Source organism: Variovorax sp. R-27 (genome assembly GCF_049913215.1).
GTDB lineage: Bacteria > Pseudomonadota > Gammaproteobacteria > Burkholderiales > Burkholderiaceae_C > Variovorax.
This window is the reverse complement of record NZ_CP183984.1, coordinates 3,268,673-3,326,343: the sequence shown is the minus strand read 5'-3', so window position 1 is coordinate 3,326,343 and position 57,671 is coordinate 3,268,673. Positions and strand designations below refer to the sequence as shown.

Annotated in this window: 49 protein-coding genes and 1 tRNA gene (2 of these 50 running past the window's edge); 29 read left to right on the top strand and 21 right to left on the bottom strand. The window is 65.7% G+C overall.

All coding sequences use genetic code 11. The features are described from left to right. On the top strand, window positions 1-1,013 hold the 3' portion of the coding sequence (locus tag ACN9MV_RS15490) for a hypothetical protein (RefSeq protein WP_426392998.1). It extends 409 nt beyond the left edge of the window; the window shows 1,013 of its 1,422 coding nt (coding positions 410-1,422); the start codon falls outside the window, past its left edge; it ends in the stop codon at window positions 1,011-1,013. Window positions 1,014-1,030: 17 nt separating this feature from the next. On the opposite strand, the gene ACN9MV_RS15485 is transcribed toward ACN9MV_RS15490, so the two are convergent. From ACN9MV_RS15485 to ACN9MV_RS15430, 12 genes are all read right to left on the bottom strand, one after another. Continuing rightward, window positions 1,031-1,948: a DMT family transporter gene (locus ACN9MV_RS15485; protein ID WP_426392996.1), complete on the bottom strand. Its 918-nt coding sequence runs from the start codon at window positions 1,946-1,948 to the stop codon at window positions 1,031-1,033. Between the two features lie 19 nt (window positions 1,949-1,967). Beyond that, on the bottom strand, window positions 1,968-3,806 hold the full coding sequence (typA, locus tag ACN9MV_RS15480; protein WP_093054766.1) for a translational GTPase TypA: 1,839 nt from the start codon (window positions 3,804-3,806) through the stop codon (window positions 1,968-1,970). Beyond that, complete coding sequence (truB, locus tag ACN9MV_RS15475) at window positions 3,803-4,759, bottom strand: tRNA pseudouridine(55) synthase TruB (RefSeq protein ID WP_426392993.1); 957 nt, start codon at window positions 4,757-4,759, stop codon at window positions 3,803-3,805. Before truB ends, typA begins: the two co-directional genes overlap by 4 nt. Window positions 4,760-4,761: 2 nt before the next feature. Then, window positions 4,762-5,133, bottom strand: coding sequence for a 30S ribosome-binding factor RbfA (gene rbfA, locus ACN9MV_RS15470; RefSeq protein WP_062479819.1), 372 nt, complete (start codon window positions 5,131-5,133; stop codon window positions 4,762-4,764). 21 nt (window positions 5,134-5,154) lie between these two features. Further along, window positions 5,155-8,142, bottom strand: a complete 2,988-nt coding sequence (gene infB, locus ACN9MV_RS15465) for a translation initiation factor IF-2 (RefSeq protein ID WP_093054762.1) — start codon at window positions 8,140-8,142, stop codon at window positions 5,155-5,157. Between the two features lie 24 nt (window positions 8,143-8,166). Then, window positions 8,167-9,660 (bottom strand): transcription termination factor NusA, encoded by a 1,494-nt coding sequence (gene nusA / locus ACN9MV_RS15460; protein ID WP_093054760.1) that lies wholly within the window; start codon window positions 9,658-9,660, stop codon window positions 8,167-8,169. A gap of 16 nt (window positions 9,661-9,676) precedes the next feature. After that, the gene (gene rimP, locus ACN9MV_RS15455) at window positions 9,677-10,324 is read right to left on the bottom strand and encodes a ribosome maturation factor RimP (protein ID WP_093074583.1); all 648 of its coding nucleotides are present in this window, start codon (window positions 10,322-10,324) and stop codon (window positions 9,677-9,679) included. A gap of 177 nt (window positions 10,325-10,501) precedes the next feature. Beyond that, entirely contained in the window at window positions 10,502-11,701 is a 1,200-nt protein-coding gene (locus tag ACN9MV_RS15450; protein ID WP_426392990.1) for a YbfB/YjiJ family MFS transporter, read from the bottom strand. A gap of 16 nt (window positions 11,702-11,717) precedes the next feature. Beyond that, complete coding sequence (locus tag ACN9MV_RS15445; protein WP_426392989.1) at window positions 11,718-13,355, bottom strand: ABC transporter ATP-binding protein; 1,638 nt, start codon at window positions 13,353-13,355, stop codon at window positions 11,718-11,720. After that, entirely contained in the window at window positions 13,355-14,398 is a 1,044-nt protein-coding gene (locus ACN9MV_RS15440) for an ABC transporter permease (protein ID WP_093054752.1), read from the bottom strand. The genes ACN9MV_RS15445 and ACN9MV_RS15440 overlap by 1 nt, the downstream gene beginning before the upstream one ends. Further along, a complete protein-coding gene (locus ACN9MV_RS15435) occupies window positions 14,391-15,404 on the bottom strand; it encodes a microcin C ABC transporter permease YejB (protein ID WP_426392987.1) in 1,014 nt (337 codons plus the stop codon). Before ACN9MV_RS15435 ends, ACN9MV_RS15440 begins: the two co-directional genes overlap by 8 nt. A gap of 22 nt (window positions 15,405-15,426) precedes the next feature. After that, window positions 15,427-17,190, bottom strand: a complete 1,764-nt coding sequence (locus ACN9MV_RS15430) for an extracellular solute-binding protein (protein ID WP_426392986.1) — start codon at window positions 17,188-17,190, stop codon at window positions 15,427-15,429. Window positions 17,191-17,296: 106 nt separating this feature from the next. On the opposite strand from ACN9MV_RS15430, the gene fabI reads away from it, so the two are divergent. Continuing rightward, entirely contained in the window at window positions 17,297-18,079 is a 783-nt protein-coding gene (gene fabI / locus ACN9MV_RS15425) for an enoyl-ACP reductase FabI (protein WP_093054746.1), read from the top strand. Window positions 18,080-18,110: 31 nt separating this feature from the next. Then, the gene (locus tag ACN9MV_RS15420; protein ID WP_426392984.1) at window positions 18,111-18,986 is read left to right on the top strand and encodes a DNA ligase; all 876 of its coding nucleotides are present in this window, start codon (window positions 18,111-18,113) and stop codon (window positions 18,984-18,986) included. A 27-nt stretch (window positions 18,987-19,013) separates the two neighbouring features. On the opposite strand, the gene ACN9MV_RS15415 is transcribed toward ACN9MV_RS15420, so the two are convergent. Beyond that, on the bottom strand, window positions 19,014-21,311 hold the full coding sequence (locus tag ACN9MV_RS15415) for an arginine/lysine/ornithine decarboxylase (protein ID WP_093054744.1): 2,298 nt from the start codon (window positions 21,309-21,311) through the stop codon (window positions 19,014-19,016). Window positions 21,312-21,527: 216 nt separating this feature from the next. Between ACN9MV_RS15415 and ACN9MV_RS15410 the strand changes: the two genes are divergently transcribed. The 5 genes from ACN9MV_RS15410 (at window position 21,528) to ACN9MV_RS15390 (ending at window position 24,077) form a co-directional block, all read left to right on the top strand. Next, complete coding sequence (locus ACN9MV_RS15410) at window positions 21,528-21,953, top strand: NfeD family protein (RefSeq protein WP_093054742.1); 426 nt, start codon at window positions 21,528-21,530, stop codon at window positions 21,951-21,953. Window positions 21,954-21,986: 33 nt separating this feature from the next. After that, window positions 21,987-22,916, top strand: coding sequence for an SPFH domain-containing protein (locus tag ACN9MV_RS15405; RefSeq protein WP_093054740.1), 930 nt, complete (start codon window positions 21,987-21,989; stop codon window positions 22,914-22,916). A 25-nt stretch (window positions 22,917-22,941) separates the two neighbouring features. Beyond that, window positions 22,942-23,032, top strand: a tRNA-Ser gene (locus ACN9MV_RS15400). Between the two features lie 207 nt (window positions 23,033-23,239). Beyond that, window positions 23,240-23,596, top strand: a complete 357-nt coding sequence (locus ACN9MV_RS15395) for a hypothetical protein (protein WP_093054735.1) — start codon at window positions 23,240-23,242, stop codon at window positions 23,594-23,596. 91 nt (window positions 23,597-23,687) lie between these two features. Beyond that, the gene (locus ACN9MV_RS15390; RefSeq protein WP_093054733.1) at window positions 23,688-24,077 is read left to right on the top strand and encodes a response regulator; all 390 of its coding nucleotides are present in this window, start codon (window positions 23,688-23,690) and stop codon (window positions 24,075-24,077) included. Window positions 24,078-24,169: 92 nt separating this feature from the next. Here the strand turns inward: ACN9MV_RS15390 and ACN9MV_RS15385 are convergent, their stop codons facing one another. From ACN9MV_RS15385 to ACN9MV_RS15370, 4 genes are all read right to left on the bottom strand, one after another. Further along, window positions 24,170-25,384 (bottom strand): branched-chain amino acid ABC transporter substrate-binding protein, encoded by a 1,215-nt coding sequence (locus ACN9MV_RS15385; protein WP_093054731.1) that lies wholly within the window; start codon window positions 25,382-25,384, stop codon window positions 24,170-24,172. Window positions 25,385-25,520: 136 nt separating this feature from the next. After that, a complete protein-coding gene (locus ACN9MV_RS15380; protein WP_093054729.1) occupies window positions 25,521-25,916 on the bottom strand; it encodes a hypothetical protein in 396 nt (131 codons plus the stop codon). 1 nt (window position 25,917) lies between these two features. Continuing rightward, window positions 25,918-26,358, bottom strand: coding sequence for a DNA polymerase III subunit chi (locus ACN9MV_RS15375; protein WP_307614105.1), 441 nt, complete (start codon window positions 26,356-26,358; stop codon window positions 25,918-25,920). Next, window positions 26,355-27,872, bottom strand: coding sequence for a leucyl aminopeptidase (locus ACN9MV_RS15370; protein WP_426392980.1), 1,518 nt, complete (start codon window positions 27,870-27,872; stop codon window positions 26,355-26,357). The genes ACN9MV_RS15375 and ACN9MV_RS15370 overlap by 4 nt, the downstream gene beginning before the upstream one ends. 21 nt (window positions 27,873-27,893) lie before the next feature. Between ACN9MV_RS15370 and lptF the strand changes: the two genes are divergently transcribed. From lptF to ACN9MV_RS15335, 7 genes are all read left to right on the top strand, one after another. Further along, window positions 27,894-29,015, top strand: a complete 1,122-nt coding sequence (lptF, locus tag ACN9MV_RS15365; protein ID WP_093054723.1) for an LPS export ABC transporter permease LptF — start codon at window positions 27,894-27,896, stop codon at window positions 29,013-29,015. Continuing rightward, entirely contained in the window at window positions 29,012-30,121 is a 1,110-nt protein-coding gene (gene lptG, locus ACN9MV_RS15360) for an LPS export ABC transporter permease LptG (protein ID WP_307614103.1), read from the top strand. The genes lptF and lptG overlap by 4 nt, the downstream gene beginning before the upstream one ends. Continuing rightward, window positions 30,118-30,477, top strand: a complete 360-nt coding sequence (locus tag ACN9MV_RS15355) for a sirohydrochlorin chelatase (protein WP_426392978.1) — start codon at window positions 30,118-30,120, stop codon at window positions 30,475-30,477. Before lptG ends, ACN9MV_RS15355 begins: the two co-directional genes overlap by 4 nt. Window positions 30,478-30,543: 66 nt before the next feature. After that, entirely contained in the window at window positions 30,544-31,485 is a 942-nt protein-coding gene (locus ACN9MV_RS15350) for a CysB family HTH-type transcriptional regulator (protein ID WP_007832298.1), read from the top strand. Then, window positions 31,482-32,654: a pyridoxal phosphate-dependent aminotransferase gene (locus tag ACN9MV_RS15345; protein WP_426392976.1), complete on the top strand. Its 1,173-nt coding sequence runs from the start codon at window positions 31,482-31,484 to the stop codon at window positions 32,652-32,654. Before ACN9MV_RS15350 ends, ACN9MV_RS15345 begins: the two co-directional genes overlap by 4 nt. A 22-nt stretch (window positions 32,655-32,676) precedes the next feature. Next, window positions 32,677-33,132: a DUF3592 domain-containing protein gene (locus ACN9MV_RS15340; RefSeq protein WP_426392974.1), complete on the top strand. Its 456-nt coding sequence runs from the start codon at window positions 32,677-32,679 to the stop codon at window positions 33,130-33,132. A 98-nt stretch (window positions 33,133-33,230) separates the two neighbouring features. After that, entirely contained in the window at window positions 33,231-33,389 is a 159-nt protein-coding gene (locus ACN9MV_RS15335) for a DUF3309 family protein (RefSeq protein ID WP_093054714.1), read from the top strand. A 67-nt stretch (window positions 33,390-33,456) separates the two neighbouring features. On the opposite strand, the gene hrpA is transcribed toward ACN9MV_RS15335, so the two are convergent. Continuing rightward, entirely contained in the window at window positions 33,457-37,242 is a 3,786-nt protein-coding gene (gene hrpA, locus ACN9MV_RS15330; protein ID WP_426392972.1) for an ATP-dependent RNA helicase HrpA, read from the bottom strand. 476 nt (window positions 37,243-37,718) lie between these two features. On the opposite strand from hrpA, the gene ACN9MV_RS15325 reads away from it, so the two are divergent. From ACN9MV_RS15325 to ACN9MV_RS15280, 10 genes are all read left to right on the top strand, one after another. Then, on the top strand, window positions 37,719-39,701 hold the full coding sequence (locus ACN9MV_RS15325; RefSeq protein WP_426392970.1) for an AAA family ATPase: 1,983 nt from the start codon (window positions 37,719-37,721) through the stop codon (window positions 39,699-39,701). A 40-nt stretch (window positions 39,702-39,741) separates the two neighbouring features. Next, complete coding sequence (argA, locus tag ACN9MV_RS15320) at window positions 39,742-41,088, top strand: amino-acid N-acetyltransferase (RefSeq protein ID WP_307614096.1); 1,347 nt, start codon at window positions 39,742-39,744, stop codon at window positions 41,086-41,088. A gap of 35 nt (window positions 41,089-41,123) precedes the next feature. Then, window positions 41,124-41,762, top strand: a complete 639-nt coding sequence (locus tag ACN9MV_RS15315) for a LysE family translocator (RefSeq protein WP_093074616.1) — start codon at window positions 41,124-41,126, stop codon at window positions 41,760-41,762. A 74-nt stretch (window positions 41,763-41,836) separates the two neighbouring features. Further along, complete coding sequence (dapC, locus tag ACN9MV_RS15310) at window positions 41,837-43,048, top strand: succinyldiaminopimelate transaminase (RefSeq protein WP_307614095.1); 1,212 nt, start codon at window positions 41,837-41,839, stop codon at window positions 43,046-43,048. 40 nt (window positions 43,049-43,088) lie between these two features. Continuing rightward, window positions 43,089-43,913, top strand: coding sequence for a 2,3,4,5-tetrahydropyridine-2,6-dicarboxylate N-succinyltransferase (gene dapD, locus ACN9MV_RS15305; protein ID WP_093054703.1), 825 nt, complete (start codon window positions 43,089-43,091; stop codon window positions 43,911-43,913). Window positions 43,914-43,979: 66 nt separating this feature from the next. Continuing rightward, on the top strand, window positions 43,980-45,128 hold the full coding sequence (locus tag ACN9MV_RS15300) for a PilT/PilU family type 4a pilus ATPase (RefSeq protein ID WP_093054701.1): 1,149 nt from the start codon (window positions 43,980-43,982) through the stop codon (window positions 45,126-45,128). A 16-nt stretch (window positions 45,129-45,144) separates the two neighbouring features. Beyond that, window positions 45,145-46,323, top strand: coding sequence for a succinyl-diaminopimelate desuccinylase (gene dapE / locus ACN9MV_RS15295; protein ID WP_426392968.1), 1,179 nt, complete (start codon window positions 45,145-45,147; stop codon window positions 46,321-46,323). Then, on the top strand, window positions 46,320-47,201 hold the full coding sequence (gene prmB, locus ACN9MV_RS15290) for a 50S ribosomal protein L3 N(5)-glutamine methyltransferase (RefSeq protein ID WP_426392967.1): 882 nt from the start codon (window positions 46,320-46,322) through the stop codon (window positions 47,199-47,201). Before dapE ends, prmB begins: the two co-directional genes overlap by 4 nt. Before the next feature lie 168 nt (window positions 47,202-47,369). Beyond that, on the top strand, window positions 47,370-49,364 hold the full coding sequence (locus ACN9MV_RS15285; protein WP_093054695.1) for an ABC-F family ATP-binding cassette domain-containing protein: 1,995 nt from the start codon (window positions 47,370-47,372) through the stop codon (window positions 49,362-49,364). Between the two features lie 31 nt (window positions 49,365-49,395). After that, window positions 49,396-49,899 carry a hypothetical protein gene (locus ACN9MV_RS15280; RefSeq protein WP_093054693.1) on the top strand — a complete coding sequence of 168 codons (504 nt, stop codon included), beginning with the start codon at window positions 49,396-49,398 and terminating at the stop codon, window positions 49,897-49,899. On the opposite strand, the gene ACN9MV_RS15275 is transcribed toward ACN9MV_RS15280, so the two are convergent. Beyond that, window positions 49,850-50,086: a hypothetical protein gene (locus ACN9MV_RS15275; RefSeq protein WP_143047733.1), complete on the bottom strand. Its 237-nt coding sequence runs from the start codon at window positions 50,084-50,086 to the stop codon at window positions 49,850-49,852. The genes ACN9MV_RS15280 and ACN9MV_RS15275 overlap by 50 nt on opposite strands. Before the next feature lie 7 nt (window positions 50,087-50,093). Then, on the bottom strand, window positions 50,094-50,327 hold the full coding sequence (locus tag ACN9MV_RS15270; RefSeq protein ID WP_093054689.1) for a transcriptional regulator: 234 nt from the start codon (window positions 50,325-50,327) through the stop codon (window positions 50,094-50,096). Window positions 50,328-50,397: 70 nt separating this feature from the next. Here ACN9MV_RS15270 and ACN9MV_RS15265 point away from each other — a divergent pair, with 70 nt between their 5' ends. Beyond that, the gene (locus ACN9MV_RS15265) at window positions 50,398-51,114 is read left to right on the top strand and encodes a helix-turn-helix domain-containing protein (RefSeq protein WP_093054687.1); all 717 of its coding nucleotides are present in this window, start codon (window positions 50,398-50,400) and stop codon (window positions 51,112-51,114) included. Window positions 51,115-51,405: 291 nt separating this feature from the next. Here ACN9MV_RS15265 and ACN9MV_RS15260 read toward each other — a convergent pair whose 3' ends face one another. Continuing rightward, entirely contained in the window at window positions 51,406-51,966 is a 561-nt protein-coding gene (locus tag ACN9MV_RS15260; RefSeq protein WP_093054685.1) for a fasciclin domain-containing protein, read from the bottom strand. A 369-nt stretch (window positions 51,967-52,335) separates the two neighbouring features. Between ACN9MV_RS15260 and ACN9MV_RS15255 the strand changes: the two genes are divergently transcribed. The 3 genes in view from ACN9MV_RS15255 to ACN9MV_RS15245 are tightly spaced (at most 52 nt apart) and all read left to right on the top strand, a layout consistent with a single transcriptional unit that may run on beyond the window. After that, window positions 52,336-53,838, top strand: coding sequence for an efflux transporter outer membrane subunit (locus ACN9MV_RS15255; protein WP_426392964.1), 1,503 nt, complete (start codon window positions 52,336-52,338; stop codon window positions 53,836-53,838). A 52-nt stretch (window positions 53,839-53,890) separates the two neighbouring features. After that, window positions 53,891-55,060 carry an efflux RND transporter periplasmic adaptor subunit gene (locus tag ACN9MV_RS15250; protein ID WP_176928780.1) on the top strand — a complete coding sequence of 390 codons (1,170 nt, stop codon included), beginning with the start codon at window positions 53,891-53,893 and terminating at the stop codon, window positions 55,058-55,060. Between the two features lie 10 nt (window positions 55,061-55,070). After that, a protein-coding gene (locus ACN9MV_RS15245; RefSeq protein ID WP_093173904.1) for an efflux RND transporter permease subunit crosses the window boundary here: on the top strand, window positions 55,071-57,671 show its 5' portion. 480 nt of this gene lie beyond the right edge of the window; only the first 2,601 of its 3,081 coding nucleotides appear in the window; the start codon lies at window positions 55,071-55,073; its stop codon lies off the right edge, out of view.

Here is a 57,671-nt window from a genome sequence, read left to right as displayed (position 1 = left end):
GGCTGGCAACTGAAGGCCCGCTCGAAAAGGAACGCTTCGACGCCCTGCGCACCCAGGTCGCCGCCGAGCCGGCCTTTGCCATGGCCGCCGAGCGCACGCGCATCGTGAACGAGGCACAGGCCCTGATCGAGGCCGACGAGCAGGCCGTCAAGGCATGGCAGGCCCGCGCGCAACGCAGCCGCCGCATCGGCGCGTGGAAGTTCATCCTGGCCGTGGCGGTGATCGGCGGCGGCCTCGGCTGGTATCTGTTCGCCCCGGCGAGCGTGCCCGCCTGCGACGCCGCCTCCACGCGCAAGACACTCGACAGCCTCATGCGCCGCGTGACCATGGACGTACGCATGCGCCACCTCGACCCGAACGCCGGCACTGTGATCGAAACGCCCTCCGTCGGCAGCATGCGCGAAGTCGGCTACCGCAAGCCGGAGCGCGTGCGAGGCTGCGTGGCGGTCATGACGCGGGGCGACAGCAAGGAACCCATGGCATACACCATCGGTCCCACGGAGCCGAAGAGCGACGAGATGGTGGTGCGCGGCGCGGACGTCGCCATCGTCGAGGCCCGCTTCGGGCATCTCGACTCCGATGGCAGACCGCTCTACAACGCCGAGCCCATCGGCCGCGAGGCGATGGAAAAAGCCTTCCGCGAAGGCGCGGCACCGTTGAGCGCGGCACGGTCGGCGTCGGCCATGCGCATGCGCCCGCGCACCGACTCGGGCCTGGTGCGCAAGGACCCGAACCGCTCACGAGAAATCGCCGAGATCGAGCCCACGGGCCCCTGCCGCAAGCTGGACGATGGCATGGGCCACACCTGCCCGCTGGTCATCGAATACAACGACAGCCTGCTGGGCGCCCTCTCGGGCAGCGACACCTCATTGCCCGTGACCGGAGAATTCACCTTCGTGGAAGACAACGGCAGCTGGCGTGTCAGCGACGATTTTCCGAAGACCTTCGTGCGCAAGGTGCTCGAAGCGCGGCTGAGCAGCATGGGCGTCACCGACGCGGCCATGCCGCAGTAGGCAGAAGCGCCAGTCGGTCAGTGCGCGCCCGGCACCGCCGTGTCGGCGACCGTGGTGCGCCGGCCGCGCAGCGCCAGCAGTTCGTTGAACACCAGCGCGCCGATGACCAGCACCCCGCCGGTCAGCACGCTCGCTGCAGGCTGCTCGCCCGCACCAATCCAGGCCAGCGCGATGCCGAAAATGACTTCCAGCAAGGCCAGCAACGCGACTTCAGGCGCCTTCAGCACCTGGGCGCACAACACCGACAGAACGCAGGGAATGGCGAGCTGGAACAGGCCCAGGAAGGCCAGCAGCCCGAGGTCGTGTGCGCTCGCCTGGAACGGCCATGCAAAGGGCAGCGTGAAGAGCGCCGTGAGCACCGCGCCGATGAGCACCGCGGGCACCAGATCCACCTTGTGGCCCTTCGCCTGCGCGTGCTGAACCACGGTCCAGTTGGCCGCGCCCGCCAGCGGCACGCACAGCGCGAGCAGCGTGCCGGCCAGCGATCCGCCCCCGCCCTGCATCAGTTGCGTGCCGTACATCCAGCCGATGCCCGCACCCGCGACCAGGATGGCCAGCCAGGTGCGCGCGGGCAGCTTATGGCCAATGAAGAAGCGCGCCGCCAGCGCCGTGAGCAGCGGCCCGAGCGACATGGTGACGAGCACGCTGGCCGTCGAAGCCAGCGTGAGCGCGACCATGAAGGCCGTGAACATCACGGCCCAGCACGCGCCCGAGATCCAGAGTTCGCGCCCGCCGTGGCGCAGTTGCGAGAACACGGCGCGGCCCCGCCAAAGCGGCAAGATCACCAGCAGCGCCAGCGTCGTGAAGAGGCTGCGCCAGAAGGTGATCTCGAAACTGTGCGCCTGCGCCAGGTGGCGGGTGACGACGCCCGCCGTGCCCCACATCAGGGTCACGACGACCATCAGCCAGACGGCGCCGCCGTGCGTCAGGCGCATGGCAAATCGACGGAGTCGATCAGCCTTGCGACGTATCGCGGCCCGCGCGCTTGCGCTCGTGTTCCTTCAGGTAGCGCTTGCGCAGGCGCACGCTCTTGGGCGTGATTTCGACCAGTTCGTCGTCCTCGATGAATTCCACGCCGTATTCGAGCGTGAGTTCGATCGGGGGCGTGATCTTGATCGCGTCTTCCTTGCCCGAGACGCGGAAGTTCGTCAGCTGCTTGGTGCGCGTGGCGTTCACCACCAGGTCGTTGTCGCGGCTGTGGATGCCGACGATCATGCCTTCGTACACCGGGTCGTTCGCCTTCACGAACATGCGGCCGCGGTCGTCCAGCTTGCCCAGGGCGTAGGTGAAGATTTCACCGTCGTCCATGGAGATCAGCACGCCGTTCTTGCGGCTGCCGATGTCGCCCTTGTGCGGCTCGTAGCTGTCGAAGATGTTGCTGATGAGGCCCGAGCCACGCGTCAGGTTCAGGAATTCGTTCGTGAAGCCGATCAGGCCACGCGCCGGAATGCGGTATTCGAGGCGCACGCGGCCACGGCCGTCCGGTTCCATGTTGACCAGTTCGCCCTTGCGCTCGCCCAGTGCCTGCATCACGCCGCCCTGGTGCTGGTCTTCGATGTCGGCCGTCACCAGTTCGATCGGCTCGTGCTTCTCGCCGTTGACGGTGCGGAACACCACGCGCGGCTTCGACACGGCCATTTCATAGCCTTCGCGACGCATGTTTTCCAGCAGGATGGTCAGGTGCAGTTCGCCGCGACCCATCACTTCGAAGATGCCTTCTTCGTCGGTTTCGTTCACGCGCAGCGCAACGTTGTGCTGCAGTTCTTTCTGCAGGCGGTCCCAGATCTGGCGGCTGGTGACGAACTTGCCTTCGCGGCCGGCCAGCGGGCTGGTGTTGACGCAGAAGTTCATCGTCAGGGTCGGTTCGTCGACCTTGAGCATCGGCAGCGGCGCGGGGTTCGCGGGGTCGGTCACGGTGACGCCGATACCGATGTCGGTGATGCCGTTGATCAGCACGATCTCGCCCGGGCCGGCTTCAGTGGCCTGCACGCGGTCCAGACCCTGGAAAGTCAGCACCTGGTTGACGCGGCCCTTGATGGCCTTGCCGTCCGGGCCTTCCATCACCACCACGTCCATCATCGGCTTCAGGGTGCCCTGGCTGATGCGGCCCACGCCGATGCGACCGACGAAGGTCGAGAAGTCGAGCGCGGAAATCTGCAGCTGCAGCGGCGCGGCGGGATCGCCCTTTTGCGCCGGCACGTGCTTCAGGATGGTGTTGAACAGGGCCGACATGTCGGGGCCCCACTGCTCGCCCTGCGCGCCTTCTTCCAGCGACGACCAGCCGTTGATGCCCGAGGCGTACACCACGGGGAAGTCCAGCTGTTCGTCGGTCGCGCCGAGCTTGTCGAACAGGTCGAAGGCGGCGTTGACCACCTTGTCGGGGTTGGCGCCCGGCTTGTCGACCTTGTTCACCACGAGGATGGGCTTCAGGCCGAGGGCCAGCGCCTTCTTGGTCACGAAGCGCGTCTGCGGCATCGGGCCTTCCTGCGCGTCGATCAGCAGCACCACGCCGTCGACCATCGACAGCGCGCGTTCCACTTCACCGCCGAAGTCCGCGTGGCCCGGGGTGTCGACGATGTTGATGTGCGTGCCTTCCCAGGTCACGGCGCAGTTCTTGGCCAGGATCGTGATGCCACGTTCCTTTTCGATGGCGTTGTTGTCCATCACCGTGTCGACCACTTTCTCGTGCTCGGCGAAGGTGCCGGACTGGCGCAGCAATTGGTCGACCATCGTGGTCTTGCCATGGTCCACGTGGGCAATGATGGCGATATTGCGAATTTGCTTGGTACTCATGGTGTCGCTTCGGTCTGTTGTGCGTTCAAAAGAATTTGCTGGATTTCGATGGGGTTCAGCAAGCGCCCCGGGATCAATTCGCCGGCCGTTACATGGGCTGTGCCCAGGAACGCCTGCGGGTCGGAGCCGAACACGGCCACCTCATCGGCATCGGCCCAGCCGCCACGGCGGCGCAGGCCCGAAAGAAAACGTGCCGCATCTTCCGCGCCGAGCGTGACGCGGCTGTGGCCGTCCACCAGGGCTTCGGCAGGCAGGAGTTGTGCCAGGCGCTCTTCCTCGTCCATGGCTTCGAGCGCTTCGAGCGTGATGCACTGGGCCTCGACAAAGCCGCCCGTTGCGGTCCGGCGCAGCGAGCTCAGGTGTGCACCACACCCAAGCGCCTCGCCGATGTCTTCGCCGAGTGTGCGGATGTAGGTGCCCTTGCTGACGGAGGCCAGGATGCGGATGACGTCGTCGCCGATCACGCTGAGCTCGAGCTTGTGGATCACGACGTCGCGCGGTGTCCGCTCTACTTCGACGCCTTCACGCGCGTATTCGTACAGCGCCTTGCCGTCCTTCTTGAGCGCGCTGTGCATCGGGGGCACCTGGCGGATCGGGCCGGTGAACTGCGCCTCGACGCGCGCCAGGTCTTCAGACGTGACGTGCACCGGCCGCTCGGCGATCACTTCGCCCTCGGCATCGCCCGTGGCAGTCTTGATGCCCAGGCGAGCCGTGGCCTCATAGGTCTTGTCGGCATCGAGGTGCAACTGGCTGAATTTGGTGGCCGCGCCAAAGCACAGCGGCAGGACGCCGGTGGCGAGCGGATCGAGCGTGCCGGTGTGGCCTGCTTTTTCCGCGCGCAGCAACCACTTGGCCTTTTGCAAGGCCTGGTTGCTGGAGAGTCCCAGCAGCTTGTCGAGCAACAACACCCCATGCACAGGGCGCCGCTGCACCCTTGTGCGTGGCGCGTTCATGGCTAGTCGTCTTTCGAGCGCGAAGCGACGGCTTGCGCGATGAGCGCGTTCATGTCGGCCGCACGCTCGGTGGTGCGGTCGAACAGGAAGTGCAGCGTGGGCACGGTGTGGATGTGCAGGCGCTTGAACAGGCCGTTGCGCAGGAAGCCCGCGGCCTGGTTCAGCGCTTCGGTCGTCTCGGCCACGTCGCCCGTGAGCAGGCTGAAGAAAATCTTCGCGTGCGCATAGTCGGGCGTGACCTCGACGGCCTGGATCGTGACCATGCCCACGCGCGGGTCCTTCAACTCGCGCGCGATCAGCTCCGTCAGATCGCGCTGGATCTGATCGGCGACCTTGAACGCGCGGTTGGGGGCGGCGGCTTTTCTCTTCGGCATGGACTTTCTCGCATGGAACGCTTACAGCGTCCGGGCGATTTCCTTGATCTCGAAGAATTCGAGCTGATCGCCCTCTTTGATGTCGTTGTAGTTCTTGAGCTTGATACCGCACTCAAAACCTTCGCGGACTTCGCGCACATCGTCCTTCATGCGCTTGATCGAGTCGATTTCGCCCGTGTAGACCACCACGTTGTCGCGCAGCAGGCGGAAATGCGCAGTGCGGTTGACCGAGCCCGAGGTGATGTAGGAACCTGCAACGGTACCGATCTTCGAGGCCACGAACACCGTGCGGATTTCGGCCGAGCCGATGATTTCCTCGCGGCGCTCCGGTGCCAGCATGCCCGACATCGCGACCTTGATCTCGTCCACAGCGTCGTAAATGATGCTGTAGTAGTTCAGCTGCACGCCGTTGTTCTCGGCCAGCTTGCGCGCACCGGCATCGGCACGCACGTTGAAGCCGATCACGACCGCCTTGGAGGCGATGGCGAGGTTGATGTCGCTTTCGCTGATACCACCCACGCCGGCGTACACCACCTGCACCTTGACTTCGTCCGTCGCCAGCTTGAGCAGCGATTGCGCCAGAGCTTCCTGCGAGCCCTGAACGTCGGCCTTGATGATGATGCGCAGCGTCTGCACTTCGCCCGCCGACAGGTCGGTGAACATGTTCTGCAGATTCGCAGCCTGGGCCTTCGCCAGCTTGGTGTTGCGGAACTTGCCGGCACGGTAGGTGGCGATTTCGCGCGCACGGCGCTCGTCGCTCATCACCATGAACTCGTCGCCCGCTTGCGGCACTTCGGTCAGACCCTGGATTTCGACCGGGATCGACGGGCCTGCGGTCTTGGTCGACTTGCCGTCTTCGTCCAGCATGGCACGCACGCGGCCATAGGTCGAGCCGGCCAGCACCACGTCGCCGGTCTTGAGCGTACCGGACTGAACCAGCACGGTAGCAACCGGGCCGCGGCCCTTGTCGAGCTGGGCTTCGATGACCAGGCCCTTGGCGGCGGCATCCACCGGCGCCTTGAGTTCCAGCACTTCGGCCTGCAGCAGCACCTGTTCGAGCAGGTCGTCGATGCCTTGGCCCGTCTTCGCGGACACCGGCACGAACGGCACGTCGCCGCCGTACTCTTCGGGCACGACCTCTTCGGCCACCAGTTCCTGCTTCACGCGGTCCAGGTTGGCGTCGGGCTTGTCCACCTTGTTGATGGCAACCACGATCGGCACACCAGCCGCCTTCGCGTGCTTGATGGCTTCCTTGGTCTGGGGCATGACGCCGTCGTCGGCCGCCACCACCAGGATCACGATGTCGGTAGCTTGCGCACCGCGGGCACGCATGGCCGTGAAGGCCTCGTGACCCGGGGTGTCGAGGAACGACACCATGCCGCGATCGGTTTCCACGTGGTAGGCGCCGATGTGCTGCGTGATGCCGCCGGCTTCGCCCGCAGCGACCTTGGCGCGGCGGATGTAGTCGAGCAGCGAGGTCTTGCCGTGGTCGACGTGACCCATGACGGTCACGACCGGCGCGCGCGGCAAGGCTTCGGCGGTTTGCGCCGACACGTCCTCGTCGGTGAAGGCTTCCGGGTCGTCAAGCGCGGCAACCACCGCGTTGTGGCCCATTTCCTCCACCAGGATCATTGCGGTGTCCTGGTCGAGCGACTGGTTGATGGTCGCCATCTGGCCGAGCTTCATCAGTTGCTTGATGACCTCTTGCGCCTTGACGGCCATCTTGTGCGCGAGCTCGGACACCGTGATGGTTTCGGGCACATGCACTTCGAGAATGCGCGCCTCGACCGGTGCGGCCGGCGCATGTTGCTCGTCGTGACCGCCGCGGTCGTTGCCACGGCGACCGCGCGGGCCTCCGCGCCAGTTGCCGCGACCGACACCACCGCTGGCATCGCCGCGGGTCTTGATTTCCTTCTTCTTGGCAGGATCGCCAGCCCAGCTCGACGAGAGCTTGGCGGACTTGACTTCCTTGCCTGCGGCACCGGCAGCGCCGGGTGCAGCTGCTGCAGCGCCGGGAGCGGCAGGTGCGCCGGCACGCGCTGCGGGCGCGGTCGGCTTGTGCAGCGTGCCCTTGACCGCGGCCTTCTCGGGCTGCGGCTTCTCGGGTGCCTTGTGCGGCACCAGCACGCGGGCCGGTGCGTTCATCATGGCGCGGATGGCTTCGGCTTCGGCCAGGGCCTTGCGGCGACGCTCGTCGAGATCCTTGGCGCGCGCGGCTTCTTCGTCGGCGCGGGCCTTCGATTCGGCGGCGGCCTTGGCCTTCGCGTCTTCCTTGGCCTGCGTCGCAGCAGTTTGCGCGGCGAGCTTGGTATCGGCAGCCTTCTGCTCTGCAGCAGCGGCGGCGGCCGTCACGGCGGGCGCGGGGGCAGCCGCCGGCTTGGTGGCCGTGGTGCTGTCCTTTGCGCTCGCGGCGGCAGCAGCTGCTGCGGCAGCGGCCTTCTTCTCGGCGGTTTCGGCGGCGACGCGTGCGGCTTCCTGCTCGGCCTTTTCAGCCTTTTCGGCCTGCTCGCGTTCGCGGGCTTCGGCTTCTTCGCGCAGGCGGCGCTTCTCAGCCAGCTCTTCTTCCTGGCGGCGGATCAGCTCGGCCTGGCGGCGCGCTTCTTCCTCGCGGCGGGCCAGTTCGGCTTCGTCGATGCGGGGAGCGGCGGGCGCGGCGGCAGGTGCCTCGGCCACTTGCTGCGCCGTCTCGGGCGTGGCGGGATGGCCGTCTTCTCGCTGGATGAAGGTGCGCTTCTTGCGCACCTCGACCTGGATGGTGCGGGCGCGGCCGGTGGCGTCGGCCTGCTTGATCTCGCTGGTCGACTTCTTGGTCAGCGTGATCTTCTTGCGCTCGGGCTCGACGGTGCCGTGGCTGGCCTTCAGGTGGCCGAGCAGGCGCTGCTTGTCAGCCTCGGTGAGCGCATCGGTGGCGGCCGCTTTGGGCACACCTGCGCTCTTGAGCTGGTCAAGCAAGGTTTCGGGAGTCTTCTTGAGCTCGTTCGCGAACTCGGCGACAGTGGTACTGGACATATTGGTTTCGTGCCTCCATGACCGTCACTCTTGGCCGGCGAACCAGTGTTCGCGGGCTTTCAAGATGAGGGCTTTGGCGTCATCGGCGCTTTGGCCGGTGATCTCGGTGAGTTCATCGACCGCGAGGTCGGCAAGATCGTCACGGGTGTTCACACCCGCTTCGGTCAGCTTGGGAATCAGCTCGGGGTCCAGGCCTTCGAGGTCGTGCAGGTCTTGCGACACCGTCGACTGGGCCTCGACGCCCTCTTCCTTGGCGATTTCCATGGTCAGCAGCGCATCCTTGGCACGCGAGCGCAGCTCATTGATGGTGTCTTCGTCGAAGGCCTCGATTTCCAGCATTTCGGAAATTGGCACATAGGCCACTTCTTCGAGGCTGTTGAAGCCTTCCGAAATGAGGATGTCGGCGATTTCCTCGTCGACGTCGAGCTTTTCCATGAAGAGCTTGCGGCTGGCATCCGTTTCGGTCGCCTGCTTCTGGGCCGACTCGTTGGCGTCCATGATGTTGATCTTCCAGCCGGTGAGGTCGGAAGCCAGGCGCACGTTCTGGCCGCCGCGGCCGATGGCGATGGCGAGGTTTTCCTCGTCGACCACCACGTCCATGGCGTGCTTTTCTTCGTCCACCACGATCGACGACACGTTGGCCGGGGCCAGCGCACCGATCACGAACTGGGCCGGGTCTTCGCTCCACAGCACGATGTCCACGCGCTCGCCAGCGAGCTCGTTGGTCACGGCGTTGACGCGGGTGCCGCGCACGCCGACGCAGGTGCCGATGGGGTCGACGCGCTTGTCGTGCGATAGCACGGCAATCTTGGCGCGCGAACCCGGGTCACGGGCGCAGCTCTTGATTTCGAGCAGGCCTTGCTCGATTTCGGGCACTTCCTGGCGGAACAGCTCGATCATGAACTCGGGGGCCGAGCGCGACAGGATGATCGGCGCGCCGCGCAGCGTCAGGTCAACCTCCATGATCATGGCGCGCACGCGGTCGCCGTTGCGCAGGTTTTCCTTGGCGATCATCTCGCTGCGGCGCAGGCGCCCTTCGACACGGCCGGCCTCGACGATGATGTCGCCCTTGTCCAGGCGCTTGACGGTGCCCACGAAGATCTTGTCGCCGCGCGACATGAAGTCGTTGAGCAGCATCTCGCGCTCGGCGTCGCGGATCTTCTGCAGGATGACCTGCTTGGCGGCCATGGCGCCGATGCGGCCGATCGGCACCGAGTCCACCGCTTCTTCGATGTACTCGCCGACTTCGATGTCCGACATTTCTTCCTTGGCTTCGAACAGGAGGATTTCCTGGTCGGGCAGCTGCAGGCCAGCCTCGTCGGGCACGACGTGCCAGCGGCGGAAGGTTTCGTAGTCGCCGCTGTCGCGATCGACCGCGACGCGAATGTCCACGTCGCCCTGATGGAGCTTCTTGGTGGCTTGCGCCAGAGCGGACTCGACCGCACCGAAGACCACGTCACGCTCGACGTTCTTCTCGCGCGAGATCGCATCCACCAACATCAACATTTCGCGATTCATGCCACCACTCCTCTAGTCAGTCCGGAACCTGCGTTCCGTCGTCAATATCCGAAAAACCCGGTTGGGTTTTGGCCTTGCGGCCCTTGAAATCCACAATAGGTGCGAGCCGCGCCTCGCGCAGCTCGTCCAGCACGAAGCCCAGCGCCTGCAGCGTTGCAGGCGCGCGCTTCTTGCTCACTTTTTGACCCGGCTTGGGCTCCGGCGCATCGCTCCAGACGATTTGCCAGCCCTGGGCGCCGACAGCGCCCTCAACCTGTGCAACACGCTCCAGCGTGCCGCGAAACTTCTTGCGAGTGGCCGACACCTGGCCCGCCGCCGCAGCACCCATGGGCGCCTTGAGCGTGATGTCGATCACCTCGCCCACGAAACGCTCGAAATCCTGCTCATTGCGCAGCGGACGGTCAATACCGGGCGAGGACACCTCGAGCCGCTTGTAATCGACACCATCGACCTCAAGCGCGAATTGCAATTGGCGCGTTACCTTCTCGCAGTCTTCGACCGTCACGAAGGGCTCTGGCACGCCGGCAGCCGCATCTTCCAAGGTGGGGGCCGTCCAGGGCAAATCAATCGTCACGCGCAGCAATCCCCCGGCCGAGCGTTCGATCTCGACCAGGTCATAGCCGAGACCGGCCACGGTTTGTTCCACTATTTGCTGCAATGCCACGTGTTCGAAGGTGCCTTTTAAATACTGGGTTCATGCCATCCGCCCGCCACGGATGCCAGATCGCCATGAATGCTCAGAATGCATAGACCAAAAAAAACGGGCGGTTGGTACCCGCCCGTTTGGTCGTGAGCCTCGAATTATATGCTATTTGTGTAATAAATGAAGGGGCTTCGAGGCTCAGCCACCTATTGATTGGCGCGATTTGAACCAAACCAATGCGAATAGCACCGCGCCGAGCGCCAATGCCGCCGCCGCGACCAGCAACGGCAGCTGGAAAGACCCCGTCCGCTGGGCCAGTGGCGCCGCAAACAGCGGCCCGACGATCTGCCCCACTCCATAGGATGCCGTCGCGTAGCCGATCAGCCCGGCAGCCGCATTGCCGCGCAGCCGGCGCGCATCCCGCATGGCAAAAAGGGTAATGGCGGTAAACGGCATGCCCAGCAGCAGGCTTCCGAGCGCGAATCCGGCAATGCTCGGCCATGCCACCGACAGCACGACGCCCAGCGCCTGCAACGCGTAGGCGCAAGCCAGCAGCAGCCGGTTGTCCCAATGCGTCGGCGCGCGGGCCCCGATCAGCGCGCCTGGAATGATGGCCAGCCCGAACAGCGGCCAGAAGAAGTCCGGCCAGGGCGATCCCGGCAGCGCCTGCCGGGCGATCACCGGCAGGAAGGTGGCGGTAATGATGTAACCGAAGCCCGCCAGCCCATAGAGCGCGACCAGCCAGATCGCATCGCTACGGTCAGCCGGCCCGGCCACGCGAGCCGCCGCAGCAGGCGCCGGAGCGGCACCGCCCCCCACCGATGCCCGCTCGCCGTCGTCGAACACCCGCCAGATCACCGCGATCAGCACGACCGCCAGGATGCCAAGGCCGATCCACCCCGCCTCGGAACCCCAGCGTCCAAGCGCACCACCGAGCAGGCCCGTCATCGCGATGCCGATTCCCGGCCCGGTGTAGATCACGCCGGCCAGCGTCGGCGCGTTCGTCTCCGCCAGCCGGCGCAGGCCCCAGCCTGAGGCGAAGACGAAGACCCAGGCGCTCATCACGCCTGCCGCCGTGCGCAGCACGCCCCAGCTCGTGAAGCTGTGCAGCAAGCCCATGCCGATCAGCAGAGCGGCCGTGGCCACCAGTCCGCCCCGCACCATGCTCGACGCCTTGATGCCAATGGCGGCACAGCTCACCGCACCGAGGAAGTACCCCAGGTAGTTGAGCGACGCCAGCACCCCGCCCGCCGCCAGCTCCAGCTTTCCCTCGTGCAGCATGATGGGCAGCATGGGTGTGAAGGCAAAGCGCCCCAGGCCCATCGCCACTGCGAGGGTGACCATGCAGGCCAGCGCCGCGCGCCAGGCTCCGCGCCGGTCGCGTCCGATTTCCGACATTTCTTGCAGTCTCCGTTTATTCCAGCAGCGCGGCGGCCACCAGCTTCTTTGTATAGGGGTGCTCGGGCGCGTCGAGCACGCGCTCGACCGACCCTGTTTCGAGAATGGCCCCGTCCTTCATCACGATGACGTGGTGCGCCATCGCCCGGATCACCTCCACGTCGTGCGTGATCAGCAGATAGCTCAGCCCCCGCTCGCGCTGCAGGCGCTGCAGCAAGCTCAGCACCTGCTTCTGGATCGTCACGTCCAGCGCGCTGGTGGGCTCGTCGAGCACCAGCAGCTGCGGGTCGACGATCAGCGCGCGGGCAATCGCCAGGCGCTGCCGCTGACCGCCCGAAAACTCGTGTGGATAGCGGTCGAGCAGCGATGGAAACTGGGCCTCCGTCAGCCCGACATCGGCCAGCGCGACGAGTGCACGGGCACGGCGCGCCGCTGTGTCGAGTTCGGGCGCGTGCACGCGCAACCCCTCGCCCACGATCTGCTCCACCGTCATGCGCGGCGACAGCGACGAGAACGGGTCCTGGAACACCACCTGCATCACGCGGCGCAGGCCAAGATCGGAGGCGCGGTCGACCGCCCAGCCCTTGCCCGCGACCGTCAGCGCGCCCTGGTGCTTCAGCAGCCCCAGCGCCGCCAGCGCCAGCGTCGACTTGCCCGAACCCGACTCACCGACCACGCCGAGCGTCTCGCCCGGCACGATGCGGAAATCTGCGCCCTGCACCGCCACGAATTCGCCCTTGCGGAACCAGCCGGCGAAGCCCGGCTTCGGCACGGGATAGATCACGCGCAGGGCCTTGGCCTCGATCACTGGCGCCGCGTCGGCGCGCGCAGCGACGGCCGCCACGTTGCGCTCCGGATGACTGTCGATCAGCTTGCGCGTGTAGGGATGCTGCGGAGCGTCAAACACAGGCGCCACCGCGCCATGCTCGACGATGTGGCCGTTCTCCATGACCACCACGCGATCGGCAAAACGCCGCACCAGGTTCAGGTCGTGCGTGATGAGGAGCACCGCCATGCCGTACTTGCGCTGCAGGTCGGCCAGCAATTCGAGGATCTGCGCGCGCACGGTCACGTCGAGCGCGGTGGTTGGCTCGTCGGCCAGCAACAGGCGCGGCTTGCAGGCGAGCGCCATCGCGATCATCGCGCGCTGGCGCTGGCCGCCCGAGAGCTGGTGCGGAAACGCCCTCGCCCGTCGCGCCGGCTCCGGGATGCCGGTGTCAGCCAGCAGCTGGACGGCCGCCGCCTGCGCGGCGCGGGCCGACAGCCCTTCGTGCAGTTCGAGCACCTCGGCGATCTGGTCGCCGACGCTGTAGAGCGCATTCAGTGCAGTCATCGGCTCCTGGAAGATCATCGCGATCTCCTTGCCGCGGATGCCGCGCAATTCGCGCTCGGGAATCGACAACAGGTCGCGCGCGCCCTGCGAGCGCTCCCCGCCGAAAAGCCGGGCAGTGCCGGACAGATCGGCGTTCTGCACCAGCCGCAGCAGCGACAGCGCCGTGACCGTCTTGCCCGAACCCGACTCGCCGACGAGCGCGAGCTTTTCGCCAGCGGCCATCTGGAAGTCGATGCCGTGCACGACCTCCTTGCCGCTGAATGCGACACGCAGGCCCTTTACGTCGAGCAGGGGCTGGTTGGGTTGTTGTGAATCTCTCATCACTTGTCGGCCTTGCGCGGATCGAGCGCATCGCGCAGCGCGTCGCCCATGAAAGTCAGCAGCATCAGCGTGACGACCAACACGACGAAAGTGGACAGCGAGATCCACCAGGCGTCGATGTTGCCCTTGCCCTGGCTAAGCAGTTCGCCGAGCGATGGCGTGCCGGGCGGCACGCCAAGGCCGAGAAAGTCCAGAGAGGTCAGCGCCAGAATGGCCGCGCTCATGCGAAACGGCAGGAAGGTGACGACCGGCACCATGCTGTTAGGCAGGATGTGGCGCCACATGATCTGCAGATTGCCCACGCCGAGCGCCCGCGCCGCACGCACGTAGTCCATCTGCCGGTTGCGCAGGAACTCGGCGCGCACGTAGTCCGACAACCCCATCCAGCCGAACAAGCTCAGCAGGATCAGAAGCAGCGCCACGCTGGGCGTGAAGATCGCACTGAAGATGATCAGCAGGTACAGCTCGGGCATCGCTCCCCAGATCTCGATCAGCCGCTGGAAGGTCAGGTCGATCTTTCCGCCGAAGAAGCCTTGCACCGCACCGGTCGCGATGCCAAGCACCACCCCTATTACCGTGAGCGCCAGCGCGAACAGCACGCTCACGCGAAAGCCGTAGATCAGCTGGGCCAGCAGGTCGCGGCCACGTTCATCCGTGCCGAGCAGGTTCTCGCTCGAAGGGGCCGCAGGGTTCGGAGGCTTCGAGAAATAGTTGAGCGTGGCCGGGCCATAGCGGTTGGGCGCATAGATCGCCCAGTTGCCGCCCTGGGTGATGCGCTGCTCGATGAACGGATCGAGGTAGTCGGCCGGCGTTTCGAAATCGCCGCCGAAGGTTTTCTCGGAATAGTCCCGCAGCACCGGGAAATAGGTCTTGCCTTCGTAGCGCACCACGAGCGGCTTGTCGGTGGAAAGCACATCGGCGAAAAGGCTCAGCACCACCAGCGCCGAGAAGATCAACAGGCTCCAGAACCCCAGCGGATTGCGGCGAAAACGGCGCCAGGCGCGGCGGCCGGGGCTCACGGACACGACAGGCGCTTTAGTCAAACTTCACCCTCGGATCGACCCAGACATAGCAAAGATCGGAAATGAGCTTGGTCACCAGACCGATCAGCGTGAATAGATAGAGCGTGCCCAGAAACACCGGGTAGTCGCGCCGCAGCACGCTTTCGTAGCTGAGCAGGCCCATCCCGTCGAGCGAGAACAGCGTCTCGATCAGCAACGCGCCCGAGAAGAAGGCGCCGATAAAGGCTGTCGGGAAGCCCGTGATGATCGGAATCAGCGCGTTGCGGAACACGTGCTTCCAGAGCACCTGGCGCTCGGCCAGTCCCTTGGCACGCGCCGTCAGCACGTACTGCTTGCGGATCTCTTCGAGGAAGGAGTTCTTGGTGAGCATCGCGGTGATCGCGAAACTGCCGAGCACCATCGCCGTCACCGGCAAGGTGATGTGCCACAGGTAGTCGACGATGCGCGCGCCCCAGCTCAGCGACTCCCAATTCGGTGAGGTCAGCCCGCGCAGCGGAAACCATTGCAGCTGGCCGCCAAAGATCACGAGCAGCGCCACGCCCAGCACAAAGCCCGGAATGGCGTAGCCAACGAGCACCAGCAGCGTCGTCAGAAAGTCAAAGCGCGAACCGGCGCGAACCGCTTTCGCAACGCCGAGCGGCACCGCTATCAGGTAGCTGATGAAGAAGGTCCAGAGCCCCAGGCTGATCGAGACCGGCAGCTTCTCCTTGATGAGCTGCCACACGTCCTTGCTCTGGAAGAAGCTCTTGCCCAGGTCGAAGCGCGCGAATTGCTTGAGCATCTGCCAGAAGCGCTCGGGTGCCGGCTTGTCGAAGCCGTAGAGGACCTTGATCTCCGCCACCTGCTTGGCGTCGATGGAGCGCCCCGTGGGGCCGCCCGAGAGGCGGTTTTCCTTGTTGGTCAGTTGCGACAGCAACTGCTCGGCCGGACCGCCCGGAACGAATTGAACGATGGCGAAATTGATCAGCAGCACCCCGAACAGCGTGGGAATGATCAGCAGAAGGCGTCGGAGCAGGTAGGCGGCCATGCGGTCTGTCTGTGTCTGTCGTCTACTTCGCTGCCGGGTCGATCCACCACGTCGTCAGCATCGCCGAGCCGGCGAGAAGACGTTGCGGCAATGGCGCTTCGGGGCGGCGCAGCTTGCGCTTGTGGGCAATGAAATATTGCTTGCCGTAGTACATCGGGATCACGTAATGCTGGTGGAGCAAGTAACGGTCCAGCAGCCGCGCGCCTGCTGCGAGCGACTTGCGGTCCGGGCTGTTGACGATCACTTCGAGAATCTCGTCGATCACCGGATCGCTGATGCCGCTGAGGTTCTGGCTCCCCTTTTCATTGGCCGATTTCGAGCCGAAATCGTCGTACAGCTCGTTGCCCGGACTCGATGAGCCACCCGCGATGTTGATGACCATGTCGAAGTCGAGATCGTCCTGTTTCTTCTTTATCAGGCTCGGGTCGCGCAAGCGATAGTCCAGCGCGATTCCCAGCTTGGCGAGGTTGCGCGCATAGGGCGCAAGCACCACGCCCGAGCTGCGGTCCGGAATGTCGAAGTTGATGACGAAAGGCGTGCCATCCTTGTCGCGCAAGGCGCCATCCCTGTATGTCCAGCCCGCCTCTTTGAGCAGTTCCTGCGCGCGGACCAGGTTGCGCCGCAGGCCTTCGGGGGTGTCTCCGCTGCTGGCGGGGCGCGGTAGTTCGCCCTTCGTGTTGTCGATGTATCGCTGCTTGTTCTTCAGGTGCTCGATCAGCATTTGCTCCTCGGGGCTGATCTCGGGCTGGGCCATGAGGTCATCGCTGTTCTGGAAGTAGCTCATCGTGCGGGCCCTGCGCCCGTAGAAGAGATGCTGGTTGAGCCAGTCGAAATCGAAGGCCAGCGCCAATGCCTGTCGCACGCGCATGTCCTGGAAGCGAGGCTGCCGCAGGTTGGGCGAGAGGCCCTGCATGCCGGTGAAGCGGCGGTGCGAAATCTCTTCCTTGACCAGCTCCCCGGAATCGAAGCGCCGCCCCTTGTAGCGGCGCACCCAGGCGATGATCGAACGCTCTTCCATCGCGTCGAGCGAGCCGGCCTTGAGCGACTCTTCCTCTCCGAGTGCGTCCTTGAAGTATTGGTACGAAACCTCGCCGAAATTGAACATCCCCTTGCGCACCGGAAGATCGGCGGCCCAGTAGTCCGGCCGCCGGCGGTACGAGATGTACTTCCCGAAGTCGACCTTGTCCACCACGTACGGCCCGCTGGCTATGGGCGGCTCGCTCACGATCTGGTCGAAGGGCTTGCCCTTGCCCCAGGCACTCGAGAAAACCGGCAGCTGGCCGATGATCATGTGCAGCTCGGAGTTCTGGCGCTTGAAGTCGAAGCGGATCGTGCGCTCCCCCACCACCACGGCGCCCTTGATGTCAACCCAGTACGAGCGGAAGGTCGGCCCTGCCTGCTTGCTCATCAGGGTGTCGAAGGAGTACTTCACGTCCTTCGCGAGCACCGGGGAGCCATCGGAGAACGTGGCTTTCGGGTTCAGGCGGAAAGTGACGCTCAGGCGGTCTGCGGCAAGCTGCACGTCTTCGGCCAGCATGCCGTAGTTGGAGAAGGGCTCGTCTTCGCTCGGCGTCATCAGCGAATCGAAGATCAGGCCGTACTCGGAGAACACAAAACCATTGGCGCTGTAGCCCATGCCTTGCGGCGGCACACCCCGCAGCGTGAAGGGGTTGAGCTTGTCGAAGGTTCCGCTGGCCGAGAGGATCAGCTCGCCGCCCTTGGGGGCATCGGGATTCACGTAGTCGAAATTCTTGAACGACGCCGGGTACTTCGGCTCGTAACCCATGCCCAGACCATGCGCTGCCCACGAGGGGAGCGCCAAGAGAGCCAATATCAGAAGCAGCCAACCTCGCATGCGAGAATTCTGCCCAAGATTTTCACGAGGCAACTTCATGGGCTTTCTTTCCGGCAAAAAACTGTTGATCACCGGTGTGTTGAGCAATCGCTCCATTGCTTATGGCATTGCCAAGGCCTGTCATGAACAGGGCGCGGAGCTCGCCTTCAGCTATGTTGGCGAGCGATTCAAGGACCGTATCACCGAATATGCCGCAGACTTTGGCTCGAAGCTGATTTTCGATTGCGACGTGGGCGACGACGCGCAGATCGACAAGCTCTTTGCAGACCTCTCGCAGACCTGGCCGAAGTTCGACGGCTTCGTGCACAGCATCGGCTTCGCGCCGCGCGAGTCCATCGCGGGCGACTTCCTCGACGGGCTCTCGCGCGAAGGCTTCAAGATTGCGCACGACATCAGTGCGTACAGCTTTCCGGCCATGGCCAAGTCAGCCCTGCCCTACCTCAACGACAAGTCGGCCCTGCTCACGCTGACCTACCTGGGCGCCGAACGCGCGCTGCCCAACTACAACACCATGGGCCTGGCCAAGGCCTCGCTCGAAGCCTCGGTGCGCTACACCGCCGCCTCGCTCGGCCCGAAGGGCATGCGCGTGAACGGCATCAGTGCGGGCCCGATCAAGACGCTGGCAGCCAGCGGCATCAAGGGCTTCGGCAAGATGCTGGCGGCCGTGGCCGACGCCTCGCCCATCCGCCGCAACGTGACCATCGAGGAAGTCGGCAACGTGGCCGCCTTCCTGCTGAGCGACCTGGCCAGCGGCGTGACCGCCGAGATCACCTACGTCGACGGCGGCTTCAGCAACGTCGTCGGCGGGATGGCCGAGTAACCCTGCCATCGAGCCCTCACACGGCCACCAGATGGCCGTGCTGCGCTATTCATTTCATAGCATCGTGCTGGACCGACGCTCCCTCCTGCTTGCCGCTTTCGGCGCGGTCGCCGCGCCTGCCGCGTTCGCGCGCGAGGCGGCGCCCTCGCTGATGCTGGCCGACGTCTACCGCCCCGGCATGTCGCTGCACGACTACTGGGTCAGCGAGAAGTACGACGGGGTACGCGGCTACTGGGACGGCAAGCAGCTCTGGACACGCGGCGGCGAACGGATCGTGGCGCCGGCATGGTTCACCGCACCGCTGCCGAAGCAACCCCTCGATGGCGAACTGTGGGTGGGCCGCGGCCAGTTCACACGCGCCGTCTCCACGGTGCGCAGCCAGACGCCCAACGACATCGCCTGGCGCGAAATGCACTTCATGGTGTTCGACCTGCCCGCGCAGGGCGGCGACTTCACGACGCGCCTCGCCGTGCTGCGCAAACTGCTGCCGATTACCGACGCACCATGGGTCGTCGCGGTCCCGCAGGAACGCGCGACCACGCACGCCGCATTGCAGGCGCTGCTCGACAAGACGGTAAAAATGGGCGGCGAGGGTCTGATGCTCCACCGCGGCAGCTCCCAATACCGTGGCGAGCGCAACAGCAACCTGCTGAAGGTCAAGCCCTACGAAGACGCCGAAGCCCGCGTGGTCGAGCACGTGCCCGGCAAGAGCAAGCACAGTGGCCGGCTCGGCGCGCTGGTGGTCGAGACGGCCGACGGCAAGCGCTTCAAGCTCGGCACCGGACTGACCGACGCCGAGCGCGAGAACCCGCCCGCCGTCGGTAGTTGGGTGACCTACCGCTACAACGGCACCACCGCCAAGGGCCTGCCGCGATTCGCGCGCTTCATGCGGGTGCGCGAAGGTTAGGCCGGCCCGTCCAGCCGGCCCGCTTCCTTACTTCACTTCCCTGACGCAGTCTGCGTAGTAGCGCTTCTTGCCCGTCTCGTCGACGCGCGCAACCAGGCCGTGGATGTCGGTCTCGAAGCCCGGGCACTGGGTGTTGAACTCGCGCGAGAACTTGAGGTAGTCGACGATCTTCTTGTTGAACACCTCGCCCGGAATCAGCAGCGGAATGCCCGGCGGGTAAGGCGTGATCAGGCTGGTGGTGATGCGGCCTTCGAGCTCGTCGATTTCCACGCGCTCGGTCTTGCGGTGCGCGATGTGGGCGAAGGCGTCGCTGGGCTTCATCGCCGGCGTCAGGTCGCTCAGGTACATCTCGGTCGTGAGGCGGGCCACGTCGTAGCGCGCATACAGCTGGTGGATGTGCTGGCACAGGTCGCGCAGGCCGAGGCGTTCGTAGCCCGGATGCTGCTGGCAGAACTCGGGCAGGATGCGCCACATCGGCTGGTTGCGCGCGTAGTCGTCCTTGAACTGCTGCAGCGCCGTCAGCAGCGTGTTCCAGCGGCCCTTGGTGATGCCGATGGTGAACATGATGAAGAAGCTGTAGAGCCCGGTCTTCTCCACGATCACGCCATGCTCGGCGAGGAACTTGGTCACCACGCTGGCCGGGATGCCGGTTTCGGCGAAGTTGCCTTCGAGGTCGAGACCCGGCGTGACGATGGTCGACTTGATCGGGTCGAGCATGTTGAAGCCGTCGGCCAATTCGCCGAAGCCGTGCCAGTTGCGCGGCGACTTCTTGTTCTTGGGCTTGCCGTTCTTCTCGCCCTGCATGATCCAGTCGTCGGCGCGGCCGATGCCTTCTTCGACGAGCTTCTCGGGGCCCCAGACCTTGAACCACCACTCGTCCTTGCCGAACTCCGCCTCGACCTTGCGCATGGCGCGGCGGAAGTCGAGCGCCTCAAGGATGCTTTCTTCCACCAGCGCGGTGCCTCCGGGCGGCTCCATCATGGCGGCGGCCACGTCGCAGCTCGCGATGATCGCGTACTGCGGGCTGGTCGACGAGTGCATCAGATAGGCCTCGTTGAACAGGTCGCGGTCGAGCTGACGGTTCTGCGAGTCCTGCACCAGCACATGGCTGGCCTGGCTGATGCCGGCCAGCAGCTTGTGCGTCGACTGCGTGGCGAACACCAGCGATTCCTTCGGGCGCACGCGGCGCTTGCCCATCGCGTGATAGGCGCCATAGAACGGGTGGAAGGCCGCGTGAGGCAGCCACGCCTCGTCGAAGTGCAGCGTGTCGACGTAGCCGTCGAGCATGTTCTTGATGGTCTCGGTGTTGTAGATCACGCCGTCGTAGGTCGACTGCGTGAGCGTCATCACGCGCGGCTTGACCTTGTCGGGGTCCACGTCGGCCAGCAGCGGGTTGGCCTTGATCTTGGCCTTGATGGCGCTCTGCTCGAACTCGCTCTTCGGGATCGGGCCGATGATGCCGAAGTGGTTGCGCGTGGGCTTCATGAACACCGGAATCGCGCCGGTCATGATGATCGCGTGCAGGATCGACTTGTGGCAGTTGCGGTCGACCACCACCACGTCGCCCGGCGCCACCGTGTGGTGCCACACCATTTTGTTGCTGGTGCTGGTGCCGTTGGTCACAAAGAAGCAGTGGTCGGCGTTGAAGATGCGCGCCGCATTGCGCTCGCTGGCCGCCACCGGGCCGGTGTGGTCGAGCAGCTGGCCCAGCTCTTCGACTGCGTTGCAGACGTCGGCGCGCAGCATGTTCTCGCCGAAGAACTGGTGGAACATCTGGCCCACCGGGCTCTTCAGGAACGCCACGCCGCCCGAGTGACCCGGGCAGTGCCACGAATAGGAGCCGTCTTCCGCGTAGTCGATCAGCGCCTTGAAGAACGGCGGCTGCACGCCCTCGAGGTAGCTCTTGGCCTCGCGGATGATGTGGCGCGCCACGAATTCGGGGGTGTCCTCGAACATGTGGATGAAGCCGTGCAGCTCGCGCAGGATGTCGTTCGGGATGTGGCGCGAGGTCTTGGTCTCGCCGTAGATGTAGATCGGCACGTCGGCGTTCTTGCGCCGCACTTCGCCGATGAAGTTGCGCAGGTTCAGCACGGCCGGGTCGAGGTCGGGGCCGACCGTGAACTCCTCGTCGTCGATCGACAGGATGAACGCGCTGGCACGGCTTTGCTGCTGGGCGAACTGGCTCAGGTCGCCATAACTCGTGACGCCCAGCACCTCGAAGCCCTCGCTTTCGAAGGCCTGCGCGAGCGCGCGAATGCCGAGGCCCGAGGTGTTTTCGGAGCGGAAGTCCTCGTCAATGATGACGATGGGAAAGCGGAATTTCATGAGCAGGGCTCCGGGCAGGCTGACAGACAGGCAATAAGGCGAGGCGCGAAGTGTACGGAATTCGGATGACGAATCTGGTCAGGCTCGTGCAAGCCATTCGGGCCTGTCCGGCATGGTCCCTTTCGTCGGCTCGGGCGCAGTACCCCTACGCAGGGCAAGCGCTTGGAGCAGATGCATCAGAATGGCGCGCATCGAATAAGGAAAAGAGGAGTCGACATGGCGAATTCCACCGTCTGGTGGCTGATTGCGGGGGTAGCCATCGTGGTCGAGTTGCTCTCGGGCACCGTATATCTTCTGCTGCTGGCCGCCGGTTTCGCGGCCGCGGCAATTGCGGCGCACCTGGGCTTCGGCACCGTCACCCAACTGATCGTGGCCTCGGTCATCGGCGTGGGCGCCGTGCTGACCTGGTACTCGATCCAGCGCAAGCGCCCCCCTGCCCCGCCCACCGGAACCAACCGCGACGTGAACCTCGACATCGGCGAGACCGTTCACGTCGACGCCTGGAATGCCGACGGCACGGCAACCGTGCGCTACCGGGGCGCGCAATGGACGGTGGTCCAGCGCGCAGGCCGCACGCCCTCGACCGGCGAGCACCGCGTGGTCGAAGTCATCGGCAGCCGGCTGGTCGTCGACAAGGTTTAGTCAATACGTAGAACTCAGAAAAGGAAGCGCACCATGGAATTTTCGGTCCCACTCATCATCCTGGTCATCGCGATCATCTTCATCAGCCAGTCGGTGAAGTTCGTGCCGCAGCAGAACGCCTGGGTGCGCGAGCGCCTCGGCAAGTACCACGGCACCATGACGCCCGGCCCCAACTTCCTGATTCCGTTCATCGACCGGGTGGCCTACAAGCACAGCCTGAAGGAAATCCCGCTCGACGTGCCGAGCCAGATCTGCATCACGCGCGACAACACGCAGCTGCAGGTCGACGGCATCCTGTACTTCCAGGTGACCGATCCGATGCGTGCGAGCTACGGCTCGTCGAACTACATCGTGGCCGTGACGCAGCTTGCACAGACCTCGCTGCGCAGCGTGATCGGCAAGCTGGAGCTCGACAAGACCTTCGAGGAACGCGACGTCATCAACGCCCAGGTGGTTGCCGCCATCGACGAGGCCGCGCTCAACTGGGGCGTGAAGGTGCTGCGCTATGAAATCAAGGACCTGACGCCGCCGAAGGAAATCCTGCTGGCCATGCAGGCACAGATCACGGCCGAGCGCGGCAAGCGCGCGCTGATCGCGGCCTCCGAAGGCCGCCGCCAGGAGCAGATCAACATCGCCACCGGCGAACGCGAGGCCTTCATTGCCCGCTCCGAAGGCGAGAAGCAGGCGCAGATCAACAACGCCCAGGGTGAAGCCGCCGCCATCACCGCGGTCGCCACCGCGACGGCGGACGCCATCGAACGCGTGGCCGCGGCCATCCGCCAGCCGGGCGGCGAACAGGCCGTGCAGCTGAAGGTGGCCGAGCGCGCCGTCGACGCCTACGGCAAGGTCGCGGCCGATTCCAAGACCACCCTGATCGTGCCAAGCAACATGAGCGAGACCGCCGCGCTCATCGCGTCGGCCATGCGCATGGTCCAGGCAGGCAAGCCGTCGAATCCGACCTGAACTGACTGCTACAATCGTGGGCTCAGGAGCGGTGGATGAGCGGTTTAAGTCGCACGCCTGGAAAGCGTGTGAGGGTTAATAGCCCTCCGCGGGTTCGAATCCCGCCTGCTCCGCCAGAGATTGATTGTTCGTAACCGTTCGCGAACAAGCAGACAAAGCAAGAAGCCCAAGTTGCCACAAGCACTTGGGCTTTTTTGTCGTCTGGCCCAGCCGGAGTTGAAAGGCAGTGCGTTGCTTTGCAACAACTTGCCCCCCGAACTCAGACACTTTCTTCTGGCAGTACCATCCAAAGGTTTTCATTTCAAGCCCACAAAGGAGCCTCGATGGCCGGACAACCGAAAACCCAGCCGCGTGGCAAGACACCGCTGGACCGCACCCTCGAAAAGAGCGAGCAGGTGGCTGCCGACGTGCAACGGGCGTCGGACAACCTCGCCGTGGTGAACACGGTGCTCGAACAGGAACTGCCCGAAGAAGTGCAGGTTGGCGAGGTGGCACAGGCCATCGAACACACCAGCCAGCTGGAAGAGAAGCTGGCCAAGTCCGCCGAAAAGCTGGCCGAGGTCAATGCCGCGCTGAGCGAGGAAATCGAGAAGCGTCTCGAGGTCACGGCTGAGCGCGACGAAAGCCAGGCTCTGGCCGAGAAGCTCAAGGCAAAGATCCGCGCCGAAAGCTCCGACTGACCGGCGCGCAATACGCCGTCCGTATCCTTTCTCCTACGCTGCATCAGCGTCAGGCACGCTACGCTATTGGTTCTCAAAGCGAAACCACGGCATGGCCCTCATCACGTTCCTCGTCGAGGACAACAAGACCATCAGGGATAACCTGGTCCCGGCACTCGAGGACTTGGTCAACGGCCGCGTGGTCGGCTTCGCCGAAACCGAAACGGAAGCCCTTGCATGGCTCGCGGCGCATCCTGATGATTGGCAGCTCCTGATCGTCGACCTGTTCCTGAAGGAAGGCTCCGGCCTCGGCGTGCTGGGCGGCTGCAAGACCCGCAAGCCCAGCCAGCGAGTGGTCGTGCTCAGCAACTACGTGACGGCGGATATCCGGGCACGCTGCACGGCGCTCGGCGCCGATGCGGTATTCGACAAGTCACGCGACCTCGATGCCTTCATCGAGTACTGCAATGCCAACCGCCCATCGGGCCTTGCTCCGCTCTGAGCTCTGAATAAGCCGCCTTCGAAGCGGCCATGAAAAAAGGGCCCGAAGGCCCTTTTCTCTTTTGCGGACAACCGCAGGTTTGCCGAAATGAATCAGCGCACCACGGCGATCTGCGTGCGTGCACCACCCTTGTAGGTGTACAGCGTCAGGGCACCGTTCTTGATGTCGCCCTTTTCGTCGAAGGCGATCGGGCCGGTCACGCCCTTGTATTGCACCTTGCCAACTTCAGGCAGGTACTTGGCGGGGTCGGACGAACCGGCCTTCACCATGGCTTCGGCCAGCACGTTGACCGCGTCGTACACGTACGGTGCATAGATCTGCACTTCGACGCCGTTCTTGGTCTTGAACTTGGCCTTGAAGTCTTCCAGCGGCTGCTTGAAGTCGCCGTCCACACCGCCGGCTTCGGCGCAAACAACCATCTCTTCGCCGATGGCATCGCCAGCCAGCTTCGGCAGTTCGCTGGTGCACAGGCCGTCGCCGCCCATGAACTTGACGTTCAGGCCGAGTTGCTTGACCTGCTTGAGCATCGGGCCGCCAACGGCGTCCATGCCGCCGAAGAACAGCACGTCGGGCTTGGAGGCCTTCAGCTTGGTCAGGATGGCGTTGAAGTCGGTCGACTTGTCGGTGGTGAACTCGTGGCCCACGATGGTGGCGCCAGCGGCCTTGGCCGACTTCTCGAACTCTTCGGCAACGCCTTGGCCGTAGGCGGTACGGTCGTCGATCACGGCAATGTTCTTGCCCTTGAGCGTTTCGACTGCGTACTTGCCCAGCGTGCCGCCGAGTTGCGTGTCGTCAGCCACCACGCGGAACGTGGTCTTGAAGCCTTGACGCGTGTACTTCGGGTTGGTGGCCGAAGGCGAGATCTGTGGAATGCCGGCGTCGCTGTAGAGCTTCGAGGCGGGGATGGTGGTGCCCGAGTTCAGGTGACCGACCACGCCGTTGACCTTTTCGTCCACGAGCTTCTGGGCCACAGCCGTGCCCTGCTTCGGATCACCTGCGTCGTCTTCGGCGATCAGTTCGAACTTGGCAACCTTGTCGCCGATCTTGAGGCCCTTTGCATTCAGGTCTTCGATGGCCATCTTGGCGCCGAACTCGTTGTCCTTGCCGAGGTGGGCGATGGCACCGCTGGTCGGTCCCACGTGACCGATCTTGACGACCAGGGTTTCTCCGGCAGGTGCGGGTGCAGGTGCAGCCGGGGCCGCAGCCGTTGGCGCGGGCGCTGCAGCGGGAGCAGCAGCTTCTTCCTTCTTGCCGCAAGCCACGAGCGTGATTGCAGCCAGTGCGACCGCAGTCCATTTCAATTGCATGAGAACCTCCAGAACTTGGATGAAAAGAATAAAAAACCGGTCGTGTGATCCGGGCGCGCTGACCTCGCAAGTTTCGCGCCGCGGACCAGCGGCACCCTCACGCCCTTCCGACCTGCGGCGCAGTTTAGCCGAGGATTCAGGCTCCGGAAGCTGGCGTAGACCCTGTGTTTTCGCTGAGTTCGGCGGCCATGGCTTCGATCACCAACGCGCGCAAAACGGCTTCGATTTCATTGCGCAAACGCGGCACCATCGCATCGAGTTGATGCTGAACGGCAGCTGACACGGTGTCGCTCAAACGCTCTTCCAGAGACAGGTCGACGCGCTGCAGAACGCGGTGCAGCAACTGCTCTTCGAGGCTGACGATTTCCGCCTGCGAAAGCTGCGCGGCCGGCGGCAATGCCATGGCACTCGCCGGGTCGGGCTGGGGCGTCGGTGCGGCCTGCGGCTCGGGGATCGCGGGCTCCTCCGGGATCTCGAGCACCGTGGTCAGCGTGGGAACGAACCGGGGCGGCGTGCGCAGTGTGCTGGCCATGTCAGGGACTCTTTGCGAAGTCGTGCGGCTGGATGGTGTAGCCACGATCGGCATAGTGGCGCCAGCGCGAACGACCGACCTGGCGGTCGTTGGCCTCGTCGCTCACAATGTCGATCATGCGTTCATAGCGCTCGAAGCCCGCAGGCACTTCGAGGCCCAGATTCACCAGCATTTCGCGGTGCGGCAGCGAGGCCGCATCAGCGCCCTGCGCCGACAGAACGACGGGCGAACGCGCGACCACATGAGCCGGCGCATCGCCTCGGCAGTGCGCGACGAAGTCCACCGGCGACAGCTGCCAGAGTGCCGCATCCACCGCGTCGAGCGCCTGCGCATCGCCCACGACTACCACGCGCAGGCCGCGCGCGTTCACGGCCTTGCGAACCAGCCGGCAGGCGTAGTTCAGCTTGTCACGCGCGTTGTAGTGAAAGCCGATTTCCGTCACTTCGTGGCCCGGGCCTTTTTGGCCGGAGCTCCAGGGGTCTTGGTTTTCTTGGCCTTGCCGGTCCTGGCGTCGCCGCTGGCCGCGCGACTCGTCAGGTACGACACCAGCAAGCCCACCGGCCGCCCGGTCGAACCCTTTGCCGCGCCGCTCTTCCACGCAGTGCCCGCGATGTCCAGATGCGCCCAGGCGAAGTCGCCCGCAAAGCGCTGCAGGAACTTGGCGGCAGTGATGGCGCCACCCGCGCGGCCGGCAATGTTCGCCACATCGGCAAAGTTGCTCTTGAGGCCTTCCGCGTAGTCGTCGTCGAGCGGCAGGCGCCAGCAGCGGTCCTGCGAGGTCTCGCCGGCGGCTTCGAGCGCCGCGGCCAATGCTTCGTTGGTCGAGAACAGGCCGCTGCGCACGCCGCCCAGGGCCACCACGCAGGCGCCCGTCAGCGTGGCGATGTCGATCACTGCCGCTGGCTCGAAGCGCTTGGCATAGGTCAGCGCGTCGCACAGGATCAGCCGGCCTTCTGCGTCGGTGTTGAGCACCTCGATGGTCTGGCCGCTCATGCTGGTCACCACGTCGCCCGGCTTCACCGCGCGGCCGTCGTTCATGTTCTCGCACGAAGGAATGAGGCCGACGACGTTGATGGCGGGCTGGATATCGCCGAGCGCGCGGAAGGTGCCGAGCACGCTGGCCGCGCCGCACATGTCGAACTTCATCTCGTCCATTTCGGCAGCGGGCTTGAGCGAGACGCCGCCGGTGTCGAAGGTGATGCCCTTGCCGACCAGCACCACGGGCGCCTGATCCTTGGGCGCCCCGTGGTAGCGCAGCACGATGAAGCGCAGCGGCTCCGCCGAGCCCTGCGCCACGGCGGCAAAGGAGCCCATGCCGAGCTTTTCGACTTCCTTCGGACCCAGCACCTCGCACTTGATGTTCGGCAGCTTGGCCAGCCCCTTGGCGGCCTCGGCCAGCAGCGTGGGCGTGGCGTGGTTGGCGGGCCGGTTGCCCCACTCCTTGGCCAGTTCGATGCCCGCGACAGTGGCACGGGCGGCGTCGAAGGAGCCGGTGACGGCGGCGGCATCGGCCACGCCGACGGTCAGGTGGCGGATGCTGCGGGGTTCGGCCTTCGACTTGGTGGCGGTGTAGACGTAGCTGGCGTCAGCCGCCGCCGTGACGGCGCTGGCCACCGCCGCGCCCTCGGCAGGCTGGGCGAACACCACGGTCACGCGCTTGGGGGCCTGGGCCTTGGCCGAATTGACCGCCGCGACCACGCCGCTGCGAACCGAGGCGGGCTTGCCGTCGCCGATGGCGGCGAGCACCACGCGGGACGCCACGACGTCTTCCGGACGGTAAAGCCCCAGCAGCTTGCCGGCCTTGTCAGGCAGGTCGCCGGCCTTGCGGGCACTGGCGGCGAGCACCGACAACGGGTCTTTGGAGGTAAGAGGAGCGCTGCCGACGAGCACGATCAGGACATCGGATTTCTCGGCTGCGGCCTGGGCGACGGTGAGGGTCTTGAGTTGAAAGTCCATAATCCTTTTTTTCCTCGAACGATGTTATTCCATTCTTCCCTACGCAAGGAGCTGTCCCGCAGCTTCGGAGCGACCCTCGTGGTACTGGTCACCATCGTGATGACCATGATGCTCATCCGTACCCTCGGGCTCGCGTCCAAGGGCAGTGTGAACCCGCAGGAGGTGTTCCTGGTGATGGCCTACACGGTGCTCGGCTACATGCCGACCATCCTGAGCCTGAGCCTGTTCATCGCCATCGTCGGCACCCTGTCGCGCATGTACCGCGACAGCGAAATGGTGATCTGGTTTTCCAGCGGCCGCGGCCTGACCGACTTCATCAAGCCACTCTTCCGCTTCGCCTGGCCGGTGCTGATCCTGATCGCGGTGATGGCGCTGGTGGGCTGGCCGTGGGCCAACTCGCAGACCATCGGCATGCGCAAGCAGTACGAGCAGCGCAGCGACATCGAGCGGGTGGCGCCTGGTGAGTTCCGCGAATCCGCTGGCCGGGTGCGCGTGTTCTTCATCGACAAGGAGACGCCGGACAACTCCAAGGCCACCAACGTCTTCATCTGGTCGATCGAGCGCAACATGCAGATCACGACCTCGGCGCGCAGCGGCAGCATCGAGAACATCGGCGATTCGCGCTACCTGCTGCTCAACAGCGGCCAGCGGCTCGAGCAGCCCATGACCAACACCGGCCTGAAGATCAGCGAGTTCAAGACTTACGGCACCCGGGCAGGCGGCAACAGCGGCCTGGTCAACGACGCGACACCGCCGCGCGCGCGCAGCACGCTGTCCCTGCTGCCCGACACCAGCGACCCCAGCCGCGGCGAACTGGCCTGGCGCATCGGCATGCTGCTGACGGCCATCAACTTCGTGCTGCTGGCGCTGAATGTATCCAGCGCCAACCCGCGCGTCGGCCGAAGCGGCAACCTGCTTCTCGCGCTGTTCGCGTTCGTCGTGTACTACAACATGCTCAACCTGGGCCAAAGCTGGATCAGCTCGGGCAAATACAGCATGGGCAGTTTCATGCTGCTGTTGCATGGCGGCGTGCTGCTGATCAACCTGGCATGGCTCGGCGTTCGCCAGAACAACTGGGGCCGGCGATCAAAGCAAAGCCCGTCCGCCGCCGTGCTGCCCACACCAAAGATCGAACCCACGTGAAAACGATAAGACGCCTGATCTACGTGGAGGTGCTGAAGGCCGTTGCGTTCGTGACGCTCGGCTTCCTGAGCCTCTTTTTCTTCTTCGACTTCGTCGACGAACTGCAATCCATCGGCAAGCCGGACAGCCTCAACTACGGGCCCGCACAGGCGCTGGCCTACGTGATGCTGCTGGTGCCGAGCCACCTCTACGAACTGCTGCCGATCACGGTGCTGATCGGCTCCATCTTCGTGATGGCCCGGCTGGCGCAAAGCTCCGAATACACCATCCTGCGCACCAGCGGGCTGGGCCCCTGGCGCGCGCTGCGCACCCTGCTGCTGCTGGGCATCGGCTTCGTCGTGCTGACCTTCGCCGTCGGCGACTATGTCGCCCCGGCCTCCGAGCGCACGGGGCAACTGCTCAAGGCCAAGTACCAGGGCATCTATTCGCTGGCGGGCAACACGGGCGCCTGGCTCAAGGAAAAACGGGGCAATGTCTCGTACGCGGTGAACGTGCTGTCCATTGACCGCAAAGGCGCGCTGAAGAGCCCGCGCATCTTCGAATTCGACGACAACGGCTACATCAGCACCCAGATCACCGCAGGCTCGGCCCGCATCGGCGACGGGCACTGGATGCTCACCGACGTGGAAGAGCAGAAGTACGACACGCGCGGCGCGGCCGACCAGGCCCGCATCGCCACGACCAAGACCCCGCAGCTGAACTGGGCCACCTCGCTGACCAGCGAAATGGTCTCGGTCGCGCTCCTGCGCCCCGACCGCATGAGCACGATCGACCTGTTCGACTACATCCGCCACCTCGACGCCAACGGCCAGACCGCGCAGCGCTACGAGATCGAGTTCTGGCGCAAGGTGTTCTACCCGCTCTCGTGCCTGGTGATGGTGGTGCTCGCCCTGCCCTTCGCCTACCTGCACTTCCGCCAGGCCGGTATCACCACCTACGTGTTCGGCGGCGTGATGATCGGCATCAGCTTCTTCCTGCTGAACAACGTGTTCGGCTATCTCGGCAACCTCAGCAACTGGTCGCCATGGCTCACGGCGGCGGCGCCGGGCATGATTTATTCGGTGATGTCGTTGACGGCCTTCAGCTGGCTGGTCTTGCGACGATGACCCAGGGCATCGTTTTACTGGCGCACGGTTCGCGCGACGAGCGCTGGCGCGAGCCCATCGAGGCCGTGGCCGAACGCGTGTGCAAAAACGAGCCGAATGCCCGCGTGGCCTGCGCCTACATGGAGCTGGCAACGCCCGACCTGCCCACGGCGGCGGCGGCGCTGATTGCCGGCGGCGCCACCGCCATCCGCGTGGTTCCGCTGTTCCTGGGCATGGGCAAGCACGCCCGCGAAGACCTGCCGCACCAACTCGAGGCGCTGCGCCAGCGCTGGCCCGACATCGGCTTCTCACTTGCCCGCATCGTGGGCGAAGAGCCCGAACTGGTCGATCTCCTGGCCAGAATTGCGGTCAAATAGTGAACATCCGGCAATTTCGATAGATTCCGAAGGCATAATGAATTCCGCAATAAGACGGAATTTGATATGAATCTGCATCAGTTCAAGTTTGTTCAGGAAGCCGTGCGGCGCAACCTGAACCTCACCGAGGCGGCCAAGGCGCTCCACACCTCGCAACCCGGGGTCTCCAAGGCCATCATCGAGCTCGAGGAAGAACTGGGCGTTGAAATCTTCGCGCGCCATGGCAAGCGGCTCAAACGCGTTACCGAGCCGGGCCAGCACGTCATCGCCAGCATCGAACTCATCATGCGCGAGGTGGGCAATCTCAAGCGCATCGGCGAACAGTTCAGCGCGCAGGACAGCGGCACCCTCTCCATCGCCACCACCCATACGCAGGCGCGCTACGTGCTGCCCGTGCCCGTGGCGAACCTGCGCGAGGCCTATCCCAAGGTCAACGTGAGCCTGCACCAGGGCTCGCCCGACCAAGTGGCTCGCATGGTGATCGACGAGATCGCGGAGATCGGCATCGCCACCGAATCGCTCGACGGCTACGCCGAGCTGGTGACCCTGCCCTGCTACGAATGGCAGCACGTTCTGGTGCTGCCCAAGGATCATCCGCTGGCCGCCAAGGAGCGCATTTCGCTCGAAGACCTGGCGAGCGAGCCGATCATCACGTACCACCCCTCGTTCACCGGCCGCACGCGCATCGACCATGCGTTCGCGCAGAAAAAGCTCACGCCGCGCATCGCGCTCGAAGCCATCGACTCCGACGTGATCAAGACCTACGTGCGCCTCGGGCTGGGCGTGGGCATCGTGGCCGAAATGGCCGTGCGCGACGAGTCGAACGCCGACCTCGTGGTGCGCCCGATGGGGCATGTGTTCGGCCAGAATATTGCGCGTGTCGCGTTCAAGCGCAGCGCCTATCTGCGCAACTTCGTCTTCAAGTTCGCCGAGCTGCTGTCCGACCGCCTCGACCGCAACCTGATCGCCAAGGCCCTGAGCGGCCACCAACAAGACTACGAGCTATGAGCACAGTTCAATCCCCACGCACGCCCGACATCGTCACCAAGCTGCCGGCCGTCGGCACCACCATCTTCACCGTGATGTCGGCGCTGGCCGCCGAGAAGAACGCGGTCAACCTGGGCCAGGGCTTTCCGGATTTCCACTGCGATCCGAAGCTGCTCGAAGACGTCACGGCCGCCATGGCCGCGGGCCACAACCAGTACCCGCCGATGCCCGGCATCCCGGCGCTGCGCGACGCCATCGCCGCCAAGATCTCGGCGATGTACGGCTACAGCTACAGCGCGGCCACGGAAATCACCGTTACCGCCGGCGCCACGCAGGCCATCATCACTGCCATCCTCGCCATCGTGCGCCCAGGCGACGAAGTGATCGTGCTGGAACCCTGCTATGACAGCTACGTGCCCAACATCGAGCTGGCCGGCGGCAGCGTGGTGCGCGTACCGCTCACGCCGGGCACCTTCCGCCCCGACTTCGACAAGATCGCCGCAGCGCTCACTCCGCGCACGCGCGCCATCATCATCAACACGCCGCACAACCCGAGCGCCACGGTCTGGACCGAAGCCGAGATGCGGCAGCTCGAAGAACTGCTCGCCCCCACCGACGTGTTCGTGATCAGCGATGAGGTCTACGAGCACATGGTGTTCGACAACGCCCGCCACGAAAGCGTGGCCCGCTTCCCGGGCCTGGCAGCGCGCAGCTTCATCGTCAGCAGCTTCGGCAAGACGTACCACGTCACCGGCTGGAAGGTCGGCTACGTGGCCGCGCCGGCCCCGCTGATGGCCGAATTCCGCAAGGTGCACCAGTTCAACGTGTTCACCGTGAACACACCGATGCAGCATGCGCTTGCGCAGTACATGGGCGAGCCGAAGCCGTACCTCGAACTGCCGGCCTTCTATCAGCGCAAGCGCGACTTGTTCGCGGCGGGCCTGGCCGAAAAAACCCGCTTCAAGCTGCTGCGCAGCGAAGGCAGCTACTTCCAGTGCGTCGACATCTCGGCAGTCAGCGATCTGTCCGAAGCCGAGTTCTGCCTGTGGCTCACGCGCGAGATCGGCGTGGCGGCGATCCCGCTGTCGGCTTTCTACGGCGACGGCTTCGACCAGCGCGTGGTGCGCTTCTGCTTCGCCAAGAAGGACGAGACGCTGCTCGCCGCGCTGGAGCGCCTCGCCCGGCTCTGACGCCTGCGGCAGCCGCACGTCGATGACGAAACAGCCCACCACCATCATCAGGCTCGTTTTCAGCGTGGTCGGCGCGCTGCTGTGCGGCATTGCCCTGCTGCTGTACCAGCATACGTCGGCCTTCATCGCGTCGGCCAGCCGCACGCAGGGCGAAGTCCTGCGGCTGCTCCACGTGGAAAGCTCGAAGAGCAACAGTTCGGGCACCTGGAAGCCGCTGGTGCGCTTCAAGGCGCCGGGCGGCGAGATCATCGAGTTCACGCCGTCGAGCAGCAGCAACCCGCCGGCCTACGACGTCGGCGAGAAAGTCGACGTCTTCTTCGATCCACGCAACCCGCAGGACGCCATGCTGAACGGCTTCTTCTCGCTGTGGGGCGGCGCCGTCATCACCGGTGGCATTGGCCTCGTTTTCCTGCTCGTCGCGGTGGCGATGCTGTTCCTGCCTGCGCTGGCGCCGGCAACGCGCCGACGGCCAGGGTAGGACGTTCACCGACCACCGAAGGGGCGGCTCTCCGGCGATCCGCGCGACATGGCGGGAGGAGCATGAAAGCTCGTCACAACAACCGCCCTGGAGAAAACATGTCGCTCTCGTTCATTCTGCTGATCGTCCTGATCCTGATATTGATCGGCGCGCTGCCGAGTTGGGGATACAGCCGGGCCTGGGGCTATGGTCCCAGCGGCGGTGTCGGCCTGGTCGTGCTGATCGTCGTGATCCTGGTTCTCATGGGACGCATATAGGCCCAGGCACGCCGTAAAGAAAAAGCCCGCGCAAGCGGGCTTTTTTTCGTCCACTGCGGCCAGCGGATCAGGCCTGCAACTGCGCCCAGGCCTTGTCGAGCCGCTTCACGCTCACCGGCTGCGGCGTGCGCAGCTCCTGTGCGAAGAAGCTCACGCGCAGTTCTTCGAGCAGCCAGCGGAACTCGAGCATGCGGTCGTCCACCACGCCCTTGCGTTCGGCCACAAGGCGCCAGTAGCGCTGGTCCTGCGGCTTCAGCTCGACGAGCTTGGCGGCATCGCGCGCCGGGTCGGCGCGCAGCTTGTCGAGCCGCAGCACGATGGCCTTGAGGTAACGCGCGAAGTGCTGCAGCTGCGTCCACGGCGCATCGGCGATGAAGCGCTTGCCGACGAGGCGCTGCAGTTGCTGCGCGGCGTCCTGCACGGCGTCGGGCTGGATCTTCGTGTCCTTGATCTTGCGCGCGGCCGCCGCGTATTCAATGAGGATGGTCGACGCGAGCCGGGCCACCTCGTTGGCGATCAGCGTGAGGCGGCCTCGGCCCTCCTCCAGCCGGCGCTTGAACGCGAACTCGTCGGTCGGCAGCGGCTCTTGCAGGAAGGCGCGGTCGATCGCCACATCGATGATCTGCGTGCGCAGCTCTTCGGAGGTGCCGAGCGGCATGTAGGCCACCGACATCTTCTGCAGGTCGGGAATGTTCTTCTCGAGGTACTTGAGCGCGTCTTTCAGTTGCAGCGCGAACAGGCGGCGCAGGCCGGCGCGGTGCTTGGCGGCTGCCACGGCGGGCTCGTCGAACACCTCGATGGTCACCGCGTCGCCTTCGTCGCGCAGCGCCGGAAAGCCGATCAGCGATTGCGAGCCGCGGCGCACTTCCATCAGCTCGGGCAGCTCGCCGAAGGTCCAGCCCGTGTAGCGCTGGCCGGCAGGCAATGCGGCGGGTGCGGGCTGGCTCGCGTCCTTCGCGGGCGCCCCGGACTTGCTTTCGGACACAGCAGCCGCATTCTTCTCCGGCGACGCCTTGACGTTGAGCCCAGCCAGCGCCTGGAAGGCACCACGCGCCTGCGCACCAAGCTCGGCCTTCAGTGCACCGAGGTTGCGCCCCATGCCCAATTGCCGGCCGTGCTCGTCGATCACGCGCAGGTTCATGAACAGGTGCGGCGGCAGCATGTCGAGCTTGAAGTCCGCGCGCTTGACGTCGATGCTGGTCATGTCGCGCACGCGCTTGAGCAGCACGTCGGTCAGCGAGCCGGTGCCGAACAACTCAGGCACGGACAGTTCTGCCGCCAGCTTCGAGGCCGACTCGGGCAGCGGCACCAGCCGCGAGCGCGGACGCTGCGGCAGGCTCTTGAGCAGTGCCTGGATCTTGTCCTTGAGCATGCCCGTCACCAGCCACTCGCAGCGCTCCTCGCTCACCTGGTTGAGCACGAACAGCGGCACGCTGGCCGTGAGGCCGTCCTTCGCGTCGCCGGGCTCGTGCAGGTATGTCGCGGCGCAATCCACGCCGCCGAGCCGCAGCGTCGGCGGGAACGATTGCGTCGTGATGCCGGCCGCCTGGTGGCGCATCAGCTCGTCGCGCGTCAGGAACAGCAGGCGCGGCTGTTCCTTGGAGGCATGGCGGTACCAGTTCTCGAAAGTGATGCCGCTGGCCACGTCGACGGGCAGCTGTGCGTCGTAGAAGGCGAAGATCAGTTCGTCGTCGACCAGTACGTCCTGCCGGCGCGACTTGTGTTCCAGCCCCTCGACCTCGCGCACCAGCTTGCGGTTGGCCTGCAGGAACGGAAACTTGCTCTCCCACTGCCCGGCGACCAGCGCTTCGCGGATGAAGATCTCGCGCGCCGCGACCGGATCGACCTTGGTGAAATCGACGCGCCGCCCGCTGTAGACAACAAGGCCGTACAGCGTTGCACGCTCCAACGCAGACACCTGCGCGCCCTTCTTCTCCCAGTGCGGATCGAGCAACTGCTTCTTCAGCAGATGCTCCGCCACCTGTTCGAGCCACTGCGGCTCGATGTTGGCGATGCCGCGCCCGAAGAGCCGCGTGGTCTCGACCAGTTCGGCCGCGACGATCCATCGGCCCGGCTTCTTCTTCAGGTGCGCGCCGGGGTGCTTGTAGAACTTGATGCCTCGCGCGCCGAGGTAGGCCTCGTCGTCTTCGAGCTTCCAGCCGACGTTGCCCAGCAGGCCTGCGAGCATCGACAGGTGCAGCGGCTCGTAGCCGGCAGGCTCCGCATTCAGGCGCCACTTGTGCTCGGTGACCACCGTGAGCAGCTGCGAATGGATATCTCGCCATTCGCGCACGCGACGGATGTTGATGAAGTTCTGCCGCAACAGCTGTTCGTACTGCCGGTTGCTGAGCTTGTGCGTGTCACCGTGGCCGCCGCGCGCGTCGGCGATCCATTTCCAAAGGCGAAGGTAGCCGCTGAACTCGCTCTTCTCGTCGTCGAACTTCGAATGCGCCTGGTCGGCCTGCTGCTGGGCTTCCATCGGGCGGTCGCGCACGTCCTGCACGCTGAGGGCCGACGCGATGATGAGCACTTCTTCGAGCGCGCCGCGCGAGCGGGCTTCCAGGATCATGCGGCCCACGCGCGGGTCCAGCGGCAGCCTCGACAGCTCGGCGCCGGTGTGCGTGAGCTCGTTGGCATCGTCGACCGCGCCCAGTTCGTTGAGCAACTGGTAGCCGTCGGCAATCGCGCGCGGCGACGGTGCCTCCAGGAACGGGAAGCGCGCCACGTCGCCCAGGCGCAGCGACTTCATCCGCAGGATCACGCCGGCCAGCGACGAACGCAGGATTTCCGGATCGGTGAAGCGCGGGCGGCCTTCGAAATCTTTCTCGTCGTAGAGCCGGATGCAGATGCCGTTCGCCACGCGCCCGCACCGACCCGCGCGCTGGTTGGCCGCCGCCTGGCTGATCGGCTCGACCAGCAGCTGCTCGACCTTGCTGCGGAAGCTGTAGCGCTTGACGCGCGCCGTGCCGGTGTCGATCACGTAGCGGATGCCCGGCACCGTGAGCGAGGTTTCGGCCACGTTGGTGGCCAGCACGATGCGCCGTCCCGTGTGGCCGTCGAAGATGCGGTCCTGCTCGGGGCCCGAGAGCCTCGCGAACAGCGGCAGCACCTCGGCATTGCGCAGCAGCGGCTGGTGGCTCAGATGGCGGCGCAGGTGGTCGGCCGCCTCGCGGATCTCGCGCTCGCCAGGCAGGAAGACGAGGATGTCGCCTGCGTTGTGCGGATCGCGCCAGAGCTCGTCGACGCCATCGGCAATGGCGTCGTTCAGATCATGCTCGCGCGATTCTTCGAAGGGCCGGTAGCGCTGCTCCACCGGGAAGGTGCGGCCCGACACCATGATGGTCGGCGCCGGTCCCTTGGCCGAGGCGAAATGCTGCGCGAAGCGGTCGGCATCGATGGTGGCCGAGGTGACGATCACCTTCAGGTCGGGCCGGCGCGGCAGGATCTCGCGCAGGTAGCCCAGCAGGAAGTCGATGTTCAGCGAGCGCTCGTGCGCCTCGTCGATGATGAGCGTGTCGTAGGCCTTCAGCAGCGGATCGGTCTGCGTCTCGGCCAGCAGGATGCCGTCGGTCATCAGCTTGACCGAGGCGTCCCGGCTCAGGCGGTCTTGAAAGCGCACCTTGAAGCCGACCACGTCGCCCAGCGGCGTCTTCAGCTCTTCGGCAATGCGCTTGGCCACCGAGCTCGCGGCGATGCGGCGCGGCTGTGTGTGGCCGATGAGCCGCCCCTTGCCCGGCTCGGCATTGAGCTTGCCGCGGCCCAGTGCGAGCGCGATCTTCGGCAGCTGCGTGGTCTTGCCCGAGCCCGTCTCGCCGCAAACGATCACGACCTGGTGCGCCGATATGGCGGCCATGATTTCGTCGCGCCTGCCCGAGACAGGGAGCGATTCGGGAAATTCGATGCGGAGAGGTGTCGTGGTCGTCAAGGGAAGGCAGTCGTCGGGCTGGCGCGGCGGGCAAACCATCGATTATCGGTGCGCACCGCGGCTGTTGCACGGCATCCACAGCACGCTGCTTCGTTGCAACACGATCCGTAAATAGTCTTTACTCAATTGCAAACCGCTACTACGATCGCGTCCCATGTCCTATCGCCTTGCCCCCACCACCTTGCGCCGTCGCTGCGCAAGCCATGCGCCCGCCGCGCATGGGAGGGTCAAGTTGCCTCGCCCGGCCTGAAGCCCGCGCCCTCGCTCATGTCGGCGCGCTTCGGACACTGAAGCGCCGCAACCGACACCCACAGCGTCTTGCCTGCCGACTCCTTCATTTCGAAGGAGCGGCCGCCTTTGTCGTACCTGCCCGATTCAAAAGAATCAAAAAAAAGAAAAACACCATGTCCAAAGACATCCAATCCCGCCTGCACGCCGAGCTCGCAGAGCGCACGCGCCACCTGCAGACCGTCGCCGAAGCCCTGAAGACCGAGCTCTTCGGCATCGACGACATCATCGACCGCGTGATCGATTCGCTGCGCGCCTGGTATGTGCTGCCGCAGATCATCAGCCGCCCCGTCATCGTCTGCCTCTGGGGCCTCACCGGCACCGGCAAGACGCAGCTGGTGCGCAAGCTCGCGCAGCACCTGGGCTTCTACGACCGCTTCATCGAAGTGCAGATGGACGGCTTCAGCCATGGCTCGGGCTACCACAGCCGCGGCTCCATCTCGGCCATGCTGGCCGAATCGGGCATCGCCGAAGGCACGCCCGGCATCCTGGTGCTCGACGAGTTCCAGCGCTTTCGCACGGTCGACGGCAACGGCAACGACGCCAAGGTCGAGCGCTACCAGGACGTGTGGGCACTGCTGTCCGACGGCCGCCTGCCGCCCGCGCTCTCGATGCTCGGCGAGATCGAGTCGTCGCTGGCGCATGCCGAGTTCGTGCAGGACCGCGACGGCGCCGACAAGAAGAAGTTCGACAAGAAGCGCAAGCTGCACCTGTCGCCCTGGGAGGCGCGCGAAGTCAAGCGCTGCCTGAAGCTCTCCGAGACCCTGCTGCAGATCATGGCGTGGAAGCCCGCCGAGGTGCACGCGCGCCTGCGCGCCTTCCGCGACACGCAGCAAAGCTGGGAGACCGACTACAGCAAGCTGCTGGTGTTCGTCTCGGGCAACCTCGACGAGATGTACGCCGAGACGGCCCAGCGCGTCGAAGACTGTGACACCGACGCCGACATCTTCCACGCGCTGACGAAGAAGCTCTCCGTCATCGACGTGAAGAAGGCGCTGGCCGAGCGCTTCCGCCCCGAGCAGATCGCCCGACTGGGCAACAACCACGTGATCTATCCCTCATTCAACCGCGCGACCTACGTGCGCCTGATCCTGTCGATCTGCGACCGCTACGTGGGCGAGATCCAGGAAAGCTCCGGCGTGCGCTTCGTGCTCGACGCGAGCGTGTACGAGCAGATCTACGCCAACGCCGTGTTCCCGGCACAGGGCACGCGCCCGCTGTTCTCGTCGATCCACGCGATCCTGAGCGCGACGCTGGTCAATGCCGCGCTGTGGGCGCTGGAGCAACGCGCCGACGGCAACGAACCGGTGTGGCTCACGCTGGACGCGGGCGCCTCGTGCATCACGGCCAAGTACCGCAAGGCGCTCCGCCAGTTTCCGGTCGCGCTGGAGCTGAACCGCCTCAAGCAGCGTTCGAGCGAAGACTTCCGCGCCCTGCTCGCCGTGCACGAGGCAGGCCACGGCGTGGCCTACGGCCTGCTGTTCGCCCGCGCGCCGCAGGAGATCAAGATCAACGTGGCCTCGTTCGAGGGCGGCTACAACAGCTACGAGCAGCGCAAGGCCTGGTCGAAGGAGAACCTGCGCGACCGCATCTGCGTGAGCCTCGCGGGCCGAGCTGCCGAGCAACTGGTGTTCGGCGAACAGGCCTGCACCTCCGGCGCCACGCAAGACTTCATGCAGGCGACCGCCTATGCCGCGCAGTACGTGCGCCACTTCGCCTTCGGCACGCGCCTGAGCCGCACCGACGTCGCGAACGACCCGGGCGACAACGTCAACACCGACATCGAGGTGACCAACCCCGAGATCGAGGCCCTGCTGGCGCAGGAGCACGCACGCGCACTGGCACTGCTCGACGCGCATACGCCTGCGCTGATGGCGGTGGTCGACGCACTGCTGCGCGAGGGCTCCATCGCGCCGGCCGAACTGGCCGCGATGCTCGAGTTGCCGGACCCGGCGGCCGGCGCGGCCACGGATGCCTACGCGGCGCTGCTGGCGACCTTCCGCGCCCGCAACGCCGGCCTGCCACCGCCAACGCCCCCCACGGGCGCAGGAGCGGCCATTCCCGCCAGCGCAGCCCGCGTGCTGCGCGCGATCGCCTGAGTCAGGCAAATGACGCCTCATGAATGCACAATCACGCCCCATGTCCACCGTCTTCAATTTCACCTTCGTGCCCTGGTTCCGCTCGGTCGCGCCCTACATCCACACGCACCGCGGTAAGACTTTCGTGGTCGGCCTGGCGGGCGAGGCGATTGCGGCGGGCAAGCTGCAGAACATTGCGCAAGACCTGGCACTGATCCAGAGCATGGGCGTGAAGATCGTGCTGGTGCACGGCTTCCGGCCGCAGGTCAACGAACAGCTCGCGGCCAAGGGCCACGAGGCGCGCTATTCGCACGGCATCCGCATCACCGACGAAGTGGCGCTCGACTCCGCGCAGGAAGCCGCCGGCCAGCTGCGCTACGAAATCGAGGCTGCCTTCAGCCAGGGCCTGCCCAACACGCCGATGGCGGGCTCGACGGTGCGGGTGATCTCGGGCAACTTCATCACTGCGCGCCCGGTCGGCGTGGTCGACGGGGTGGACTTCAAGCATTCGGGCCTGGTGCGCAAGGTGGACGCGGCCGGCATCCGCCGCACGCTGGACTTCGGCGCGATGGTGCTGATGTCGCCCTTCGGCTTCTCGCCCACCGGCGAGGCCTTCAACCTGACGATGGAAGAGGTGGCCACCAGCGTCGCCATCTCCATCCAGGCCGACAAGCTGATCTTCCTGACCGAGATCCCGGGCATCCGCATCGACAGCGAGCTGCCCGAGAGCGAAGACAACCCGATCGACACCGAGCTGCCGCTGGACGCCGCCGAAAAGCTGCTGGCCTCGCTGCCGCCGGCCCAGAAGCCGACCGACACGGCCTTCTATCTGCAGCACTGTGTGAAGGCCTGCAAGGGCGGCGTGGAGCGCAACCACATCCTGCCCTTTGCGCTCGACGGCTCGCTGCTGCTGGAGGTGTACGTGCACGACGGCGTCGGCACCATGGTGATCGACGAGAAGCTCGAAAGCCTGCGCGAAGCCACGGTGGACGACATCGGAGGCATCCTGCAGCTGATCGAGCCCTTCGAGCGTGACGGCACGCTGGTCAAGCGCGACCGCAACGAGATCGAGCGCGACGTGGGCCACTACACGGTGATCGAGCACGACGGCGTGATCTTCGGCTGCGCGGCGCTCTATCCCTACCCCGAGGCGCGCACCGCCGAGATGGCCGCGCTTACGGTTTCGCCCCAATCGCAGTCGCAGGGCGACGGCGAGCGCATCCTCAAGCGCATCGAGCATCGCGCCAAGGCCATGGGCCTGGACAGCATCTTCGTGCTCACCACGCGCACCATGCATTGGTTCCTCAAGCGCGGCTTCCAGCAGGTCAACCCCGACTGGCTGCCCGAAGCGCGCAAGCGCAAGTACAACTGGGATCGCAAGAGCCAGGTGCTGGTCAAGAAGATCTGACCGCCCGCTGAAAACCCACGAAGGAGACTGCCCCGATGACGCTCGCTACCGCCCTTCTCTTCGCCATCGTGGCCTTCGCGGCCATCGCCACGCCCGGCCCCACGGTGCTGCTGGCGCTCAGCAACGGTTCGCGCCACGGCGTGCGCCGGGCCCTGCCGGGCATGCTCGGTGCGGTGCTGTCCGACTTCGTGCTGGTCGGCGCCGTGGCGCTCGGCCTGGGCGCGCTGCTGGCGGCGTCGGAGTTCTGGTTCTCGATGCTGAAGTGGGTCGGTGCGGTGTACCTGGCCTGGCTCGGGCTGCGCATGCTGCGCTCCAAGGGCGGTTTTCACCTGCCGGCGGCCGATGCCGCGCCTTCGGTCACGGCGGGCGAAAGCCGGCGCATCTTCTTCAAGTCTTTCCTGGTGGCGGTGACCAACCCCAAGGGCTACATCTTCTGCTCGGCCCTGCTGCCGCAGTTCATCGATCCCTCGGCCGCGCAGGCGCCGCAATACATCGTCATTGCGCTGATCTTCGCGGGCCTGGACATGGCTGTGATGCTGGCCTATGCCTTCGTCGGCGCCCGCGCGATTCGGCTGCTGACGGTGTCGGCCACGCGCTGGATCGATCGCGCCTGCGGCGGCATGCTGCTGGCGCTGGCCGGCTCGCTGGCCTTCTACCGGCGCAGCGCGACCTGACGCCTGCCAGCTGTCATGGCTGCCAGTAGCCGCTTCGGCAGGAGCGGTAACACCTGTCACCGATAATCCCGGGCATGAATCCCCTGCTTTCCCGGTTGCAACCCTATCCCTTCGAACGGCTGAAGCAACTGTTCGCGGGCGTCACGCCCAACCCCGAGTTCCCGGCCATCAGCCTGGGCATTGGCGAACCCAAGCACGCCACGCCGGGCTTCATCAAGGACGCCCTGAGCGCCAGCCTCGGCGCGCTGGCCGCCTACCCCGCCACCGCCGGCGACCTGGCGCTGCGCACCGCCTTCACCGACTGGCTGAAAACCCGCTACAGCCTTGCCCTCGACCCAGCCACGCAAGTGCTGCCCGTCAATGGTTCGCGCGAAGCACTGTTCTCGCTGGCGCAGACCGTGGTCGACCCCACCGTTTCGCCGCAGCCGGTGGTGATGTCGCCCAATCCGTTCTATCAAATCTACGAGGGCGCGGCCCTGCTCTCGGGCGCCGAGCCGTACTACGCGGCCAGCGTGCCCGCGCGCAATTTCGCAGTCGACTGGGACAGCGTGCCCGAGGCCGTCTGGGCCCGCACGCAGCTGGTGTTCGTCTGCTCGCCGGGCAACCCGACGGGCGCGGTGATGTCGCTGGACGAGTGGAAGAAGCTCTTCGCCCTGTCTGACCGCCACGGCTTCGTGATCGCCGCCGACGAGTGCTACAGCGAGATCTACTTCCGCGACGAGCCCCCGCTCAGCGGCCTCGAAGCCTCGGTGAAGCTCGGCCGGCCCGACTTCCGCAACCTGATTGCGCTGACCTCGCTGTCCAAGCGCAGCAACGTGCCCGGCCTGCGCAGCGGTTTCGTGGCGGGCGACGCGGCCATCATCAAGAAGTTTCTGCTCTATCGCACCTACCACGGCAGCGCCATGAGCGGCACCGTGGCCGCAGCCAGCATCGCGGCCTGGGGCGACGAGTCGCACGTGGTCGACAACCGCGCCCAGTACCGCGCCAAGTTCGCGGCCGTCACGCCGCTGCTCGAACCCGTGCTCGACGTGCGGCTGCCCGACGCCAGTTTCTACCTCTGGGCCGGCGTGCCCGAAGTGTGGGCTGGCGACGACGAAGCCTTCGCCCGCGCGCTCTACGCTCAATACAATGTGACGGTTCTGCCGGGGAGCTATCTCGCGCGCGAGACCGCGCACAGCGCCAACCCGGGCCGCGGCCGCATCCGCATGGCACTGGTGGCCGAAACAGCCGAATGCGTGGAGGCCGCCGAGCGCATCGTCCGCTTCTGCAAGGACGCCCGCCGCTGACCCGCTTTCCTGCCCCGATTTTTCACCCGAGACCTTCTCAATGACCCAGCAACTGCAACAAATCATCGACGCCGCGTGGGACGACCGCGCCAACATCTCGCCCACCGCCTCGTCGGCCGAAGTGCGCGACGCCGTCGAGCACGTCATCACCGAGCTCAACAACGGCAAGCTGCGCGTGGCAACCCGCGAAGCCGTCGGCCAGTGGACCGTGCACCAGTGGATCAAGAAGGCCGTGCTGCTGTCGTTCCGCCTGAAGGACAACGAGCAGATGCAGGCCGGCTCGCTCGGCTTCTACGACAAGGTGCCCACCAAGTTCTCGCACCTGTCGGCCGGTGAGCTGAAGGAATCGGGCGTGCGCATCGTGCCGCCGGCCGTGGCCCGCCGAGGCAGCTTCATCGCCAAGGGCGCGATCCTGATGCCCTCGTACGTGAACATCGGCGCCTACGTGGGCGAAGGCACCATGGTCGACACCTGGGCCACCGTGGGTTCGTGCGCACAAATTGGCGCCAACGTGCACCTGTCGGGCGGCGTCGGCATCGGCGGCGTGCTCGAGCCGCTGCAGGCCGGCCCCACCATCATCGAAGACAACTGCTTCATCGGCGCCCGCTCGGAAGTGGTCGAAGGCGTGGTGGTCGAAGAAAACTCGGTGCTGTCGATGGGCGTGTTCATCGGCCAGAGCACCCCCATTTACGACCGCGCCACCGGCGAAACCCATTTCGGCCGCGTGCCCGCCGGCTCGGTCGTCGTGGCAGGCAGCCTGCCCAAGGACAACGGCCGCTACAGCATGTACGCAGCCATCATCGTGAAGAAGGTCGACGCCAAGACGCGTTCCACCACTTCGCTGAACGACCTGCTGCGCGACTGATCGGCTCCTTCAAGGCCGAACCCTTTTCCCCTTAGAGAAAACAACAGCACCCGAGGAGAGAGACCGATGAACATGATGGAGCGAATTCTTCGTTTGATGGCCGAGCGCAAGGCCTCCGACATCTACCTCTCGGCCCACTCCCCGGTGCTGATCCGAATCAACGGCATCTGCGTGCCCATCAACGCGCAGGTGCTGCCTGCGACCGCACCGCTCGCGCTGCTGTCCGAAGTGGTGCCCGCCGCCCGCATCCAGGAGCTGGAAAGCACGGGCGAACTCAACATGGCCGTCGCCCTCGAAGGCGCCGGCAACTACCGCGTGAGCGCCATGCGCCAGCGCGGCACCTACGCGGTGGTGGTGCGGCACATTGCCGCCGACATCCCGAGCTTTGCCGATCTGAACCTGCCCGACATCCTGAAGACGCTGATCATGGAAAAGCGCGGGCTGATCCTGATGGTCGGCGCCACCGGCGCGGGCAAGACCACCACGCTGGCCTCGATGCTCGACTACCGCAACGAGCACGCCAGCGGCCACATCCTCACGGTCGAGGAGCCGATCGAGTTCACCTACACCAACAAGAAGTCGGTGGTGAACCAGCGCGATGTGGGCAGCGACACCACCTCGCTGCAGACGGCGCTGAAGAACGCGCTGCGCCAGGCGCCCGACGTGATCCAGATCGGCGAAATCCGCGACCGCGACACCATGACCGCCGCCATCGCCTACGCGCAGTCCGGCCACCTGTGCGTGGCCACGCTGCACGCCAACAACAGCTACCGCGCGCTGAACCGTATCCTGAGCTTCTTCCCGGTCGAGGTGCGGCCCACGCTGCTGGGCGACCTGGGCGGCGCGCTGCGCGCCATCGTCTCGCAGCGCCTGCTGCGCACGCCGGCCGGCGGCCGCGTGCCGGCGCTCGAAGTCATGCTCAACACCGCGCTGGTGGCCGAGCTGATCGAAAAGGGCGACTTCTCCGCGGTGAAAGAAGCGATGGAAAAGTCGATGGCCGAAGGCTCGCAGACCTTCGAGGAAGACATCGCCCGCCTCATCACCGAAGAGCGCGTCACACGCGAAGAAGGCCTGTCGCAAGCCGACTCGCCCACCAACCTGATGTGGCGCCTGCAGAACCGCGCCGCGCCCAAGCCACAGGTCGACGACCGCAATCTGACCGACCAGGTCGACGAACCCACCTTCACCGACATCACGCTCGACGTGAAGTTCTGAACCAAGCCTTTTCCCGATGTCCCGTACGCTCCAGCTCGCCGAACAACTCATCTCGCGCCCCTCCGTCACCCCCGACGATGCGGGCTGCCAACAGATCCTCGGCGAGCGGCTGGCGCAACTGGGCTTCACGCTGGAAACCATCGAAAGCGGCCCGGCCGACTTCCGCGTGACCAACCTGTGGGCGGTGCGCCGCCCCGCGAACGCGGTCGCGACCAAGACGCTTGTGTTCGCCGGCCACACCGACGTGGTGCCCACCGGCCCCGTCGAGCAATGGACCAGCCACCCCTTCACGCCCACGCACCGCGACGGCAAGCTCTACGGCCGCGGCGCCTGCGACATGAAGACCTCGGTGGCGGCCTTCGTGACCTCGATCGAGGAATTCCTGCAGGCCGTGCCCGAGTCGAAGCTCACGCTGGCGCTGCTGCTCACCAGCGATGAAGAAGGCCCGGGCGTCGACGGCACCGTCATCGTCTGCAATGCGCTGGCCGCTCGAGGCGAGGTCATCGACTACTGCATCGTCGGCGAACCCACTGCCGTGGAGCGCTGCGGCGACATGATCAAGAACGGCCGTCGCGGCACCATGAGCGGCAAGCTCACGGTCAAGGGCGTACAAGGGCACATCGCCTATCCGCACCTGGCGAAGAACCCGGTCCATTCGGTGGCGCCCGCGCTGGCCGAACTGGTGGCCATCAACGCCGCCGGCGGCTGGGACACCGCAAGCAATCCCTATTTCCAGCCGACCAGCTGGCAGATCAGCAATTTCCATTCGGGCACGGGCGCGAGCAATGTGATTCCGGGCAGCGCGGTGATCGACTTCAACTTCCGCTTCTCGACCGAATCCACGCCCGAGTCGCTGCAGCAGCGCGTGCACGCCGTGCTCGACGCGCACAAGGTCGACTACACGCTGGCCTGGACCATCGGCGGCCTGCCCTTCCTGACCGCGCCGGGCGAACTGGTCACGGCCGTGCAGGGCGCCATCCGCGACGAGACCGGCATCGAGACCGAGCTGTCGACCAGCGGCGGCACCAGCGACGCTCGCTTCATCGCCAAGATCTGCAAGCAGGTGGTCGAGCTGGGCCCGGTGAACGCCAGCATCCACAAGATCGACGAGCACATCGACGTGGCCGAGATCGAGACGCTGAAGAACATCTACGTGCGCACGCTGAAGCGGCTCGACGCTGCGCTTGCTGCATGAGCACCGTCATCGAACTGATCGAGTCGGGCGCCAAGAAGCTCGAAGAGGCCGGCGTGGCCTTCGGCCACGGTACTGCCAACGCCTTCGACGAAGCCGCATGGCTCGTGCTGTGGCGCCTGAAGCTGCCGCTGGACGACATCGACAGCGTGGCCGACAGGCCCGTGTCGCCCGCGGACGCCGGCAAGGTCGCCGCACTCATCGACGAGCGCATCACCACGCGCAAGCCTGCCGCCTACCTCACCAAGGAAGCGTGGCTGCAGGGCGTGCCCTTCTATGTGGACGAGCGCGCCATCGTGCCGCGCAGCTTCATCGCCGAGCTGATCGCCGATGGCAGCATCGACTACTGGCTGGACGAACACACGCAGCGCGTGCTCGACCTGTGCACCGGCAACGGCAGCCTCGCGGTGCTCGCGGCGCTGACTTACCCGGACGTGACGGTGGACGCGGCCGACCTGTCGGTCGAGGCACTTGAAGTGGCCGCAATCAACGTCGCCCGCCACCAGCTGGACGCCCGCGTCACGCTGATCGAATCGGACGGGCTGAAGAACCTGCCCGGCCCGTACGACCTCGTGCTGTGCAACCCGCCCTACGTGAACAGCGCCAGCATGGCCGCCCTGCCCGCCGAATACCGCGCCGAGCCTGAGCTTGCGCTGGCCGGCGGCGCCGACGGAATGGATTTCGTGCGCCAGCTGTTCGCCGACGCGCCCTCGCGCATGAGCGAACAGGCCGTGCTGGTGCTGGAAATCGGCAACGAGCGCGACTATTTCGAAGCCGCCTTCCCGCAGCTCGAAGTCGTCTGGCTCGAAACCTCGGCGGGCGAGGACCAGGTCTTGCTTGTCACGCGTGACGCCCTGGTGGCCGGCGCCGGCGTGCGTTAGCGGCGCCCGCCCCAAGCCCCCTTCAGCCGTTTTCTCGCAGCCATTGGCCGCGAAACCCCATTCACCGGGCCATTCCCCGCGCCTGCCGCGCCTTTCCCCTGCGCTTTTGCCCCCTTTCGCCGGGCCGCAAAGGACGGGCGGGATAATCGCCCCTACGGTTCCTCTTTCATGATTACTCTCAAAAACGTCATTCTTCGCCGCAGCGCCAAGGTTCTGCTCGACGGCGCCACCGTCACCCTCAACCCCGGCGAAAAGGTCGGCCTGGTGGGGCGCAACGGCGCCGGCAAGTCGACCCTGTTCGCCCTGCTCAACGGCACGCTGCACGAAGACGGCGGCGATTTCTCGGTGCCCAAGCACTGGCGCATGGCCCAGGTGGCGCAGAACATGCCCGAAACCGAAGAGTCGGCAACCGACTTCGTGGTGGGCGGCGACACCCGCCTGACCGAGCTGCGCGAGTCGCTGGCCGCCATCGAGGCCGCCTACACCGAGAACCCCGACGACGCCGACATCGGCATGGAGCTGGCCCACGCCTACACCGACCTGGCCGACGCCGGCGAGCACGACGCCGTGCCGCGCGCACAGGCGCTCATCCTGGGGCTGGGCTTCAAGTCGCACGAGCTCGACGAGCCCGTCAACAGCTTCTCCGGCGGCTGGCGCATGCGCCTGCAGCTGGCCCGCGCGCTGATGTGCCCGAGCGACCTGCTTCTGCTCGACGAACCCACCAACCACCTGGACCTGGACGCGCTCGTCTGGCTCGAAGCCTGGCTGCAGAAGTACCCGGGCACGATGATCGTCATCAGCCACGACCGCGAGTTTCTCGATGCCGTGACCGACGTCACCCTGCACATCGCCAACGCCCAGCTCACGCGCTACGGCGGCAACTACAGCAAGTTCGAGGACATGCGCGCGCTGCAGATGGAGCAGCAGCAGGTTGCCTTCAGCAAGCAGCAGGACAAGATCGCCCACCTGCAGAAGTTCATCGACCGCTTCAAGGCCAAGGCCAGCAAGGCCAAGCAGGCGCAAAGCCGGGTCAAGGCGCTGGAACGCATGGAGCGCGTGGCGCCGCTGCTGGCCGAGGCAGACTTCACCTTCGAGTTCAAGGAGCCGGGCAACATTCCCAACCCGATGCTGTCGATCAGCAACGCGAGCTTCGGCTACGAGATCGAGAACGAAGAGCCGAAAACCATCCTGCGCGGCGTCAGCCGTTCGGTGCTGGCAGGGCAGCGCATCGGCATCCTGGGCGCCAACGGCCAAGGCAAGTCGACGCTGGTGAAGACCATCGCGCGCGAAATGGGCGCGCTGGCCGGCCAGGTGACCGAGGGCAAGGGCCTGAACATCGGCTACTTCGCGCAACAGGAACTCGACGTGCTGCGCCCGCAAGACACCCCGCTCGAACACATGGTGCGCATGGCGCGCGAACTCGGCAGCAGCGTGAAGGAAGCCACTGGCGAGCAGGCGCTGCGCGGCTTCCTCGGCAGCTTCAACTTCAGCGGCGACATGGTCAAGCAAGCCGTGGGCACCATGAGCGGCGGCGAAAAAGCCCGCCTCGTGCTGGCAATGATGGTGTGGCAGCGCCCCAACCTGCTGCTGCTCGACGAGCCCACCAACCACCTGGACCTCGCCACCCGCGAAGCCCTGGCCGTGGCGCTCAACGAGTTCGAGGGCACGCTGATGCTGGTGAGCCACGACCGTGCGCTGCTGCGCTCGGTGTGCGACGAGTTCTGGTTGGTCGGCCGCGGCGTGGTCGGCGACTTCGACGGCGACCTGGACGACTACCAGCGCTACCTGCTCGACGAAGCCAAGCGCCTGCGCGAAGAGGCCAAGGTGGCCGTGCGCGAGGCCGTCAGCGCGGCGGCTGCGGCCGCTGCTGCACCGCCGGTGGCCGCGCCCGCCGCCCCGCAGCAGCGCAAGCAGGACGCGCAAGAGCGCCAGCAGCGCAGCGACCAGGCCAAGCCGATCAAGCGCGAGATCGCCCAGATCGACGAGCGCCTGGCTGCGGCCGGCACCGAGCGCACCGCGCTCGAGGCACGCCTTGCGCAACCGCTGCCTTCCGCCGAGATCGCCGAAGCCGGCAAGCGGCTGAAGGCGCTCAACGATGAAATCGGCCGCCTCGAAGAGCGCTGGCTGGCCCTGTCGGACCAGCTGGAAGCGCTCGCGGCCTGAGCCTGGAAGCCGACAACAAGGGAGCCGCTGGATGCCGTCTGCAATCGAACTGGCCCGGGGTGACGAAAAACTCATCGCCGCCGTGCACCGCAGCCGCCGCCTCATCACCCGCAAGGCGCTGATGGCGGCCGCGGCCAGCGCCGTTCCCCTGCCCGGCATCGACTGGATGGCCGACGCCGCGCTGCTCTCGCGGCTGGTGCCGCAGATCAGCGCGGAATTCGGCCTTTCGGTCACCCAGGTCGAAAAGCTCGCACCGCACCAGCGCGAGCGCATCCAGAAGGCCGCGACCACGGTCGGCGCCCTGCTGGTCGGGCGGCTCGTCACGCGCGACCTGCTGATCCGGCTGGCAAAGCACGCGGGCGTGCGCCTCACCGCCAAGCAGGCGACCAAGTACGTGCCCATTGCCGGGCAGATCGTGTCGGCCGCGCTCGGCTATGCGGCGCTGCGGGCGCTCGGCGAGCAGCACATCAAGGACTGCGTGCGCGTCAGCTCCACCCTCGCTCTCGCGCCGCCCGAACCGCACGCGAGCGCCTGAGCGCCTCGCGGTCGAACAGCACCTGCGCCGCCCACGCCGCGCAGACCAGCCCGAAGCAGCCGCCGCCAGCGATGGCCGGGCGCGCCGCGATCAGCCCGACAACCAGCCCCGCCAGGGACAGCAGCGCCAACAGCACGCACAGCGCGCGGTCGAGCCACAGGCCCGACGGCAATCGTCTGCGGCGCACAGCCTATTCATTCATTGATCGATGGCTGGCGAAAGCCCTGCGGCGCGGGCTTGAGCGCTTCTTCTTTCATCCGCTGCTCGTAGGCGGCCAGCAGCGCGAGGTAGTGGCGCGACATGACGTCGCCCACCCTCCCCAGGCCGATCTTGCTGACCGTTGGCTGCGGAATTCCGGTTCTCTGTTCGATCTGCTTCTGCGTGAGCCCCATGGCCCTCAGCGCCAGCACCAACTCGCGTGGCTTCATGGCATTACTCCCTTTTTTTAATATTCTAGAGTTTGGGAAGAATATTCGTTTGGGCTTAAATCCCCAACCGATGGAGAGCATTGCCACACGCGCATTGGCTGCGCGCAAATTCGCCAAGATGACGCAGAAGCAGGCCGAAGCGGCTTCCGGCGTCAAACAGTCCAGCATTTCCAAGATCGAGCGGGGGGACGTCAGCCGGTCGATGAGCGTGCTCGCGCTGGCGCGCGCCTACCGCGCCGACCCGCACTGGCTCGACACCGGCGACGGCCCCGCCCCCTGGGACGAAGACCAGATCCGCCAGGCCCGCGACAAGGCCAACGAGCCGCCGGGCCCGTACCGGGTGACGCACATAGCGCCGTTGATTCCGTCGTTCTCGCCCCGCACGCCCGGCACCGTGCCCCTTATTTCCTGGGCGGATGCCGCCAACTGGGACAGCCACGAAGTCTCGCAACAGCCGCGTGCCGAGCGCTGGATTCCCTGCATCGCCCACCACAGCCTCCAGAGCTACGCCCTGCGCGTGCGCGGCGACAGCATGACGGCGTCCAGCGGCCACCTGAAGAGCTATCCCGCAGAGTCGATCGTGTTCGTCGATACGTCGCTGAGGAAGCCCGAGGACGGCGAACGCATCATCGCGAAGCTCGAGGACAGCGGCGAAGTCACGTTCAAGGTCTACAAGGAAGACGACGGCCGACGCTGGCTGCTGCCGCTGAATCCGAAGCACGAGCCAGTGCGCGAGGCCTTCACCGTGCTGGGCACCGTCGTCGGCAAATGGGAAGACGAAGACTGAGCGCAGACGGTCCAAAAATTAGCGAGGAATGAGCCTGGAACAAGATTCCAGCGAGGTCAGGTTGCGTGCAGGTTCACAGGCGATATTCATGTCTCTCCCTGTGGCCTGCATCCTCTGATCCTCCCTCCTCCAGCAGGTCACCTTCAAGCCCGCCTAGTGCGGGCTTTTTTTTGCTCGCCCCCAGGCTGCGCGCACTTCGTGTCGCTTCTCCTTCCCCCTCCCGGGGGCAACACCTGAGGCCCGGCGGAGCCGGTTCCTCGGTGTTTCTGGAAGGGGGCGGGGGCGCCTTGCTTATTTGGGGAGCAGCACTTTGTTGACCACGTGGATCACGCCGTTCGACTGGTAGACGTTGGGAATCGTCACCGTAGCGGTGCCGCCTTTCTCGTCGGTGAGGGTGATCTTGCCGCTCTTTTCCTTGGCTACGAGCGTGCCGCCGGCCACGGTCTTGAGTTCGGCCGAGCCCTTGCCGGCCTTGATCTCTTTCTTCAGCGCGGCTGCGTCCAGCTTGCCGGCCACCACGTGGTAGGTCAGCACGCCGGTCAGGGCGTCTTTGCTTTCGGGCTTGAGCAGGGTATCGACGGTGCCGGCCGGCAGTGCGGCGAAGGCGGCGTTGGTGGGCGCGAACACGGTGAACGGACCGGGGCCCTTGAGCGTGTCGACCAGGCCAGCAGCCTTGACTGCGGCAACCAGCGTCGTGTGGTCCTTGGAGTTGACTGCGTTGTCGATGATGTCCTTGGTCGGCAACATCGGCGCGCCGCCCACCATGACCGAAGCCGCGAGGGCCGAGACCGCGCCGGCAGACAGTGCGATGGCGAGAGAGACGGCGGCGAGGCGATGAAGTTTGCGCTGCATGAAGATGCTCCTGGTTGAATGAATGACCGACCACCGCGAAATGGCAGCGGCTGTCTTCAATACGGGAGCCCGCGCGGAACAGATTCGGCAACGGCGAAAAGAAAAAGGAAAGCAAAGGACTGCATTCCGGTAGCCGCGGTTCGCGCCGTGCCCATGCATTTCGCACCACGCAGTGCAAATTTCGTCGCATCGCTCTTGCGGCGTGGAGCGCAGACGACGACATTTCAGGAAAGTCAGGTATCCCGGACGGTCCGGGTGTACAACCGCTGCCCCATGCCAAATCAAGAAAACAATGCGTTGGAGGCCCCCCCCAGTTCTCCGCGCGCGGCTTCCGCGCGCCGGCGAATGGGGCCGCCTGCCCAGGGTGCCGTGCTCGGTGCCGTCCTGCTACTGTTGAGCGCCTGTGCGGTCGGCCCCGACTTCAAGACGCCCGACCTGCCGGCCGCCGCCAGCGGCGCCGACTACACGCCCGCGCCTATGCCCGCGCGCACCGCACAGGCCAACGTGCCGGCCGGCCAGGCCCAGGAACTGCTGCCGGGCCGTGACATTCCCGCGCAGTGGTGGGACGTGTTTCACTCGGAGCCGCTCGACCGGCTGATCCGCGCCTCGCTCGCGCAAAGCCCCACGCTGGCTTCTGCGCAGGCCGCATTGCGCCAGGCCGAAGCGACGTACGACGCCAAGTCGGGCAACCTGCTGTGGCCGCAGGTCACGGGACAGCTCGGCGTGCAGCGCGAGCGCGCATCCGAAGTCAGCACGCAGGTGCCGGGCGGCCAGTTGCTCACGCTGTACAACGCCTCGGTCAACGTCAGCTACAACCTCGACGTGTTCGGCGGCTCGCGCCGGCAGATCGAAGGCGAACGGGCCGCGGTGGAAGCGCAGCGCTACCAGGTCGAGGCGGTCTACCTCACGCTGACCTCGAACCTTGTCACCACCGCCATCCGCGAAGCCTCGCTGCGCGCGCAACTGCAGGCCGTGCGCGAGGTGCTGCAGGCGCAGCGCGAGCAGCTGAACGTGATCGAAAAGCAGTTCGACACCGGCGCGATCGCGAAGTCGATCGTGCTGCAGCAGCGCACGCAGGTCGCACAGACCGAAGCCACAGTGCCGCCCATCGAGAAATCGCTCGCGCAGACGCGCCACCAGCTCGCAGTGTTCGCGGGCCGCCTGCCGTCAGAAGCGGGCCTGCCCGAGTTCGACCTGGCTAGCCTCTCGCTGCCGCAGGCGTTGCCGCTTTCACTGCCCTCCGAACTCGCGCGCCAGCGCCCCGACGTGCGTGCCAGCGAAGCGCAGCTGCACCAGGCCAGCGCGGCAGTCGGCGTGGCCACAGCCAACCTCTATCCGCAGATCCAGCTGAGCGCCAGCTACGGTAACAGCGCCTTGCGGGCGCGCGACCTGTTCACCGGCCCGACCACCCTGTGGAACATCGGCGCCGGGCTCACGCAGCCGATCTTCAACGGCGGCGCCCTTCGCGCGCAGCAGCGCGCGGCAGTCGCGGCCTACGACTCGGCGGCGGCGCAGTACCGCAACACAGTGCTCGGCGCCTTCCAGAACGTGGCCGATGCCTTGCGCGCACTGGAACTCGACGCCAACGCCCTGCAGACCCAGGCCACGGCCGAATCCCTTGCAAGGCAGTCGCTCGACCTGTCGACCGCGCAGTTCCGTGCCGGCGCGGTGAGCTACGTCACGCTGCTGACAGCGCAGCAGGCCTGGCTGCAGACACACACGGCGCTGGTGCAGGCGCAGGCCGCGCGCTATGCCGACACCGCCGCCCTCTTCCAGGCGCTCGGCGGCGGCTGGTGGAACCGTGGCGCGCTGGCCGATGCGGTGATCGCACCGGGGCAGCAACCTGCGGCACAGCCCGCCGCACAGAACTGACCGAACACCTCCATCCAATAACACGAAGAAAAGCCTACCTATGACCCGGAGAATGATCATCATGATCGGCTGCGTGCTGCTGCTGGTCGCCGCGCTCGCGCTCGGCAAGTTCCTGCAGATCCGCGCGCTGATCGCGGCCGTGCCCAAGCCGGCGCCACAGACGGTGTCGACGGCCCAGGTGCAGAAGCTGCAGTGGCAGACGCAGTTCACCGCGGTGGGCACGCTGAACCCGGTGCGCGGCGCCGACCTCAGCACCGAAGTGGCGGGCCTGGTGCGCACGGTGCATTTCAAGTCCGGCCAGGACGTGAAGGCCGGCGCGCTGCTGGTCGAGCTCAACGCCGACTCCGACATCGCCCTGCTGCATTCCGCCGAAGCCGCCGCCGCGCAGGCCGCCACCGTGCTCAAGCGCGACCAGGCGCAGCTGGCTGTGCAGGCCGTGAGCCAGGCGCAGATCGACGCCGACACCAACGACCTGAAAGCCAAGCGCGCACAGGTCGAGCAGCAGGCGGCCGTGGTGGCGAAGAAGTCGATCCGCGCGCCCTTCTCGGGTCGCCTCGGCATCACCGCGCTGAACCCGGGCCAGTACGTGAACGCGGGCGACAAGCTCGTGACGCTGCAGACGCTGGACCCGATATACGCCGACTTCTCGCTGCCGCAGCAGCAGCTCGCGGGCCTCGCGGTAGGCCAGGTGGTAAACCTGACTGTCGACACCTTCCCGGGCCAGAGCTTCACCGGCAAGATCAACGCGATCAGCCCGAAGGTGGATTCCGCCACGCGCAACGTGCAGGTCGAGGCCACGGTGTCGAACCCCAAGCTGCTGCTGCTGCCCGGCATGTTCGCGAACGTGAAGATCGACATCGGCGGCGTGCAGGAACAGCTGACGCTGCCCTCCACCGCCGTCACCTACAACCCGTACGGCTCCACGGTGTACGTGGTGAAGGAAGCCGAGCCGCCAAAGGCTGGTTCTGCTGGTGCTGCCGGCGCTGCAGGTACGCCGGCCCCCGCGGCCAACCCGTCGGGCAAGCCGCAGCTCATCGCCGAGCAGGTCTTCATCGAGACCGGCCCGACGCGCGGCGACCAGATCTCCATCGTCAAGGGGCTGAAAGCCGGCCAGGTGGTGGTGAGCAGCGGACAGAACAAGCTGAAGAACGGCTCGCCCGTGACGGTGGACAACAGCGTGCAGCCCACCAACGACGCGGCGCCGACGCCGCAGGAAAAGTGAGGCAGCCCGCATGAACTTCACCGACATCTTCATCCGCCGGCCCGTGCTGGCGATGGTGGTGAGCCTGCTGATCGTGGTGCTGGGGCTGCGCGCACTGGCCGGCCTGCCGGTCAACCAGTATCCGAAGACCGAGAACGGCGTGGTCACCATCAGCACCGCCTACTACGGCGCCGACGCCGCCACGGTCGCGGGCTTCATCACGCAGCCTCTCGAAGCCGCCGTGTCGCAGGCGCAGGGTATCGACTACCTGTCGTCGTCGAGCAGCCTGGGCGTGTCGACCATCACCGCCACGCTGCGGCTGAACTACGACTCGAACCGCGCGCTGACCGAGATCAACACGCAGGTGAACTCCGTGCGCAACCAGCTGCCGCCGCAGGCGCAGCAGCCGGTGCTCACGGTGGCCACGGGCCAGACCACCGATGCCATGTACATCGGCTTCTACAGCGACACGCTGCCCAACAACAACGTGACCGACTTCCTGGTGCGCGTGGTGCAGCCCAAGCTCAACGCCATTGCGGGCGTGCAGACCGCCGAAATCCTCGGTGCGCGCACCTTCGCGCTGCGGGCCTGGCTCGATGCGCAGAAGATGGCCGCCTACGGCGTGACCGCCACCGACGTGAGCACCGCGCTCGCCGCCAACAACTACCTGGCGGCCGTGGGCACCAGCAAGGGCCAGATGGTGAGCGTGCCGCTCACGGCCGGCACTTCGCTGCACAGCGTGGACGAGTTCAAGCAGCTCTCTGTGAAGAGCAGCAACGGCGCCATCGTTCGGCTGCAGGACGTGGCCAATGTCACGCTCGGCTCTGAGAACTACGACTTCAACGTGGCCTTCAACGGCGTGCGCTCGGTGTTCATCGGCATCAAGGTCGCGCCCGAGGCCAACATCCTCGAAGTGGCCAAGCAGGTTCGCACCGTGTTCCCCGACCTGCAGGCCCAGTTGCCCACGGGCCTGACCGGAAAGATCGTCTACGACTCGACCGACTTCATCAACACCTCCATCAGCGAAGTGATCAAGACGCTGGTCGAGGCGCTGATCATCGTGACGGTGGTGATCTATCTCTTCCTGGGCAGCTTCCGCGCAGTGGTGGTGCCGGTGATTGCCATGCCGCTGTCGCTGATCGGCACTTTCTTCGTGATGCTGGTGCTTGGCTACTCCATCAACCTGCTCACGCTGCTGGCGCTGGTGCTGGCGATCGGGCTGGTGGTGGACGACGCGATCATCGTGGTGGAGAACGTCGACCGGCACATGCGGGAGGGCAAGTCGCCGATGCAGGCTTCGCTGCTCGCGGCACGTGAACTGGGCGGGCCCATTCTTGCCATGACGGTGGTGCTGGTTGCGGTGTACGTGCCCATCGGTTTCCAGGGCGGGCTGACCGGATCGCTGTTCACCGAATTCGCGTTCACGCTCGCGGGCTCGGTGGTGGTGTCGGGCGTGGTCGCGCTCACGCTGTCGCCGATGATGTGCTCGCGCTTCTTCAAGCCCGAGCAGGACACCGGCAAGTTCGCGACTTTCATCGAGCACACCTTCGAACGCGTGCACCGCCGTTACCAGCTGATATTGCGCGGCGTGCTGAAGACCTGGCCGGTGATGATCGTGATGGGCGCCATCCTCGTGGCGCTGCTGTTCGTGATGTTCAAGATGTCGAAGTCGGAGCTTGCGCCCGAGGAAGACCAGGGCATCGTGCTGTCGCAGGTGGTGGGCGCCCCCACGGCCACCATCAACCAGATGCAGACCTATGCGGACCAGATCTTCAAGGTTGCGCACGACACGCCCGAATACGCGCAGCTGTTCCAGCTGACCGGCGTGCCGAGCACCAACGCGGGCATTGCCGGCGTGCTGCTCAAGCCCTGGGACCAGCGCACGCGCAGCGCGCACGAGATCCAGGCCGATCTGCAGAACCGCTGGAACGGCATTGCGGGCGCGAAGGTCGTGGCCTTCCAGTTCCCGGCGCTGCCGGGTGCCTCGGGACTGCCGGTGCAGTTCGTCATCAAGACGACCGAGCCCTTCGAGAACCTGAACACGCTCGCGCAGCAGATCATGGACAAGGCGCGCGCGGACGGAAAGTTCTACTACATCGACGCCGACCTGAAGATCGACCTGCCGCAGGCCACCGTGGTGGTCGACCGCGACAAGATCGCCACGCTGGGCATCACGCAGCAGGACGTGGGCAATGCGATGGGCGCGGCGCTGGGCGGCGGGTATGTCAACTACTTCTCGATCTCGGGCCGCTCGTACAAGGTGATCCCGCAGGTGCAGCAGGTCGACCGGCTCAACCCGTCTGACGTGCTCAACTTCTACATCAAGACCCCGAACGGCGTGGTGCCAGCAAGCACGGTCGCTAGCCTTAAGTACACGGTGCAGCCCGAGACGGTGAACCACTTCCAGCAGCTCAACTCCGTGACCATCCAGGGCGTGCCCAGCGGCACGCAGGGCGAAACGCTGGAGTACCTGCGCGGCGTGGTGCAGCAGCTGGCGCCCAGCGGCTACACCGTCGACTACTCGGGCCAGTCGCGCCAGTTCGTGCAGGAGTCGGGCAACTTCGCCATCACCTTCCTGTTCGCGCTGATCATCGTGTTCCTGGCGCTGGCGGCGCAGTTCGAGAGCTTCCGC

Coding starts and splice junctions, on each gene's coding strand:
- ACN9MV_RS15485 (WP_426392996.1), bottom strand. CDS start 1,948: ATGCGCCTGACGCACGGCGGCGCCGTCTGGCTGATGGTCGTCGTGACC.
- typA (WP_093054766.1), bottom strand. CDS start 3,806: ATGAGTACCAAGCAAATTCGCAATATCGCCATCATTGCCCACGTGGAC.
- truB (WP_426392993.1), bottom strand. CDS start 4,759: ATGAACGCGCCACGCACAAGGGTGCAGCGGCGCCCTGTGCATGGGGTG.
- rbfA (WP_062479819.1), bottom strand. CDS start 5,133: ATGCCGAAGAGAAAAGCCGCCGCCCCCAACCGCGCGTTCAAGGTCGCC.
- infB (WP_093054762.1), bottom strand. CDS start 8,142: ATGTCCAGTACCACTGTCGCCGAGTTCGCGAACGAGCTCAAGAAGACT.
- nusA (WP_093054760.1), bottom strand. CDS start 9,660: ATGAATCGCGAAATGTTGATGTTGGTGGATGCGATCTCGCGCGAGAAG.
- ACN9MV_RS15450 (WP_426392990.1), bottom strand. CDS start 11,701: ATGTCGGAAATCGGACGCGACCGGCGCGGAGCCTGGCGCGCGGCGCTG.
- ACN9MV_RS15445 (WP_426392989.1), bottom strand. CDS start 13,355: ATGAGAGATTCACAACAACCCAACCAGCCCCTGCTCGACGTAAAGGGC.
- ACN9MV_RS15435 (WP_426392987.1), bottom strand. CDS start 15,404: ATGGCCGCCTACCTGCTCCGACGCCTTCTGCTGATCATTCCCACGCTG.
- ACN9MV_RS15430 (WP_426392986.1), bottom strand. CDS start 17,190: ATGGGTTACGAGCCGAAGTACCCGGCGTCGTTCAAGAATTTCGACTAC.
- fabI (WP_093054746.1), top strand. CDS start 17,297: ATGGGCTTTCTTTCCGGCAAAAAACTGTTGATCACCGGTGTGTTGAGC.
- ACN9MV_RS15420 (WP_426392984.1), top strand. CDS start 18,111: ATGGCCGTGCTGCGCTATTCATTTCATAGCATCGTGCTGGACCGACGC.
- ACN9MV_RS15415 (WP_093054744.1), bottom strand. CDS start 21,311: ATGAAATTCCGCTTTCCCATCGTCATCATTGACGAGGACTTCCGCTCC.
- ACN9MV_RS15410 (WP_093054742.1), top strand. CDS start 21,528: ATGGCGAATTCCACCGTCTGGTGGCTGATTGCGGGGGTAGCCATCGTG.
- ACN9MV_RS15405 (WP_093054740.1), top strand. CDS start 21,987: ATGGAATTTTCGGTCCCACTCATCATCCTGGTCATCGCGATCATCTTC.
- ACN9MV_RS15395 (WP_093054735.1), top strand. CDS start 23,240: ATGGCCGGACAACCGAAAACCCAGCCGCGTGGCAAGACACCGCTGGAC.
- ACN9MV_RS15390 (WP_093054733.1), top strand. CDS start 23,688: ATGGCCCTCATCACGTTCCTCGTCGAGGACAACAAGACCATCAGGGAT.
- ACN9MV_RS15385 (WP_093054731.1), bottom strand. CDS start 25,384: ATGCAATTGAAATGGACTGCGGTCGCACTGGCTGCAATCACGCTCGTG.
- ACN9MV_RS15380 (WP_093054729.1), bottom strand. CDS start 25,916: ATGGCCAGCACACTGCGCACGCCGCCCCGGTTCGTTCCCACGCTGACC.
- ACN9MV_RS15370 (WP_426392980.1), bottom strand. CDS start 27,872: ATGGACTTTCAACTCAAGACCCTCACCGTCGCCCAGGCCGCAGCCGAG.
- lptF (WP_093054723.1), top strand. CDS start 27,894: ATGTTATTCCATTCTTCCCTACGCAAGGAGCTGTCCCGCAGCTTCGGA.
- ACN9MV_RS15355 (WP_426392978.1), top strand. CDS start 30,118: ATGACCCAGGGCATCGTTTTACTGGCGCACGGTTCGCGCGACGAGCGC.
- ACN9MV_RS15350 (WP_007832298.1), top strand. CDS start 30,544: ATGAATCTGCATCAGTTCAAGTTTGTTCAGGAAGCCGTGCGGCGCAAC.
- ACN9MV_RS15345 (WP_426392976.1), top strand. CDS start 31,482: ATGAGCACAGTTCAATCCCCACGCACGCCCGACATCGTCACCAAGCTG.
- ACN9MV_RS15340 (WP_426392974.1), top strand. CDS start 32,677: ATGACGAAACAGCCCACCACCATCATCAGGCTCGTTTTCAGCGTGGTC.
- ACN9MV_RS15335 (WP_093054714.1), top strand. CDS start 33,231: ATGTCGCTCTCGTTCATTCTGCTGATCGTCCTGATCCTGATATTGATC.
- hrpA (WP_426392972.1), bottom strand. CDS start 37,242: ATGGCCGCCATATCGGCGCACCAGGTCGTGATCGTTTGCGGCGAGACG.
- ACN9MV_RS15325 (WP_426392970.1), top strand. CDS start 37,719: ATGTCCAAAGACATCCAATCCCGCCTGCACGCCGAGCTCGCAGAGCGC.
- argA (WP_307614096.1), top strand. CDS start 39,742: ATGTCCACCGTCTTCAATTTCACCTTCGTGCCCTGGTTCCGCTCGGTC.
- ACN9MV_RS15315 (WP_093074616.1), top strand. CDS start 41,124: ATGACGCTCGCTACCGCCCTTCTCTTCGCCATCGTGGCCTTCGCGGCC.
- dapC (WP_307614095.1), top strand. CDS start 41,837: ATGAATCCCCTGCTTTCCCGGTTGCAACCCTATCCCTTCGAACGGCTG.
- dapD (WP_093054703.1), top strand. CDS start 43,089: ATGACCCAGCAACTGCAACAAATCATCGACGCCGCGTGGGACGACCGC.
- ACN9MV_RS15300 (WP_093054701.1), top strand. CDS start 43,980: ATGAACATGATGGAGCGAATTCTTCGTTTGATGGCCGAGCGCAAGGCC.
- dapE (WP_426392968.1), top strand. CDS start 45,145: ATGTCCCGTACGCTCCAGCTCGCCGAACAACTCATCTCGCGCCCCTCC.
- prmB (WP_426392967.1), top strand. CDS start 46,320: ATGAGCACCGTCATCGAACTGATCGAGTCGGGCGCCAAGAAGCTCGAA.
- ACN9MV_RS15285 (WP_093054695.1), top strand. CDS start 47,370: ATGATTACTCTCAAAAACGTCATTCTTCGCCGCAGCGCCAAGGTTCTG.
- ACN9MV_RS15280 (WP_093054693.1), top strand. CDS start 49,396: ATGCCGTCTGCAATCGAACTGGCCCGGGGTGACGAAAAACTCATCGCC.
- ACN9MV_RS15270 (WP_093054689.1), bottom strand. CDS start 50,327: ATGAAGCCACGCGAGTTGGTGCTGGCGCTGAGGGCCATGGGGCTCACG.
- ACN9MV_RS15265 (WP_093054687.1), top strand. CDS start 50,398: ATGGAGAGCATTGCCACACGCGCATTGGCTGCGCGCAAATTCGCCAAG.
- ACN9MV_RS15260 (WP_093054685.1), bottom strand. CDS start 51,966: ATGCAGCGCAAACTTCATCGCCTCGCCGCCGTCTCTCTCGCCATCGCA.
- ACN9MV_RS15250 (WP_176928780.1), top strand. CDS start 53,891: ATGATCATCATGATCGGCTGCGTGCTGCTGCTGGTCGCCGCGCTCGCG.